The 57,671-nt window shown below is 56.4% G+C and carries 51 protein-coding genes and 1 riboswitch (1 of these 52 running past the window's edge); of the genes, 25 read left to right on the top strand and 26 right to left on the bottom strand.

All coding sequences use genetic code 11. The features are described from left to right. Together rhaA and rhaB are read right to left on the bottom strand one after the other, a co-directional pair. Positions 1 to 691: the 5' portion of an L-rhamnose isomerase gene (gene rhaA / locus INF86_RS07625; RefSeq protein ID WP_023305094.1), read on the bottom strand. 569 nt of this gene lie to the left of the window's left edge; the window shows 691 of its 1,260 coding nt (coding positions 1-691); its start codon is at positions 689 to 691; its stop codon lies beyond the left edge, outside the window. Then, positions 688 to 2,157: a rhamnulokinase gene (gene rhaB, locus INF86_RS07620; RefSeq protein ID WP_045308717.1), complete on the bottom strand. Its 1,470-nt coding sequence runs from the start codon at positions 2,155 to 2,157 to the stop codon at positions 688 to 690. The genes rhaA and rhaB overlap by 4 nt, the downstream gene beginning before the upstream one ends. Before the next feature lie 301 nt (positions 2,158 to 2,458). Here rhaB and rhaS point away from each other — a divergent pair, with 301 nt between their 5' ends. Together rhaS and rhaR are read left to right on the top strand one after the other, a co-directional pair. Then, positions 2,459 to 3,295: an HTH-type transcriptional activator RhaS gene (gene rhaS / locus INF86_RS07615; protein ID WP_022649815.1), complete on the top strand. Its 837-nt coding sequence runs from the start codon at positions 2,459 to 2,461 to the stop codon at positions 3,293 to 3,295. 73 nt (positions 3,296 to 3,368) lie between these two features. Next, positions 3,369 to 4,217, top strand: coding sequence for an HTH-type transcriptional activator RhaR (rhaR, locus tag INF86_RS07610; RefSeq protein ID WP_022649814.1), 849 nt, complete (start codon positions 3,369 to 3,371; stop codon positions 4,215 to 4,217). Here rhaR and rhaT read toward each other — a convergent pair whose 3' ends face one another. Further along, on the bottom strand, positions 4,218 to 5,252 hold the full coding sequence (gene rhaT / locus INF86_RS07605) for an L-rhamnose/proton symporter RhaT (protein ID WP_022649813.1): 1,035 nt from the start codon (positions 5,250 to 5,252) through the stop codon (positions 4,218 to 4,220). It abuts the gene before it with no gap. 288 nt (positions 5,253 to 5,540) lie between these two features. Here rhaT and sodA point away from each other — a divergent pair, with 288 nt between their 5' ends. Together sodA and yiiM are read left to right on the top strand one after the other, a co-directional pair. Next, positions 5,541 to 6,161 (top strand): superoxide dismutase [Mn], encoded by a 621-nt coding sequence (gene sodA / locus INF86_RS07600; protein WP_003861999.1) that lies wholly within the window; start codon positions 5,541 to 5,543, stop codon positions 6,159 to 6,161. Positions 6,162 to 6,227: 66 nt separating this feature from the next. Next, positions 6,228 to 6,902: a 6-hydroxyaminopurine reductase gene (gene yiiM / locus INF86_RS07595; RefSeq protein WP_038416933.1), complete on the top strand. Its 675-nt coding sequence runs from the start codon at positions 6,228 to 6,230 to the stop codon at positions 6,900 to 6,902. Between the two features lie 99 nt (positions 6,903 to 7,001). On the opposite strand, the gene cpxA is transcribed toward yiiM, so the two are convergent. Further along, positions 7,002 to 8,375 (bottom strand): envelope stress sensor histidine kinase CpxA, encoded by a 1,374-nt coding sequence (gene cpxA / locus INF86_RS07590; protein ID WP_022649811.1) that lies wholly within the window; start codon positions 8,373 to 8,375, stop codon positions 7,002 to 7,004. Continuing rightward, positions 8,372 to 9,070 (bottom strand): envelope stress response regulator transcription factor CpxR, encoded by a 699-nt coding sequence (cpxR, locus tag INF86_RS07585; RefSeq protein ID WP_003862004.1) that lies wholly within the window; start codon positions 9,068 to 9,070, stop codon positions 8,372 to 8,374. Before cpxR ends, cpxA begins: the two co-directional genes overlap by 4 nt. A gap of 150 nt (positions 9,071 to 9,220) precedes the next feature. On the opposite strand from cpxR, the gene cpxP reads away from it, so the two are divergent. The 6 genes from cpxP (at position 9,221) to INF86_RS07555 (ending at position 15,343) form a co-directional block, all read left to right on the top strand. Beyond that, complete coding sequence (gene cpxP / locus INF86_RS07580; protein WP_023298904.1) at positions 9,221 to 9,727, top strand: cell-envelope stress modulator CpxP; 507 nt, start codon at positions 9,221 to 9,223, stop codon at positions 9,725 to 9,727. A 153-nt stretch (positions 9,728 to 9,880) separates the two neighbouring features. Next, positions 9,881 to 10,765 carry a CDF family cation-efflux transporter FieF gene (fieF, locus tag INF86_RS07575; protein ID WP_023298903.1) on the top strand — a complete coding sequence of 295 codons (885 nt, stop codon included), beginning with the start codon at positions 9,881 to 9,883 and terminating at the stop codon, positions 10,763 to 10,765. A gap of 184 nt (positions 10,766 to 10,949) precedes the next feature. Then, positions 10,950 to 11,912 (top strand): 6-phosphofructokinase, encoded by a 963-nt coding sequence (gene pfkA, locus INF86_RS07570; protein WP_003862009.1) that lies wholly within the window; start codon positions 10,950 to 10,952, stop codon positions 11,910 to 11,912. A gap of 208 nt (positions 11,913 to 12,120) precedes the next feature. Further along, the gene (locus INF86_RS07565) at positions 12,121 to 13,110 is read left to right on the top strand and encodes a sulfate ABC transporter substrate-binding protein (protein WP_023298902.1); all 990 of its coding nucleotides are present in this window, start codon (positions 12,121 to 12,123) and stop codon (positions 13,108 to 13,110) included. A gap of 111 nt (positions 13,111 to 13,221) precedes the next feature. Further along, a complete protein-coding gene (locus tag INF86_RS07560) occupies positions 13,222 to 13,965 on the top strand; it encodes a CDP-diacylglycerol diphosphatase (protein WP_193543396.1) in 744 nt (247 codons plus the stop codon). A gap of 73 nt (positions 13,966 to 14,038) precedes the next feature. Then, positions 14,039 to 15,343: an SLC13 family permease gene (locus tag INF86_RS07555; RefSeq protein ID WP_023304636.1), complete on the top strand. Its 1,305-nt coding sequence runs from the start codon at positions 14,039 to 14,041 to the stop codon at positions 15,341 to 15,343. 47 nt (positions 15,344 to 15,390) lie between these two features. Here the strand turns inward: INF86_RS07555 and tpiA are convergent, their stop codons facing one another. Next, complete coding sequence (gene tpiA, locus INF86_RS07550; protein WP_003862019.1) at positions 15,391 to 16,158, bottom strand: triose-phosphate isomerase; 768 nt, start codon at positions 16,156 to 16,158, stop codon at positions 15,391 to 15,393. Between the two features lie 111 nt (positions 16,159 to 16,269). After that, entirely contained in the window at positions 16,270 to 16,866 is a 597-nt protein-coding gene (locus INF86_RS07545; protein ID WP_022649805.1) for a DUF1454 family protein, read from the bottom strand. 112 nt (positions 16,867 to 16,978) lie between these two features. On the opposite strand from INF86_RS07545, the gene INF86_RS07540 reads away from it, so the two are divergent. Next, positions 16,979 to 17,398, top strand: coding sequence for a DUF805 domain-containing protein (locus tag INF86_RS07540; protein WP_193543395.1), 420 nt, complete (start codon positions 16,979 to 16,981; stop codon positions 17,396 to 17,398). Here INF86_RS07540 and fpr read toward each other — a convergent pair whose 3' ends face one another. The 4 genes from fpr to INF86_RS07520 all read right to left on the bottom strand — a co-directional run bounded on the left by fpr (position 17,399) and on the right by INF86_RS07520 (position 21,798). Further along, positions 17,399 to 18,145 carry a ferredoxin--NADP(+) reductase gene (fpr, locus tag INF86_RS07535; protein ID WP_022649803.1) on the bottom strand — a complete coding sequence of 249 codons (747 nt, stop codon included), beginning with the start codon at positions 18,143 to 18,145 and terminating at the stop codon, positions 17,399 to 17,401. 96 nt (positions 18,146 to 18,241) lie between these two features. After that, a complete protein-coding gene (glpX, locus tag INF86_RS07530) occupies positions 18,242 to 19,252 on the bottom strand; it encodes a class II fructose-bisphosphatase (RefSeq protein WP_193543394.1) in 1,011 nt (336 codons plus the stop codon). Positions 19,253 to 19,422: 170 nt separating this feature from the next. After that, a complete protein-coding gene (glpK, locus tag INF86_RS07525) occupies positions 19,423 to 20,931 on the bottom strand; it encodes a glycerol kinase GlpK (RefSeq protein WP_022649801.1) in 1,509 nt (502 codons plus the stop codon). 21 nt (positions 20,932 to 20,952) lie between these two features. Next, entirely contained in the window at positions 20,953 to 21,798 is an 846-nt protein-coding gene (locus INF86_RS07520; RefSeq protein ID WP_022649800.1) for an MIP/aquaporin family protein, read from the bottom strand. 400 nt (positions 21,799 to 22,198) lie between these two features. On the opposite strand from INF86_RS07520, the gene zapB reads away from it, so the two are divergent. Further along, on the top strand, positions 22,199 to 22,438 hold the full coding sequence (zapB, locus tag INF86_RS07515; RefSeq protein WP_022649799.1) for a septal ring assembly protein ZapB: 240 nt from the start codon (positions 22,199 to 22,201) through the stop codon (positions 22,436 to 22,438). Between the two features lie 584 nt (positions 22,439 to 23,022). On the opposite strand, the gene rraA is transcribed toward zapB, so the two are convergent. From rraA to priA, 7 genes are all read right to left on the bottom strand, one after another. Further along, on the bottom strand, positions 23,023 to 23,508 hold the full coding sequence (gene rraA, locus INF86_RS07510; protein ID WP_022649798.1) for a ribonuclease E activity regulator RraA: 486 nt from the start codon (positions 23,506 to 23,508) through the stop codon (positions 23,023 to 23,025). 92 nt (positions 23,509 to 23,600) lie between these two features. Further along, positions 23,601 to 24,527, bottom strand: a complete 927-nt coding sequence (menA, locus tag INF86_RS07505; protein WP_115168528.1) for a 1,4-dihydroxy-2-naphthoate polyprenyltransferase — start codon at positions 24,525 to 24,527, stop codon at positions 23,601 to 23,603. A 62-nt stretch (positions 24,528 to 24,589) separates the two neighbouring features. Continuing rightward, on the bottom strand, positions 24,590 to 25,924 hold the full coding sequence (hslU, locus tag INF86_RS07500) for an HslU--HslV peptidase ATPase subunit (RefSeq protein ID WP_022649796.1): 1,335 nt from the start codon (positions 25,922 to 25,924) through the stop codon (positions 24,590 to 24,592). Between the two features lie 9 nt (positions 25,925 to 25,933). After that, the gene (hslV, locus tag INF86_RS07495; protein ID WP_022649795.1) at positions 25,934 to 26,464 is read right to left on the bottom strand and encodes an ATP-dependent protease subunit HslV; all 531 of its coding nucleotides are present in this window, start codon (positions 26,462 to 26,464) and stop codon (positions 25,934 to 25,936) included. A 94-nt stretch (positions 26,465 to 26,558) separates the two neighbouring features. After that, positions 26,559 to 27,527, bottom strand: coding sequence for a cell division protein FtsN (gene ftsN / locus INF86_RS07490; protein ID WP_017383099.1), 969 nt, complete (start codon positions 27,525 to 27,527; stop codon positions 26,559 to 26,561). A 92-nt stretch (positions 27,528 to 27,619) separates the two neighbouring features. Continuing rightward, positions 27,620 to 28,645, bottom strand: coding sequence for a DNA-binding transcriptional regulator CytR (gene cytR, locus INF86_RS07485; protein ID WP_022649794.1), 1,026 nt, complete (start codon positions 28,643 to 28,645; stop codon positions 27,620 to 27,622). 119 nt (positions 28,646 to 28,764) lie between these two features. Continuing rightward, the gene (priA, locus tag INF86_RS07480) at positions 28,765 to 30,960 is read right to left on the bottom strand and encodes a primosomal protein N' (RefSeq protein ID WP_045308713.1); all 2,196 of its coding nucleotides are present in this window, start codon (positions 30,958 to 30,960) and stop codon (positions 28,765 to 28,767) included. A gap of 200 nt (positions 30,961 to 31,160) precedes the next feature. Here priA and rpmE point away from each other — a divergent pair, with 200 nt between their 5' ends. Further along, positions 31,161 to 31,373 carry a 50S ribosomal protein L31 gene (gene rpmE, locus INF86_RS07475; protein WP_003862040.1) on the top strand — a complete coding sequence of 71 codons (213 nt, stop codon included), beginning with the start codon at positions 31,161 to 31,163 and terminating at the stop codon, positions 31,371 to 31,373. Between the two features lie 48 nt (positions 31,374 to 31,421). On the opposite strand, the gene metJ is transcribed toward rpmE, so the two are convergent. After that, complete coding sequence (metJ, locus tag INF86_RS07470) at positions 31,422 to 31,739, bottom strand: met regulon transcriptional regulator MetJ (RefSeq protein ID WP_006179183.1); 318 nt, start codon at positions 31,737 to 31,739, stop codon at positions 31,422 to 31,424. A gap of 275 nt (positions 31,740 to 32,014) precedes the next feature. On the opposite strand from metJ, the gene metB reads away from it, so the two are divergent. The 4 genes from metB to katG all read left to right on the top strand — a co-directional run bounded on the left by metB (position 32,015) and on the right by katG (position 39,096). After that, positions 32,015 to 33,175 (top strand): cystathionine gamma-synthase, encoded by a 1,161-nt coding sequence (gene metB / locus INF86_RS07465; protein WP_193543393.1) that lies wholly within the window; start codon positions 32,015 to 32,017, stop codon positions 33,173 to 33,175. A 2-nt stretch (positions 33,176 to 33,177) separates the two neighbouring features. Beyond that, complete coding sequence (locus tag INF86_RS07460; protein ID WP_023298896.1) at positions 33,178 to 35,610, top strand: bifunctional aspartate kinase/homoserine dehydrogenase II; 2,433 nt, start codon at positions 33,178 to 33,180, stop codon at positions 35,608 to 35,610. A 270-nt stretch (positions 35,611 to 35,880) separates the two neighbouring features. Continuing rightward, complete coding sequence (gene metF, locus INF86_RS07455; protein WP_193543392.1) at positions 35,881 to 36,771, top strand: methylenetetrahydrofolate reductase; 891 nt, start codon at positions 35,881 to 35,883, stop codon at positions 36,769 to 36,771. 144 nt (positions 36,772 to 36,915) lie between these two features. Then, on the top strand, positions 36,916 to 39,096 hold the full coding sequence (katG, locus tag INF86_RS07450; RefSeq protein WP_058677363.1) for a catalase/peroxidase HPI: 2,181 nt from the start codon (positions 36,916 to 36,918) through the stop codon (positions 39,094 to 39,096). 91 nt (positions 39,097 to 39,187) lie between these two features. On the opposite strand, the gene INF86_RS07445 is transcribed toward katG, so the two are convergent. From INF86_RS07445 to argE, 5 genes are all read right to left on the bottom strand, one after another. Further along, positions 39,188 to 40,291 (bottom strand): glycerol dehydrogenase, encoded by a 1,104-nt coding sequence (locus tag INF86_RS07445; RefSeq protein ID WP_023298894.1) that lies wholly within the window; start codon positions 40,289 to 40,291, stop codon positions 39,188 to 39,190. Between the two features lie 12 nt (positions 40,292 to 40,303). Then, positions 40,304 to 40,966: a fructose-6-phosphate aldolase gene (fsa, locus tag INF86_RS07440; RefSeq protein ID WP_038416924.1), complete on the bottom strand. Its 663-nt coding sequence runs from the start codon at positions 40,964 to 40,966 to the stop codon at positions 40,304 to 40,306. A 128-nt stretch (positions 40,967 to 41,094) separates the two neighbouring features. Continuing rightward, entirely contained in the window at positions 41,095 to 41,859 is a 765-nt protein-coding gene (locus INF86_RS07435) for a helix-turn-helix domain-containing protein (RefSeq protein ID WP_193543391.1), read from the bottom strand. A 102-nt stretch (positions 41,860 to 41,961) separates the two neighbouring features. Beyond that, positions 41,962 to 44,613, bottom strand: coding sequence for a phosphoenolpyruvate carboxylase (gene ppc / locus INF86_RS07430; RefSeq protein WP_022649787.1), 2,652 nt, complete (start codon positions 44,611 to 44,613; stop codon positions 41,962 to 41,964). A 306-nt stretch (positions 44,614 to 44,919) separates the two neighbouring features. Then, complete coding sequence (gene argE / locus INF86_RS07425; RefSeq protein WP_015569956.1) at positions 44,920 to 46,071, bottom strand: acetylornithine deacetylase; 1,152 nt, start codon at positions 46,069 to 46,071, stop codon at positions 44,920 to 44,922. 88 nt (positions 46,072 to 46,159) lie between these two features. Between argE and argC the strand changes: the two genes are divergently transcribed. From argC to oxyR, 4 genes are all read left to right on the top strand, one after another. Next, positions 46,160 to 47,164: an N-acetyl-gamma-glutamyl-phosphate reductase gene (argC, locus tag INF86_RS07420; protein ID WP_193543390.1), complete on the top strand. Its 1,005-nt coding sequence runs from the start codon at positions 46,160 to 46,162 to the stop codon at positions 47,162 to 47,164. Between the two features lie 6 nt (positions 47,165 to 47,170). Beyond that, positions 47,171 to 47,947 carry an acetylglutamate kinase gene (argB, locus tag INF86_RS07415; protein ID WP_094948456.1) on the top strand — a complete coding sequence of 259 codons (777 nt, stop codon included), beginning with the start codon at positions 47,171 to 47,173 and terminating at the stop codon, positions 47,945 to 47,947. Between the two features lie 105 nt (positions 47,948 to 48,052). Next, a complete protein-coding gene (argH, locus tag INF86_RS07410) occupies positions 48,053 to 49,426 on the top strand; it encodes an argininosuccinate lyase (RefSeq protein WP_193543389.1) in 1,374 nt (457 codons plus the stop codon). 305 nt (positions 49,427 to 49,731) lie between these two features. Next, positions 49,732 to 50,649: a DNA-binding transcriptional regulator OxyR gene (oxyR, locus tag INF86_RS07405; RefSeq protein ID WP_022649783.1), complete on the top strand. Its 918-nt coding sequence runs from the start codon at positions 49,732 to 49,734 to the stop codon at positions 50,647 to 50,649. Here oxyR and sthA read toward each other — a convergent pair. Beyond that, positions 50,632 to 52,032 carry a Si-specific NAD(P)(+) transhydrogenase gene (sthA, locus tag INF86_RS07400; RefSeq protein ID WP_003862057.1) on the bottom strand — a complete coding sequence of 467 codons (1,401 nt, stop codon included), beginning with the start codon at positions 52,030 to 52,032 and terminating at the stop codon, positions 50,632 to 50,634. The two genes, oxyR and sthA, sit on opposite strands and share 18 nt — an antisense overlap. 196 nt (positions 52,033 to 52,228) lie before the next feature. On the opposite strand from sthA, the gene fabR reads away from it, so the two are divergent. Further along, a complete protein-coding gene (gene fabR / locus INF86_RS07395) occupies positions 52,229 to 52,867 on the top strand; it encodes an HTH-type transcriptional repressor FabR (RefSeq protein WP_003862059.1) in 639 nt (212 codons plus the stop codon). 9 nt (positions 52,868 to 52,876) lie between these two features. After that, positions 52,877 to 53,236: a YijD family membrane protein gene (locus tag INF86_RS07390; protein ID WP_017383113.1), complete on the top strand. Its 360-nt coding sequence runs from the start codon at positions 52,877 to 52,879 to the stop codon at positions 53,234 to 53,236. Between the two features lie 90 nt (positions 53,237 to 53,326). Here the strand turns inward: INF86_RS07390 and trmA are convergent, their stop codons facing one another. After that, positions 53,327 to 54,427, bottom strand: a complete 1,101-nt coding sequence (gene trmA / locus INF86_RS07385; RefSeq protein ID WP_193543388.1) for a tRNA (uridine(54)-C5)-methyltransferase TrmA — start codon at positions 54,425 to 54,427, stop codon at positions 53,327 to 53,329. Between the two features lie 104 nt (positions 54,428 to 54,531). Further along, positions 54,532 to 54,708, top strand: a riboswitch (cobalamin riboswitch). Between the two features lie 65 nt (positions 54,709 to 54,773). Here trmA and btuB point away from each other — a divergent pair. Both btuB and murI read left to right on the top strand, forming a co-directional pair. Beyond that, the gene (gene btuB / locus INF86_RS07380) at positions 54,774 to 56,621 is read left to right on the top strand and encodes a TonB-dependent vitamin B12 receptor BtuB (protein ID WP_193543387.1); all 1,848 of its coding nucleotides are present in this window, start codon (positions 54,774 to 54,776) and stop codon (positions 56,619 to 56,621) included. Continuing rightward, entirely contained in the window at positions 56,566 to 57,417 is an 852-nt protein-coding gene (gene murI, locus INF86_RS07375) for a glutamate racemase (protein WP_023298885.1), read from the top strand. Before btuB ends, murI begins: the two co-directional genes overlap by 56 nt. The last annotated feature ends 254 nt before the right edge of the window (positions 57,418 to 57,671 follow it).

Below are 57,671 nucleotides of genomic sequence, written 5' to 3'. Positions count from 1 at the left end.
CGAACAGCTTGCTTTCGACGGCGTCGATGTGGTGCGCCGGGTCCAGTTTTTCGCTGATAGCTTCATCCAGCGCGGCCAGCAGACGCTGACGCGGGGCCAGTCGGTCTACGGTGATGTCTTTCATGCCGTCCGGGATCCAGATATTCATTACCGATGGCGTGCCAAGCTGCTCGCCGAAATACGCCGAGACCCGGCGGCTGGCTTTGACATGGTCGATCCAGAACTGGCGGATTTCGTCGTTGGCGTGCGCAAGGGTAAACCCGTCCGCGCTCAGCGGGTGCGAGAAGCAGGACGGGTTAAAATCCAGACCCAGCCGGTTGGCCTTCGCCCACTCCACCCAGTTCTTAAAGTGTTCCGGTTTGATTTCGTTACGCGCGACCGGCTCGTCGGATTCGAGATAAATGGCGTGCAGGTTCAGGCGCTTTGGCCCGGGGATCAGGCTCAGCGCCAGCTCCAGATCCGCACGCAGTTCGGTGGCGTTGCGCGCTTTGCCCGGGTAGTTACCCGTGGCCTGAATACCCCCCGTCAGGGAACCGCCCGGGTTCTCGAAACCGGCGACGTCATCACCCTGCCAGCAGTGCATGGAGACGGGCAGACGGTCGAGCTGGCGCAGCGCCTCTTCGACATCCACGCCGACGGCGGCGAAACGCTGTTTAGCCAGGTCCCAGGCTTGTTCAAGTTGAGTGGTCATGCGCAAAGCTCCTTAGTCAGTCGTTTTTGCTGAAACTGCGCCCGGTAGCGGGCAATTTCATGGCAGGGATGGGGGGTGAAGGTGGTCAGGCTGTTATTCGCCGTCACCACCGAACGGAAATCGTCGACGTTTGAAAGTTCGTCCAGGGTCATCAGCTGAATGCCGATATTGCCGAGCGTGGAGGCTTCAATCGGACCTGCCACCACGGTAATGCCGCAGGCATCCGCGCAGAGCTGGTTCAGCAGCTGGTTCTGGCAGCCGCCGCCCACGATATGCAGTTGTGTGAACGGTTTGCCGCGAAGGTCAGCCAGCTCGCTCAGGATGTCGGCATACAGCAGGGCGAGACTGTCAAAAATGCAGCGTGCCAGCTCGGCGGAGCGGGAAGGTACCGGCTGCCCCGCTTCAAAACAGGCGGCCTGGATTTCGGCGCTCATGTGCACCGGGTTGATAAAGCGATCGTCGTTCGGGTTGATCAGGAAGGTGCAGGCCTTCAGCGTTTCGGTTTCCGCGATAAGCGCGGGCAGGTCGGTGATGTTCTGCTCTTTCAGCACCCGCTGGAGCAGCCACAGCCCCATGATGTTCTTCAGCACCCGGTAGCGGCCTTCGGCACCGCCTTCGTTGGTGATGTTCGCCGCCATCGCGGCATCGCTGGTGTACGGGGTTTTGCTCTCGAAGCCCATCAGCGACCAGGTGCCGGAAGAGAGATAGGCCGCATCTTTGTCGGCGAGCGGCGAGGCAATGACCGCGCTCGCGGTGTCGTGACTGGCGACGGCGACAACAGGGATTTCATTCCCCTGCGGGCAAAGCCAGTGACCGATCACATTGCCCGGATGGGTTGGCGCGCCGAACCAGGACGGCGAGGCGCCCGTCCAGGCCAGCAGATGTTCATCCCAGTTATCGGTGTTGATGTTGACCAGCTGCGTGGTGGTGGCGTTGGTGTATTCCCAGTTCATATTGCCGGTCAGACGGTAGCTTAAGTAGTCCGGGATCAGCAGCGCATGCGCCACCTTTTCGACCAGCTCAGGCTGTTGCTCAACCAGCGCACGTAGCTGATACAGCGTGTTAAACGGCAGGAACTGGATGCCACTGCGACCATAGATGTTCTCCTTGCCAAGCTGCGCGATGGCGTGCGCCATCAGCCCATCGGTGCGGCTGTCGCGGTAGGAGACCGGCAGGCCGACGCGTTCGCCGTGACTGTCCAGCAGCACGTAATCCACACCCCAGGTATCAATGCCGATACTGTCGATGCGAATACCGTCTTCGCAGACGTTGTGAAGTCCGGTGCGAATCTCTGCTTCCAGGGCGTCGATATCCCAGGTAACAAAACCGTCCTGTTTTTGCAGGCAATTGGCGAAACGGTGCATTTCGCGAAGCGTAAGGGTGTGCAGGTCGCAGTCCCAGGTGGCGAGCATTACACGGCCGCTGGATGCGCCTAAATCGACAGCCACACAATGGCGAAAAGTCATGGTCGGGTCCTTTCTTAAGTCATTAGCGAGGAGTGTAAGAAAGGGAAGAAATAGCCACCTTCTCGCCACTGACAGCCCAAATCTCGCGCTGGCAAGAAAGCAAAGATGAACGTGAGGGAGTTCACAGTTTCCAGTAATCGCGGGGTTTGCAGGCAGTGTGACGCTGACCGCATTTCCCGATCTTTCCGCCTGTTTCTTGAAAAACCGGCAGCTTTTGCGCGGTTTGCTGTCAAAAATTTAAGGTGAGCGGGGAAGGCCTTAATTACTATTTTGAGAACTTTTCTCATTGGTAGAGGCCGTTATGACCGTACTGCACAGCGTCGATTTTTTTCCTTCGGGGGCTTCGCCGGTTGCGATTGAGCCACGGCTGCCTCAGGCTGCGTTCCCGGAACATCATCATGATTTTCATGAAATTGTGATTGTTGAGCACGGAACGGGCATCCACGTGTTTAATGGTCAGCCGTATACCATCAGCGGCGGTACGGTGTGCTTCGTGCGCGATCACGACAGGCACCTGTATGAACATACCGATAACCTGTGCCTGACCAATGTGCTCTATCGTTCTCCGGATGCGTTTCAGTTTCTCTCCGGGCTGAATCAGCTGTTGCCGCAGGAGAAGGACGGCCATTATCCGTCGCACTGGCGGGTGAATCAGTCCACGTTGCAGCAGGTGCGTCAGCTGGTAAGCCAGATGGAGCAGAGCGAGGATGGACAGGAGACGCACGCCATTGCTACCCGCGAGATGCTGTTTATGCAGCTGCTGGTGCTGCTGCGGCGCAGCAGCCTGGTGGAAGGGCTGGAAAATAACGACGCGCGCCTGAATCAGCTGATGGCCTGGCTGGAAGATCATTTTGCCGAAGATGTCTGCTGGGAAACGCTGGCGGATGACTTTTCGCTCTCGCTGCGCACGCTGCATCGTCAGCTCAAGCAGCATACCGGGCTGACGCCGCAGCGCTACCTCAACCGTCTGCGCCTGATCAAAGCGCGTCACCTTTTAAGACACACGGATGAAAGCGTCACGGATATCGCCTATCGCTGCGGTTTCGGCGACAGTAACCACTTTTCAACGCTGTTTCGTCGGGAATTTAGCTGGTCGCCGCGCGATATCCGTCAGGGGAAAGACGCGTTGCTTCAGTAACGCGAGGGCAGTCACCGTTTTTTTACCGCAGAAAGGCTAATAATGTCCGGTTATTCGCCGTCGAGGTTGTGGTGTGGCTGCTCAGTTAATTCTTCGTAAAGATGATTTTTTTGCCTCCGCGAGTCAGGCCGTCGCGGTGGCGGACCGCTATCCGCAAAACGTCTTTGCCGAGCATACCCACGAGTTCTGCGAGCTGGTGCTGGTGTGGCGGGGCAACGGCCTGCACGTCCTCAACGACCGTCCCTACCGCATCACGCGCGGAGACCTGTTCTACATCCGCGCCGAAGATAAACACTCTTACGCCTCGGTTAACGATCTGGTGTTGCAGAACGTCATCTACTGCCCTGACAGGCTTAAACTGAATGTCGACTGGGCGGGCAATATCCCCGGTTTACATGATGCCAGAGGCGAACCGCACTGGCGCTTAAGCAGCAACGGCATGGCTCAGGTGCGCCAGACGATTTCCCAGCTGGAGCAGGAGAGCCAGAAGAGCGATCCGGTGGCAAACCAGATGTCGGAGCTGCTTTTTGCCCAGCTGGTGATGACCCTGAAGCGCCATCGTTACGCTACGGATAATCCCTCTGCCACCACGCAGGAAGCGCTGCTGGATAAGCTCATCACCCGGCTTGCGGGCAGTCTTAACAAGAGTTTCGTGCTGGAAAAATTCTGCGAGCAGGAGCAGTGCAGCGAGCGCGCGCTGCGCCAGCAGTTCCGCACCCAGACGGGGATGACGGTAAACCACTATCTGCGCCAGCTGCGCATCTGCCACGCTCAGTATCTGTTACAGCATACGGAGCTGATGGTGAGTGAAGTGGCGATGCGCTGCGGCTTTGAGGACAGTAACTACTTTTCGGTGGTGTTTAACCGTGAGGTGGGGATGACGCCGGTTCAGTGGCGTCATCGCAGTCGAAAGGCAGCGTAATCAGTTCGCCATGCCGAGGCCGACGATATTGGCCGCAATAATTATCACCACGCAGCCCAGGCTCAGCACGCCAACCGGACGACGCCCGGCGTTGTTCCACTCTTTCAGCACCAGCCCAACCAGCCCGCCGCACAGCACGTAGAAGCTCATGTGCAGCATCCAGCTCATGTAGTCATACTGCGCCGGAATACTGGCGTGACCCCAGGCGTAAAAGAAGAATTGCAGATACCACATCAGACCGCCGAGGGCGGAAAGCAGGACGTTGGTGACGATCAGCGGTTTTGCCAGCGAGAAGTCGGCTTTTACCGACAGATTCTTCACTTTTGCCAGACGAATGAAGCAAAAGCCGAGGTTTACCAGCGCGCCGCCGCCCATGATCACCACGTAGCTTGGCAGGGCAACGTACAGCGGGTCGACGCCCAGCGCTGCAGCGGCGTCGTGCATCGGTTTGGCGGCGTTCATCGCGAACGACATGCCCGCCGAGAAGACGCCGCACATCACCGCCAGTAGCAGCCCTTTCTTCAGGTTGAACTCTTCGGCTTTGATGCCCATCTTGCGTTCTTTCAACTGGCCCGCGCGGGTGACAATTCCCACGCCGATCACCGCTACCAGCACGCCCAGCAGCGTCATTCGCCCACCCTGGGTGTTGATCAGCACATCGAAGTTGCCGTTGAGGATTGGCGTCATCAGGGTGCCAACAATCAGCGTAATGCCGATCGCGATGCCAATCCCCATCGACATGCCGAGGTAGCGCATGGTGAGGCCGTAGTTGATATTACCGATACCCCACATCGCGCCGAACAGGAATACCGGCAGCAGGGTGGAGGCGTTGAAGGAGGAGAAGTAGCCCCAGAAATCGGGCAGCAGCATGGCGCTGATTGTCCACGGCAAAATCAGCCAGGACACGGTACCGCCAACGGACCACATGGTTTCCCATGACCAGCCTTTCACCTTTTTAAACGGGGCATAGAAACAGGCTGCACTGGCCGCGCCTATCAAATGCCAGAAGATACCCATCGTAATCGCATGATTCATTTTTACATCCTCATCGTTTTTATAGCCGGAGGCTTCCCGCCGACTTGATGAGTGTAAAAATTAGGCGGTTTGGGAACCTTCAGAAGGTTGCCGCACTTTTGTTTTGAATGGCAATCAGCACGTTAACCGCGTGAGCAGACTCACAATTCCTTCATTTCTTAAAAACCGAATAACCTTATAAAAACTACGGCATTGATAATCATTTTCAATATCATTTAATTAACTATAATGAACCAACTGCTTACGCGGCATTAACAGCTGTGCCGCCCGACAATAATGGAGAGGATTATGAGTTATACACTGCCATCCCTGCCGTATGCCTACGACGCACTGGAACCGCATTTCGACAAGCAGACGATGGAAATCCATCACACTAAACACCACCAGACCTACGTGAATAACGCGAATGCTGCGCTGGAAAGCCTGCCAGAGTTCGCTAATCTGCCTGTTGAAGAGCTGATCACCAAACTGGACCAGCTGCCAGCAGACAAGAAAACCGTGCTGCGCAACAACGCGGGCGGTCACGCTAACCACAGCCTGTTCTGGAAAGGCCTGAAAACCGGCACCACCCTTCAGGGCGACCTGAAAGCGGCTATCGAGCGTGACTTCGGTTCCGTTGACAACTTCAAAGCGGAATTCGAAAAAGCCGCTGCAACCCGTTTCGGTTCTGGCTGGGCGTGGCTGGTCCTGAAAGGTGACAAACTGGCGGTCGTTTCAACCGCAAACCAGGACTCCCCGCTGATGGGTGAAGCTATCTCTGGCGCATCCGGCTTCCCAATTCTGGGTCTGGACGTGTGGGAACACGCTTACTACCTGAAGTTCCAGAACCGTCGCCCTGACTACATCAAAGCCTTCTGGGATGTAGTGAACTGGGACGAAGCAGCAGCGCGTTTCGCCGCTAAAAAATAAGGTTGCATTGACGCCTGTGAGAAGCGAGTCTGATGACTCGCTTTTTTTGTATCTGAAGGAGTGGAGATGCATTACCCGGTGAATGTGTTTACAGGCAAGGTAAGGGAGTACGAAGGCAGTCGCCCGAGCGCTATCGCCAAAGTGCAGGTCGACGGTGAGCTGACGCTTACCGAGCTTGGTCTGGCGGGCGACCAGCAGGCCGAAAAGAAAATCCACGGCGGGCCCGATCGCGCGCTGTGCCACTATCCGCGCGAGCACTATCAGCACTGGAAAACCGAATTTCCTGAACAGGCGGACCTTTTCGTCGCCCCCGCGTTTGGCGAAAATCTCTCAACGGAAGGGCTGACGGAGAAGAACGTCTTTATTGGCGATATTTATCGCTGGGGCGATGCTCTGATTCAGGTCACCCAGCCGCGCTCGCCGTGCTTCAAACTTAACTACCATTTTGGCATTCAGGATATGTCGGCCCAGCTGCAAAACGCGGGTAAAACCGGCTGGCTGTATCGCGTTGTTCAGGCGGGACAGGTTTCGGCGGATGCGCCGATTGAGCTGGCTTCGCGCCTGAGTGAGGTGTCGGTATTCGAGGCCTGTGCCATTGCCTGGCATATGCCGTTCGACGATGAACAGTTTCACCGCCTGCTGTCAGCGGCAGGATTATCCACCAGCTGGACCAGAACGATGCAGAAGCGGCGGATAAGCGGCAAGATCGAGAGCAGTTCGCGGAGATTGTGGGGGAAATAATTGCCCCTCACCCCGGCCCTCTCCCCAAAGGGGCGAGGGTGAAAAGACCGCACCGAGCCGTCCCCTCTCCCCTATGGGGAGAGGGTTAGGGTGAGGGGATTACGAACGCTTATACAGCGGCAGCCACAGCGTTAGCCGCAGCCCGCCCAGCGGGCTGTCATCGGCTTTCACCCAGCCACGGTGCTGCTGCATGGCGGTTTCAACAATCGCCAGACCCAGCCCCGTACCGCCAGATTCACGGTCGCGCGCCTCGTCGGTACGGTAGAACGGACGGAAAATCTGCTCGCGATCTTCCGGGCTGACGCCTGGACCGTCGTCGTCCACGATGATAGTGATCCCGTCTTTATCCACCGAAAACGCCACTTCAATCTTCGTGTGCGAGTAGCGCAGGGCGTTACGCACGATATTCTCCAGCGCGCTTTCCAGCGTGTTGGGGTTACCGTACAGCGGCCACGGGCCCGGCGGGAAATTGACGGTGAAGGATTTGCCCATCTGTTCCGCTTCGAAGGCCGCGTTATCCAGCACCTCATGCCAGAGGTGATTGGCTTTCACCGTTTCGCTCACCAGCGCGTTTTTCTGCTGATTGCGCGACATCACCAGCAGATCGTTGATCATGCTGTCCAGGCGATGCGCTTCCGTCTCAATACGCTCCAGCTCTTTGCTCTCACCGCTGCGACGGCGCAGCAGGGCGGTACCCAGCTGTAAACGCGTGAGCGGCGTTCGCAGCTCGTGGGAGATATCCGACAGCAGACGTTGCTGGGCCGTCATCATTCGATCAAGCGCGCTCACCATCTGGTTAAAACTGGTTCCGGCGGCCAGGAACTCCTGCGGCCCGGATTCCAGCTCCGGATGCTGCCTCAGGTTGCCCTGCGCCACTTCGTCCGCCGCGTTTTTCAGCTTACGCGCCGGTTTCGCCAGGCTCCACGCCAGCCATAACAGCAGTGGGGAACTAACCAGCATGGTGACAATCAACAGCAACAGCGGACGGTCAAACAGCAGGTTGATGAAGTCGGACTGGGAACTGCTCGCGGGGCGAATCAGGTAGAGCTGGTAGTTATCTTCCCCATCCCGCACCGAGAAAGGGCCCACCATTTCTACCCGACCATATTTCTTTTTCTGCGGGTGATCGGCGTTATCCGCCTGGCCAATAAAGTTGCGGATAATCTGCATTTCATTGCGATCGGCCCCAATCACGCGGCCTTCACTGGTGACCAGTAAAAGACGTTGTCCGGGGGGCGCCCACTTGTCGATAGCGCGAAACAGCCTGCGCCACCACATTAAATCGTTCGGCGGATCGTTTGCCAGCTCCGCTTCCACGTGCTGCTCGATCATCACGCCCTGACGTTGCTCGCTGTCGAGCAGCTCCGTCATCTGGCGTGAGTCGAGTTTTGGCAACATCAAAACGAGCATTAAAACCAGTGCCAGCGTCAGCCAGAAGATGGCGAAGATGCGGGCGGTTAAGCTGCCTATCATGAAGCGGAAACCATCAGATAACCGCGACCACGCAGGGTTTTAAACCAGGGGTGACCGTCTTTACGCTCCGGCAGTTTACGGCGCAGGTTCGAGATATGCATATCGATGGCGCGGTCAAACGGGGTGAGGCGTTTGCCCAGCACTTCCTGGCTCAAGTGTTCACGCGACACCACCTGGCCGAGATGCTGCGCCAGCAGATACAGCAGGGTGAACTCGGTGCCGGTTAGCTCCAGCGTTTCACCGTCGAAGCTCGCTTCCTGGCGGCCCGGGTTCAGGCTCAGGGAGTCCACTTCCAGCGTAGGTGAGCTGTTGTCGGTATTCTGCTGCTGCTCGCTCCAGTGAGAGCGGCGCAGGATCGCGCGAATACGGGCCACCAGTTCACGGTCGTTGAACGGCTTAGGTAAATAGTCATCCGCACCCAGCTCAAGGCCGAGTACGCGGTCAAGCTCGCTGCCGCGCGCGGTCAGCATAATGACGGGGGTCTGGTGTGTCTGGCGAAGCTCTTTCAACGTATCAATACCGTTTTTCTTCGGCATCATGACGTCGAGCAAAAGTAAATCGATGCTGTCGTCAAGGAGACTCAGCGCCTGTTCCCCATCATGGGCAACCAGGACGTTGAAACCTTCCATGTCGAGCAACTCCTTTAAAAGAGATGTGAGCTCTCGGTCATCATCAACTAACAGGATTTTATTCATTGTTTAAATACCTCCGAGGCAGAAATTACGACATCAAGGCTATCTAATCCATGACTTTACGTTGTTTTACACCCCCTGACGCATGTTTGCAGCCTGAATCGTAGACTGTCTCTCGTTGAATCGCGACACGAAAGATTTTGGGAGCAAGTGATGCGCAAAGTTACCGCTGCCGTCATGGCCTCAACGCTGGCCTTCTGTGCGTTTAGCCAGGCTGCTGTAGCTATCAACAGCGATAACGGTTCCTCAGTAGAGGGCGCAACGCAGCACAGCAGCCAAAGCCATATGTTTGACGGCATAAGTTTAACCGAACATCAGCGTCAACAGATGCGAGATCTGATGCAGAGGGCACGACACGACCAGCCCCCTGTTAATGTTAGCGAAATGGAGACAATGCATCGCCTTGTCACCGCAGAAAATTTTGACGAAAGCGCTGTACGCGCTCAGGCAGAAAAAATGGCGCAGGAACAGGTTGCCCGCCAGGTAGAAATGGCGAAGGTTCGTAACCAGATGTTCCACCTGCTAACGCCCGAGCAGCAAGCGGTTTTGAATACCAAACATCAGCAACGTATGAACCAGTTGCGTGAGGTTGCACGGATGCAGCGAAGCTCAGATATGACGCTTTTCAGTAGCAATAGCAGTACCCGTAGTAACCAGTAAACCCTGTTTTCCTTGCCATAGACACCATCCCTGTCTTCCCCCACATGATGTGGGGGTTTTTTTTGCCCATCGTTCAGTGTTGTTAACGCTTTATTCATCCTTTCACTCCACCGCCATCCGTTATACTAGCGCCATGGCATGACAGGAGTGTTTATGAATCAATCCTATGGACGGCTGGTAAGCCGGGCCGCAATAGCCGCGACGGTGACGGCGTCGTGTTTGCTGATCATCAAAATTTTCGCGTGGTGGTACACCGGGTCGGTTAGTATTCTGGCGGCGCTGGTGGATTCACTTGTGGATATTGCCGCCTCGCTGACCAACCTGCTGGTGGTGCGCTATTCGCTGCAACCGGCAGATGAAGAGCATACGTTTGGCCACGGCAAAGCGGAATCGCTGGCCGCGCTGGCACAAAGTATGTTTATTTCTGGCTCCGCGCTTTTCCTGTTTTTGACCGGCATTCAGCATCTTATTTCGCCTTCTCCGATGAACGATCCGGGCGTTGGTGTGGTCGTAACCGTAGTTGCACTTATAAGCACACTTGTTCTTGTAACGTTCCAGCGCTGGGTTGTACGCAAAACACAAAGCCAGGCTGTACGGGCCGATATGCTTCATTATCAGTCTGATGTTATGATGAATGGGGCAATTCTTATTGCGCTCGGTCTGGCCTGGTATGGCTGGCATCGTGCCGATGCGTTGTTTGCGTTAGGGATAGGGATCTATATTTTATACAGCGCGTTGCGGATGGGGTATGACGCGGTACAGTCGCTTCTTGACCGTGCGCTTCCGGATGCAGAACGTGATGAAATTTATGCCATCGTGACCCACTGGCCTGGCGTCAGTGGTGCTCACGATCTTCGTACGCGGCAGTCAGGGCCGACCCGCTTTATTCAGATTCATTTGGAAATGGAAGACAACCTGCCACTGGTTCAGGCGCATATGGTCGCTGAACAGGTGGAGCAGGCGATTTTGCAGCGTTTCCCTGGGTCAGACGTCATTATTCACCAGGATCCGTGCTCTGTCGTCCCCAGGGCGTTTTGAGCTTTCGTAATTCGTTGTAAAAAAGTGAGCCAGACCAGCATTTTGTGGATAAATTACCACCTTATGGCCTGACCTGAATCAATTCAGCTGGAAGGGATTGATATACTATTTGCAGTATTCGACGGTTGAACAGTTTCTTCCGGCAGCAGATTTCAATTTTGCATTCCTAAGTTCAGAGGTAGTCATGATTAAGAAAATCGGTGTGTTGACAAGCGGCGGTGATGCGCCGGGCATGAACGCGGCAATCCGTGGGGTTGTCCGTGCAGCGCTGACGGAAGGTCTGGAAGTTTTTGGTATCTATGACGGTTACCTGGGTCTGTATGAAGACCGCATGGTTCAGCTCGACCGCTACAGCGTGTCTGACATGATCAACCGTGGCGGTACTTTCCTCGGTTCCGCGCGCTTCCCGGAATTCCGTGACGAACACATCCGTGAAGTGGCTATCGAAAACATGAAAAAACGGGGTCTGGATGCGCTGGTGGTTATCGGCGGCGACGGCTCGTACATGGGTGCAAAACGTCTGACTGAAATGGGCTTCCCGTGCATCGGCCTGCCTGGCACCATCGACAACGACATCAAAGGCACTGACTACACCATCGGTTACTTCACCGCGCTGGGTACCGTTGTGGAAGCGATTGACCGCCTGCGTGACACCTCTTCCTCTCACCAGCGTATTTCCATTGTTGAAGTGATGGGCCGTTACTGCGGTGACCTGACCCTGGCGGCGGCCATTGCCGGTGGCTGTGAGTTCGTGGTAGTTCCGGAAGTAGAGTTCAGCCGTGAAGATCTGGTCGCAGAGATCAAAGCCGGCATCGCGAAAGGTAAGAAACACGCCATCGTTGCTATCACCGAGCACATCTGTGACGTTGACGAGCTGGCGAAGTACATCGAAACCGAAACCAAACGCGAAACCCGCGCGACCGTTCTGGGTCACATTCAGCGTGGCGGTTCCCCAGGCCCGTACGACCGTATCCTGGCGTCCCGCATGGGTGCGTACGCGATCGAGCTGCTGCTACAGGGCCACGGCGGCCGCTGCGTCGGTATTCAGAACGAGAAACTGGTTCACCATGACATCATCGACGCCATTGAAAATATGAAGCGTCCGTTCAAAGGTGACTGGCTGGACTGCGCGAAAAAACTGTACTGATCGGCTCTGTTGTCCGGTGGCGCTGCGCTTACCGGGCCTACAAAAGCACGGATCGTAGGCCGGGTAAGGCGTAGCCGCCACCCGGCTTTTTTGTGCCCATCCTTTTTTTATTCCTCCACGTTATAGCCAATCTTTTTTTATTCTTTAATCATCGGTTAGCTTTCTGGCACGCTGCATTCATCAAAACACTAAACAAGAGAGCCGGGCGATGAATAAATGGGGCGTGGGGTTAACATTATTGCTGGCATCGACCAGCGTTCTGGCAAAGGACATTCAGTTACTGAACGTGTCGTACGATCCGACGCGTGAACTGTACGACCAGTACAACAAAGCTTTTGCGGCGCACTGGAAACAGGAAACCGGCGATAACGTGGTGGTTCGCCAGTCTCACGGCGGTTCAGGTAAGCAGGCGACATCGGTGATCAACGGCATTGAAGCCGATGTGGTTACCCTGGCGCTGGCTTATGACGTGGACGCTATCGCGGAGCGTGGCCGTATCGACAAAAACTGGATCAAGCGCCTGCCGGACAACTCTGCGCCATACACCTCGACCATTGTCTTCCTGGTGCGCAAAGGCAACCCGAAACAGATTAAAGACTGGAACGACCTGATTAAGCCGGGCGTGTCTGTCATCACGCCGAACCCGAAAAGCTCCGGCGGCGCACGCTGGAACTACCTGGCGGCCTGGGGCTACGCCCTGCACCACAACAACGGTGACCAGGCTAAAGCGCAGGAATTCGTGAAAGCGCTGTTTAAAAATGTCGAAGTGCTGGACTCCGGCGCGCGCGGCGCAACTAACACCTTCGTCGAGCGTGGCATCGGCGACGTGCTGATTGCCTGGGAAAACGAAGCCCTGCTGGCGACCAACGAGCTGGGTAAAGACAAATTCGAGATCGTGACCCCGAGCGAATCCATCCTGGCTGAGCCGACCGTCTCCGTCGTCGATAAGGTTGTTGATAAGAAGGGCACCAAAGCGGTGGCGGAAGCCTACCTGAAGTACCTCTACTCACCGGAAGGGCAGGAAATTGCGGCGAAAAACTTCTACCGCCCGCGCGATGAGGCCGTCGCGAAGAAATACGAAAACGCCTTCCCGAAACTGAAGCTGTTCACTATCGATGATGTTTTTGGCGGCTGGACCAAAGCGCAAAAAGAGCACTTCTCTAACGGCGGCACCTTCGACCAGATCAGCAAGCGCTAAGCGTTTTACAAAGAACGACACGATAACCCGGTGTGAGAAATCCACCGGGTTTTTTATTTGGTCATCATTTTGCGTTACTCTTTTGCCTCTATTGAAAACAGGGAACGCGTTGTGAAAAAAATTATCTTACTGATTCTGATCGTTATCGCCCTTGCCGCAGGCGGCGTGTACTGGATGAAAGCGGGTAATCCGAATGCGTTGCGTCATATCGTTCTCGACCAGTGTGTGCCCAACCAGCTGCATAACCGTAACCCGGCACCGTGTGCGCAGGTGATGCCAGATGCGGGCTACGTGGTGTTCAAGGACCGCAACGGACCGCTGCAATACCTGCTGATGCCCACGTACCGTATCAACGGCACCGAAAGCCCGCTGCTGACTGAGCCTCAGACACCGAATTTCTTCTGGCTGGCATGGCAGTCGCGTAACTTTATGAGCATGAAGCGGGGGGCCGACGTGCCTGACAGCGCCATTTCGCTGACCATCAACTCCCCGACCGGGCGCACGCAGAACCATTTTCATATCCATATCTCCTGCCTGCGCCCGGACGTGCGCGAGAAGCTGAACGCGGCGCAGGGGCAAATCAGCACCCAGTGGCTACCGCTTCCGGGCGGGCTGGAAGGGCATGAGTACCTTGCCCGTCGGGTGACGGAGAACGAACTGGTGCAGCGCAGCCCGTTTATGATGCTGGCGGAAGAACTGCCGGAAGCGCGCGACCATATGGGACGCTTCGCGCTGGCGATGGCGCAGCAGTCAGACGGCTCGTTTGTATTGCTGGCGACAGAGCGTAACCTGCTGACCTTTAACCGCGCGTCGGCTGAGGAATTGCAGGATCATCAATGCGATATCCTGAAGTGACCCCACCATAAATAGCGTTTACTCGCCCTGCCTGTCGCCGTAGACTTGCTGAAAAATTCTACAGGAGACAGGTATGTCGCTCTGGTTAACGCATCCTCTGCTGCTTCCCTCGCTGATCGTCGGCGTCACCATCGTGCTGTGGGCGACGTCGCTGTTGCCGGAATTTATCACCGCGCTGCTGTTCTTTACGGCGGCGATGACCGCCAGAATCGCCCCGCCGGAAGTGATCTTTGGCGGCTTCGCCTCGTCAGCCTTCTGGCTGGTGTTCAGCGGCTTTGTGCTGGGCGTGGCGATTCGGAAAACCGGCCTGGCGGACAGGGCCGCCCGGGCGCTGTCGGCAAAGCTTACCGACTCCTGGGTGCTGATGGTGGCAAGCGTTGTGCTGCTGAGCTATGCCCTGGCATTCGTGATGCCGTCGAACATGGGACGTATTGCGCTGCTGATGCCGATTGTCGCCGCGATGGCGAAGCGGGCCGGCATTCCTGATGGCTCGCGGGCCTGGTTTGGCCTGGCGCTGGCGGTCGGGTTTGGCACCTTCCAGCTCTCGGCCACTATTTTGCCCGCTAACGTGCCAAACCTGGTGATGAGCGGCGCGGCGGAGGGCTCATACGGCATCCACCTCAACTATGTCCCGTATCTGCTGCTGCACACGCCGGTGCTGGGTATTCTCAAAGGCCTGATTCTGATTGGCCTGATCTGCTGGCTGTTTCCCGGCAACCCAAAACCGGCGAAGGATCTGACGCCGTCTGAACCGATGGGGCGTGACGAAAAACGACTCGCCTGGCTGCTGGCGGTGGTGTTGACGATGTGGGTAACGGAGAGCTGGCACGGCGTGGGCCCAGCGTGGACAGGGCTGGCGGCCTCGGTCATCGTTATGCTGCCGCGCATCGGATTTATCACCGGCGAGGAGTTCTCGGCGGGGGTGAATATGCGCACCTGTATTTACGTCGCGGGTATACTCGGGCTGGCCATTACGGTGACGCAGACCGGTATCGGTGCGGCCGTAGGCGAGGCGTTGCTCCATATCATGCCGCTGGATGCAGACCGCCCGTTTACCAGCTTCCTGGCGCTGACGGGGATCACCACGGCGCTCAACTTCATTATGACCGCCAACGGCGTTCCGGCGCTGTACACCACGCTGGCGCAGAGCTTCTCCGACGCGACCGGCTTCCCGCTGCTGTCGGTGATCATGATTCAGGTGCTGGGGTATTCCACGCCGCTGCTGCCGTATCAGGCGTCGCCGATTGTGGTGGCGATGGGCTTAGGGAAAGTGCCTGCGAAGGCGGGGATGCTGCTCTGCCTGGCGCTGGCGATTGCGACGTATCTGGTACTGCTGCCGCTGGATTATTTGTGGTTTAGCGTATTAGGACGTTTGTAGTGGTTTTGTAGGGCGGGTTAGCGAAGCGCCACCCGCCCCAAAGGCAATTACGCCTGCTTAGCCGCTTCTGCCGCTTTAACGATCACCGCGAAAGCGTCTGCTTTCAGGGATGCGCCGCCAACCAGCGCGCCATCGATGTCTGGCTGGGTGAACAGCTCAGCTGCGTTTGATGCGTTAACGGAACCGCCGTACTGGATGATGACCTGCTCAGCCACTTTCGCGTCTGCTTTTGCAATGTGGTCACGGATGAACTTGTGCACCGCCTGTGCCTGCGCTGGAGTTGCAGATTTGCCGGTACCGATCGCCCAGACTGGCTCGTAAGCGATAACCGCGCCTTCGAACGCTGCCGCGCCCTGGGTTTTCAGCACAGCGTCGATCTGACGTGCGCACACTTCTTCGGTTTTACCCGCTTCGTTTTCTGCTTCGGTTTCACCGATGCACAGAACCGGGATCAGACCCTGCTCTTTCAGCACAGCGAATTTCTTCGCGATGAACTCGTCAGATTCTTTGTGGTAGGTGCGACGCTCAGAGTGGCCGATGATGATGTATTTCGCGCCGATGTCTTTCAGCATTTCAGCGGAGGTTTCACCGGTAAACGCGCCAGACAGGTTAACGTCAACGTTCTGCGCGCCCAGAATGATGTGGCTGCCGTCAGCGGCACGTTTAGCCAGATCCAGGTACATATCCGGCGGAGCGATAGCAACCGCGCAGCCGGTCACGCCAGCCAGCTCTTTACGCAGGTTAGCAACCAGTTCGTTTACCATGTGGCGGCTGCCGTTCAGTTTCCAGTTACCCATCACTAAAGGATGTCGCATTTCAATTCTCCACGCTCAATAAGCGAATTAAGGAATATGGCCACCCTTAAGGGCAGCATGGTCTGTGAATCAGTATAGAGATTTTCCCTCGAAAGGCTTTGCTTTTTGTCATTAATTCGCCCCCTCGAGTGCGTCTGATAGGGCCAGCTTAATCGGTTCAACCGCGAAGGTCAGCCCCTTTTCGCCGTTATCTGCGACGACATAGCGAACGGCACCTTCCGTATCGGCGTAATAGCGTTTGTTTTTCCCGGCGGTAAGCAGTTTTTGCAGCTTTTGCTGGCTTTGCGCTTTCGTGAAGGTGGGGGTAAAGGCGCGCAGAATAGCGCTCATATACTCCAGCGCTTTCGCTTTCGCCGCTTTCTGCTCTGGGCCCTGAATCGGCAGCCAGGTGATCTGCATGCTTTTGATTTTTAACGTTCCGCGCTCAAGGGCAGTGGAAGCATATAGATTCTCGTTAATTTTGCTGGCAGCGCGGGTCAGGGTTGGCGTATCGCGGGCACCGTCAATCGCACGGAACTCCCCCAGCGCAAGCGAGGGGTTTTCTTTATTGAAGGCTTCGCGGAACTGGCTGATAGATTGATCGAAAGAGGGGGCGCCCGCCAGAAGGTAGGGGGCGGTGACCGGGGAAGCCGGTTCCGCGGCGTGCAGAGAAAAACTGGCGCTCAGCATCGCTAAACACAAATAAAGAGAGTGTGCCGAACTTTTCATCAACATTGCCCCTGGCCGTTATTGCCCATGATTAAAACGATATCTGGTCGGCTTGTCAAAAGGTCACAACTCCAGGGTAAAATGCGGGCTAAACAATAATAAGGAACCTTACATGACCATACAGCAGTGGTTGTTTTCATTCAAAGGGCGTATTGGACGCCGTGACTTCTGGATCTGGATGGCAGCGTGGGTTGTCGCCATGCTGCTTCTGTTTTTTGTTGCCTATAACGCCTGGCTGAGCACGCAAACTGCGGCTTTTGCGCTGGTCTGTTTACTGTGGCCAACCGCCGCCGTGGTGGTGAAACGTCTGCACGATCGCGGTCGCTCCGGCGCTTGGGCTTTTCTGATTATTCTGGCGTGGATGCTGGTGGCGGGGAACTGGTCAATGCTGCCCTCCATCCTCCCGTGGGTGGTGGGCAGACTGCTGCCGACGATTATCTTTGTGATGATGGTTGTCGAACTGGGCGCGTTTATCGGCACCCAGAGCGAGAACAAATACGGAAAAGATACCCTTGAGGTGAAGTACCGCTGATCACCAGTAGTGTTCGGCGGTCATATGGCCCGGTCGGCGGCGAAGGTGTTTCGTCATCTGCCGGGTATCCTTCAGCAGTTGCTGCGTATCGCGCACCATTTGCGGGTTACCGCACAGCATCACGTGGCTGGTTTCGGTATTCATCGGTAAACCCACCGCCTCTTCCAGCGCGCCGCTTTCAATCAACGCCGGAACGCGGCCGGTTAACGAGCCAGCTGCGGTTTCGCGGCTGACCACCGTCTGAATTTTTAACTTCCCGCCATATCGCTGTTCCAGCGCCTGCATCTGCGGCAAATAGCTCAGGTCTGCGGCGTAGCGCGCGGCGTGAACCAGCACGATATTCTTAAAGCGCTCCAGATCTTTGCCGTACTCCAGGATAGAGAGATACGGGCCGATGGCCGTGCCGGTCGCCAGCATCCAGAGCGTGTCACAGTCGGGGATTTCATCCAGCACGAAGAACCCCGCCGCGTCGGAGACAATCTGCACCTCATCGCCCGGTTTCAGCGCGGCGAGGCGCGGGCTGAGCTTACCGTCCGGAACGGTGACCAGGTAGAACTCGAGATCCGGGTTATCAGGCGCGTTAACGTAAGAGTAGGCGCGCTGTACGCGTTCACCGTCGATATCCAGCCCGAGCTTGGCAAACTGCCCGGCGGTAAACGGATGAACGGGCGCGTGCAGCGTGAGGCTAAATAGCGCATCGGTCCAGAACTGTACCTTTGTGACTTTACCTGTTACCCAGTCCGCCATGATCTTCTCCTGTGCTGTTTCTCTCTTCTATCTTCCGTACTTGTGGGAAACATTTCCAGCCCATTCGGGCCGGAAAGCTCTATCGATCAAACGGTTTTACAGAATGTGCGTCTGTACGTCCGGGTCTTTGCGGTCGAGATAATGAATGGACTGAATGCGGCGAATGGTGCGGGATTTGCCGCGGATCAGCAGGGTTTCAGTGGTGGCCATGTTTCCCTTGCGGGTGATGCCATCCAGCAGATCGCCTTTGGTGATGCCGGTTGCGGAGAAGACCACGTTATCGCTGCGAGCCATCTCGTTCAGCGCGAGCACTTTATTGGCCTCGATGCCCATCGCCGCACAGCGCGCCAGTTCGTCTTCACCAATGCGAAGGTTCTCGTCGCTGTCGCCTTTGACCTCATGGCGTGGCAGCAGACGCGCCTGCATATCGCCGTCCAGCGCGCGGATCACTGCCGCAGAGACCACACCTTCCGGCGCGCCGCCGATGCCGTAAAGCACGTCGACCTCGCTGTCCGGCATGCAGGTCAGAATAGAGGCGGCAACGTCGCCATCAGGAATGGCAAATACGCGCACGCCGAGTGCTTGCAGATAAGCGATGGTGGCGTCGTGGCGCGGTTTCGCCAGGATGGTCACGGTGAGTTCGTTGAGCGGTTTACCCAGCGCCGCTGCGATATTGCGCAGGTTGGCATCCAGCGGCAGGCTAAGGTCGATAGCGCCTTTAGCACCAGGACCGACAATCAGCTTTTCCATGTACATATCTGGCGCGTTGAGGAAGCAGCCCTTATCGCCCACCGCCAGCACCGCCAGCGCGTTGGCCTGGCCCATCGCCGTCATGCGCGTGCCTTCGATCGGGTCGACCGCGATATCCACCGCATCGCCTTTGCCCGTCCCGACTTTTTCACCGATGTAGAGCATCGGGGCTTCGTCGATTTCGCCTTCGCCAATGACGATAATGCCATCGATATTGACCTGATTAAGCACAATGCGCATGGCGTGGACGGCTGCGCCGTCTGCGGTATTTTTGTCGCCACGGCCCAGCCACTTGTAGCCTGCGAGGGCGGCAGCTTCGGTGACGCGGGAAAACTCGATAGCAAGTTCACGTTTCATGAGGTACTCGTACAATCAAAAGGAATTGCACGAAGTTTATCACAGAGTGGGGAGGGGGAGGGGTGGTGCGGTCTGAGCCCCTCACCCCGGCCCTCTCCCCAAAGGGGAGAGGGTGTTTTAAGTCCCCTCGCCCCTTTGGGGAGAGGGTTAGGGTGAGGGGTGAGTCTGTCTTACTCGTCGTGCTCTTCCCATGCCAGGGCACGTTTCACCGCTTTCTTCCAGCCGCTGTAGCGGTAGTTGCGCTCGGTGGTTTCGATGCCTGGACGGAATTCGCGTTCGATCACCGCTTTTTCCTGAAGCTCGTCAAGGTTTTGCCAGAAGCCAACCGCCAGACCTGCCAGATACGCCGCGCCCAGCGCCGTTACTTCTCGCACCTCAGGACGTTCAACGCGGGTACCCAGAATGTCGGACTGGAACTGCATCAGGAAGTTGTTGGCTACCGCACCGCCGTCCACGCGCAGGGCGTGCAGACGAATGCCGGAGTCCGCCTGCATCGCTTCCAGCACGTCGCGCGTCTGGTAGGCGATGGATTCCAGGGTCGCACGAATAATGTGGTTTGAGTTCACACCGCGCGTCAGGCCGAAAATCGCGCCGCGGGCGTACGGATCCCAGTACGGTGCGCCCAGACCGGTAAACGCTGGCACCACGTATACGCCGTTGGTGTCTTTCACTTTGGTCGCGAAGTATTCGGAGTCAAACGCATCGCTGATCAGCTTCATCTCGTCGCGCAGCCACTGAATGGAGGCGCCCGCCATGAATACCGCCCCTTCCAGGGCATAGTTCACTTCACCGCGTGGGCCGCAGGCGATGGTGGTCAGCAGACCGTTTTCTGATTTCACCGCTTTCTCGCCGGTGTTCATGAGCATAAAGCAGCCGGTGCCGTAAGTGTTCTTCGCCATCCCTTCCTTGACGCACAGCTGGCCGAACAGCGCCGCCTGCTGGTCACCGGCAATACCGGCGATAGGAATACGGGTGCCGCCTTTACCGCCGATGTTGGTCTGGCCGTATACTTCTGAAGATTTGCGCACGTCTGGCAGCATCGCACGCGGAATGTCCAGCGCGTCCAGCATCTTGTCATCCCACTCCAGAGTGTTGATGTTGAACAGCATGGTGCGCGAGGCGTTGGTGTAGTCGGTGACGTGAACGCGTCCCTGAGTCATCTTCCAGATAAGCCAGGTATCGACGGTGCCAAACAGCAGCTCGCCGCGTCGTGCACGCTCGCGTGAACCTTCCACGTGATCGAGGATCCACTTCACTTTGGTGCCGGAGAAATACGGGTCAATGACCAGACCGGTTGTACTGCGCACGTACTCTTCCATTCCGTCGCGCTTCAGTTTTTCGCAGATCTCTGAGGTGCGGCGGCACTGCCAGACAATGGCGTTGTAGATGGGCTTACCGGTTTCGCGCTCCCAGACAACGGTGGTTTCACGCTGGTTGGTGATACCGATAGCGGCAATCTCGTCAGAACTGATGTCGGCTTTCGCCAGCACTTCCACCAGCGTGGAGCTTTGTGACGCCCAGATCTCCATCGGGTCGTGTTCAACCCAGCCTGGACGCGGATAGATTTGCTCAAATTCGCGTTGAGACACGCTGACAATGTTCGCGTCATGATCCATTACGACAGCGCGGGAGCTGGTAGTGCCCTGGTCGAGCGCAACGATATATTTTTTTTCGGTCATGGTATGTGTCCCGTAGTCAGATTACAGCGAAGCTTTTTGTTGTGTGGTGGAAGTCGACTCTTTTTCCTCTTCCACACAGGTGTCGCACGGTAAGTGGCGACCAATTAATTTGCGATAGCCGAATGCGCCCAGCGCCGCCCCTACGATTGGCCCGAACAGCGGAACCAGGAAGTAAGGAATGTCTTTGCCGCCGGTAAAGGCGACATCGCCCCATCCTGCAAAGAAGGCGAAGGTTTTTGGACCCAGGTCACGCGCCGGATTCATCGCAAAGCCGGTCAGCGGACCCATTGATGCGCCAATTACCGCAATCAGAAGGCCAATCAAAAGTGGTGCCAGCGGGCCGCGCGGAATGCCGTTTCCGTCGTCGCCCAGCGCCATAATGACGCCCATCAGAATAGCGGTAATCACCATTTCAACTGCGAACGCCTGCACAAAATTAATATGCGGATTCGGATACGTTGAGAAAATGCCTGCCAGATCCAGACTTTCGACACTGCCACGCACCATATGATGCGTCTGTTCGAAGTCGGTGAAAAGATTGTAATAAAGCCCGTAAACTAACGCCGCTGCGCAAAAGGCGCCGGCAAATTGTGAAATGATGAAAGGGACAACTTTGCGTCCGTCAAAGCACGCGAATAGCCACAACGCGATGGTCACCGCCGGGTTAAGATGTGCGCCGGAAACCCCTGCGGTCAGGTAGATGGCCATCGCCACGCCCAAACCCCAGATAATACTGATTTCCCACTGACCAAAACTGGCACCTGCCACTTTCAGTGCAGCGACACAGCCTACTCCGAAGAATATCAACAACCCGGTACCCAGGAACTCGGCAATGCACTGGCCTTTTAAGGTTGATGTCTGACTCATAATCGGAATCCTGCAAAAGAGTAATGTTTATTGTTTGCGTGACCGCCCGTGACAGCCACGATGCCCTGTAGACATAGTGTTAATTTATCGTTAACGAGCACAAACGAGAAATATCGAAATCAAAATGTGTGGTCTGCGTCAATAAAATGAGCGTTTTCGCGCCATAAAGCGCGTTTTTGCATCAAAGGTATAATGTGAGCTGAATCATTTCATTAACTAAAGAGTTAACAATTTAGGGGTATATGCCGCGAACGCACCAGGACCAGACCTAAAAGTGTTGCAAACCGCGATCTGCGCGGTGTGTCGCTGGACACAGAGCGCCGCGCTCCATACAATCGACGGTATATGTCGTGCGCGTTTACGTTAAAGCGTCGCCTTGCAATTCAGGAGAGGTAGCATCATGTCTTTAGAAGTGTTTGAGAAACTGGAATCGAAAGTACAGCAGGCGATCGACACCATCACCCTGCTGCAGATGGAAATTGAAGAGCTGAAAGAGAAAAACAACTCCCTGTCCCAGGAAGTTCAGAATGCTCAGCACAGCCGTGAAGAACTGGAGCGCGAAAACAACCAGCTGCGCGAACAGCAGAACGGCTGGCAGGATCGCCTGCAGGCACTGCTGGGACGTATGGAAGAAGTCTGATTTCCTTTGGGAATGAATTGAGTAGGCCGGGTAAGGCGAAGCCGCCACCCGGCTTTTTTATGGTTATTGCTCACGGATTTCAACCATAAAAAAGGCCGCCAGAGGCGGCCTTAACGCTACTTGTCCTGCGCTGTCATAGCATAAGCAACAAACCCACTCGGTTCATCACTCTTTACAACGAGTACGCTGGCGACAATGAACGCGATACATAAATAGCGTTTCATTATGCGGTCCCTGCTGCTTACCGCTCCACCGTTCACCACCGGTGATAAGTCGGTGGACACAAGCCCGGTTAAAGGTTGCTTTACGGTTGTGAATACACCTTTCCCTGGACCGGCGCCCATTTGCGAGATGGCGGAAAGGGACACAGCATCATAATGAGCAACACCTGCGGAGTTAAGGTTCCCACACATAATTAGGAATTCATAAAGGGTCGACAGGGGTTACCTGAGGAATGAATCAGGGTAAGATAAAAATCCTGGTTAAAGGTTGCAATATCACCCAACGGACCGCGAATCCCGAGGGACAAAAAAACCGCCACATTGCTGTTGGCGGTTTTTTTATGCATCTCGCTTACCGATTAACTACTCAATATCCAGCGCATCCTCAGAAAGGATAATGCCGGTATTGTCAGCATAAAGGTGGTCGCCCGAGAAGAAGGTCACGCCGCCGAAATTGACGCGCACGTCGCTTTCGCCGATGCCGTCGCCCGCTGCGCCTACCGGTATGGCCGCGATGGCCTGAATCCCGATATCCATGTCTTCGAGATCGTCCACCTGACGCACGGAACCGTACACCACAATGCCTTCCCACTCGTTCTGGACGGCAATTCCCGCCAGTTCAGCATCAATCAATGCACGGCGCACGGAACCGCCGCCGTCGACCACCAGAACGCGGCCACGGCCGTTCTCTTCGAGCAGATCGTACAGCAACCCGTTGTCCTCGAAACATTTCACCGTGATGATTTGCCCGCCAAACGACGACCGTCCGCCAAAGTTGGAGAACAGGGGTTCAACGACGTTGACATCTTCCTGGTAGATGTCACAAAGCTCGGAGGTATCGTATTTCATAGGTTTAACGCTCTGTTGCTGCGAATGTGTTCAGTATATCGTGCGAAATGCCTTGTTGGCAAAATCATCAATTGTTAATTGATATTTGTCAGCTAACTCAGCGTCTGGCTTAAGACAATCCCGATGACGAACAGCAGGTTAGTCAGCAACGCGCCTTTTACCGTGCGCTCCAGCATCGGCGGCATGGCAGCCGGGCTGAGTTCACGCATGACATAGCGGGCCTGCTTAACCAGCAGCGGTGCGGCGAGCACAAACAGCCAGCCCCACAGGCTGTGCAGAGAGATCAGATTGAACAGTGCCAGGCAGACCAGCGCGCCGATGAGCAGGCAGGCGTGATAGCGGCGGGCATTCACCGGGCCCAGACGCACGGCCAGCGTGTTCTTACCGTTCTCACGGTCGCTGTCGATGTCGCGCAGGTTATTGATATTCAGCACCGCCGTCGCCAGCAGACCGCAGGCGGTCGCGGGCAGGAACAGGGCGGGGATCACCGTATGCGCCTGCAAGTACCAGCTTCCCATGACGCTCAGCCAGCCGAAGAACACCAGTACGGAGATGTCGCCCAGACCAATATACCCGTAAGGACGCGTCCCGACGGTATAGGTAATTGCTGCAATAATGGCGAGCAAGCCCAGCACCAGGAAGCCAATGAAATCGCTGGTGGTTTTCGAGGCGACCGTCACCAGCGCCAGGCCGGACAGGCAAATCAACACCACGGTGATAATCAGCGCCCGCTTCATCTGTGCGTGGGTAATTACCCCTTTTTGCATCCCGCGCAGCGGCCCGATACGATCAGGTTTATCGCTGCCTTTTACCGCATCGCCGTAATCATTGGCGAGATTAGAGAGGATTTGCAGTAGCCCGGCGGTGACAAGCGCCAGACCAGCCACCAGGGGATCGAAATGCCCCTGCCACCAGGCAAGTGCGGTACCGACGATAATGGCGGCAAAAGCCAGAGGAAGCGTTTTTGGACGCAGACTTTCGAGCCACGCCTGCGTACGGCTGATATCAGTCATAGTTATTTAGCCAATAAAAATGGGGGCCATAGCCCCCATCAACAGTGATGAAAATGCATTGAACGCGATTATAGAATAAAACGGCTCAGATCTTCATCTGCCACTAACGCATCCAGGTGTTTGCCCACATACTCTGCGTCAATGGTAATGGTTTGACCGTTAAGGTCGCTCGCATCGTAAGAGATATCTTCCACCAGGCGTTCCAGCACGGTGTGCAGACGACGCGCACCGATGTTTTCGGTGGTTTCGTTGACCTGCCATGCGGCCTGAGCGATGCGTTTGATCCCATCGTCGGTGAACTCGATATTCACGCCTTCGGTCGCCATCAACGCTTTGTACTGTACGGTCACAGAAGCGTTTGGCTCAGTCAGGATACGTTCGAAATCTTCAGTGGTCAGCGCCTGCAGCTCAACGCGGATTGGCAGACGACCCTGCAGTTCCGGAATGAGATCGGATGGGCTGGCAACCTGAAACGCACCTGACGCGATAAACAGAATGTGGTCAGTTTTCACCATGCCGTGCTTGGTAGAGACGGTGCAACCTTCCACCAGCGGCAGCAGGTCGCGCTGAACGCCTTCGCGGGAAACATCCGGGCCGGAGCTGTTGCCGCCGCGCTTACAGATTTTGTCGATTTCGTCGATAAACACGATACCGTGCTGCTCAACCGCGTCGATAGCGTCCTGTTTCAGCTCTTCCGGGTTAACCAGCTTCGCGGCTTCTTCTTCAATCAGCAGCTTCATCGCGTCTTTGATTTTCAGCTTACGCGCTTTCTGTTTCTGCCCGCCCAGGTTCTGGAACATGGACTGCAACTGGCTGGTCATCTCTTCCATGCCCGGAGGGGCCATGATTTCCACGCCCATTGGCGCGGCAGCGAGATCGATCTCAATCTCTTTGTCGTCCAGCTCGCCTTCGCGCAGTTTTTTGCGGAATGCCTGACGCGCAGCAGAAGGTTCAGGCTGCTGTTCAGCCTGTCCCCAGTTATTTTTTGCCGGTGGGATCAGCACGTCGAGAATACGCTCTTCGGCCATCTCTTCGGCGCGATAGCGGTTTTTCTCAATCGCCTGGACACGCACCATCTTAATCGCTGAATCGGTCAGGTCGCGGATGATGGAGTCCACTTCTTTACCCACATAGCCCACTTCGGTGAACTTGGTGGCTTCAACTTTGATGAACGGCGCGTTAGCCAGTTTGGCCAGACGACGGGCGATTTCGGTTTTACCCACCCCGGTCGGGCCGATCATCAGAATATTTTTTGGCGTCACTTCATGGCGGAGCTCTTCGTCGAGCTGCATGCGACGCCAGCGGTTACGTAGTGCGATAGCCACGGAGCGCTTGGCGTTGTCCTGGCCGATAATGTGTTTGTTCAGTTCGCTGACAATTTCGCGTGGGGTCATTTCAGACATGGGCGATCCTTACGCTTTGGAGGTCAATTCTTCGATGGTGTGATTGTGGTTGGTATAGATGCAGATATCACCTGCAATATCCAACGCTTTCACCGCGATATCGCGCGCGTTCATGTCGGTATTTTCCAACAGCGCACGGGCTGCGGCCTGGGCGTACGGGCCGCCAGAGCCGATGGCAATCAGGTCGTTTTCAGGCTGAACCACGTCGCCGTTACCGGTGATGATCAGCGAGGCGTTTTCGTCAGCCACGGCCAGCAGTGCTTCGAGCTTGCGCAGCATGCGGTCGGTACGCCAGTCTTTTGCCAGCTCAACGGCGGCTTTCACCAGATGACCCTGATGCATTTCCAGTTTGCGTTCAAACAGTTCAAACAGCGTGAAGGCATCAGCCGTGCCGCCTGCGAAACCGGCGATCACTTTGTCGTTATAAAGACGACGTACTTTCTTCACGTTGCCTTTCATGACGGTATTACCCAGCGTGGCCTGGCCATCACCGGCAATTACCACCTGGCCGTTACGGCGTACACTTACTATTGTTGTCACGAGCAGACCCCCTGGTTACAGATTCGGGAAACAGAAGCCCTGAGCCTGTGCTCAGGGCTGAATTAAATGATAGATGGGGGGGATTTTGGGGGTTTCAACCCCCGGAGGCGAGTCGAATGCAGTTTGTGTGGCCAGCCACTTTCAAACGGGAAATGGTGCCGTCTGCGTTTTCTTTGCCTTTGACCGGTCCAATCACCACGCGATTCCAGCCGTTATTGGTGGTAATGCGTGAGTCAAATCCTTCAAATGCCAGCTGAGCTCGCACCGTTTCTGCCTGCTCAGCGCCTTTAAACGAACCGCACTGAACCATCCAGCGGCGTTCATCTTTTTTCTCAGCCGTCTGCTTTGGTGCCTCGGTCTCTTTAGTGACCGGCGCAGCCTGCTGCGTTTTTGGCTGTTGCGCAGTGGTATGTGCAGGCGTCTGCAACAGATCCTGATACGGCTGTGCTGTTTGCTTCTGCGGCTGGGCTTTCGGCTGCTGCTGAACAGGCTGCGTTTGTACGGTACGCGTCTGCTGCTGCGGTTGTGTACGCGGCTGTTGTACCGGCTGCGTCTGCGTCCACTGCTGCTGTTGCGTTTGCTGCTGTGCCTGACGCTGGCGCTGCAACGTTTGCTGACGCTGCGCCGGGGTTTGTTCGTTCCACGGTACTTCGTTCAGCTGCGTAGGCTGCTGGCGCATGTCCGCCTGCATCTGAGCGAGCAACTGGCGCTGTTCGTCCGTCAGCTGATCGGCATTCTTCACTTCACCCCCGGCAGAAGGCTCGGTAGGCGCACGTACGCCAGGCTGGCGGCTTTCCAGCTCTTTAATGTAGCGCCAGCGCTCTTCAGGCTTCGGAGGAAGGCCGTTGCCGACGACCTTGTTACCCTGAAGGGCTTCAGACTCTTCTTTTTTATGATGCGTAATGAAGTAGAGGCCGCCAATAAAGGCCACCAGCACAGCCGCAGCAATGGCGACCATGGCTGGGGAGACAGCAGACAGGCTACGTTGCTTGCTTTTTGAACTACTCTTTTTGCGTCGCGAAGGTGCCGGCTGGCCGCGACGTACATAATCTCGTTGTGCCACTATCGTTTCGCTGTATTTATTCGTTCGTCAGCCCGCCATGTTACTTAAGCGACGGGGCTTTGACCAGATAAGGGTGTCGAAAGGTATTTACTTTAAGTTAATGCCTGGGTAGAGCCGCGCACAATCAGCTCACAATCCAGTAGTCGTGACCCACTGCTAACTGTTTGACCGTGCAACTGATCCAGCAAAAGCAGCATCGCTTCCCGGCCAATGTCATACCGCGGCTGCGAAACAGTCGAAAGCGGCGGATCGCAAAACTCCGAAAGCGAAATATTATCAAAACCGATTATCGACAGGTCCTTTGGCACGCGCAGGCCGTGACGTTTGGCGTAGGATAACGCCCCCAGCGCCATCACGTCGCTGTGGCAGAAGACCGCGGTAGGCGGTTCTGGCAAGGCAAGCAATTTTTCCAGCGCCTGCCCGCCCGCTTCAAAGGTGAAATCACCGCGCGCAATGTAGTGCGGATCGACAACAGCCCCGGTACGGCGAAGCGCCTGAACGTAGCCCTGCAACCGGTAATGACACAGCGGCATCTCTTCTGGTCCGGCAATACAACCGATACGCTTATGCCCCAGCTCCTGAAGATAGTTCACGGCGTTGAACGCGGCGGTGAGGTTATCGATATGAACGGTCGGCAGCTCCAGCTCCGGCGCGAATTCGTTCGCCATGACCATTGGCGGTAAATTGCGCTGTTCTTCAATGCTGGCATCAAACGGCAGGCGTGAGCCAAGCAGCAGCATGCCATCAATCTGCTTGGTGATGATCAGGTCGATGAACGTTTTTTCCTGCTGGTTCTGGTGGGCACAATCACCAATCAGCACCAGATAGCCCTGGGCGGCGGCCGTGACCTCAATGCCGCGGATGATTTCGCTGAAGAAGGGATCGCAGATGTCCGGCACGATCACCAGGATGGTGCGGGATTCGTTGCGTTTAACGTTGCGCCCCATGGCTTGCGGGAAATAACCGACCTCAAGCGCCGCCTTTTCAACCCGGTTTCGGGTCGCCTGGGAGACTTTGTCAGGGTTCATCAATGCGCGGGACACGGTTGCTGTTGAGACTTGTGCTTTCTCGGCAACGTCTTTCATGGTCGCCGAGGCAACCTCTTTCCTGGACTTCAACGTCTTCTCCTCGCCTGAACACCGAACTGCGGACCGCACCATTTTTACAGATAGTTAATGGAATCGGTTACAGAATTTTCATAAAAAGTGTGAGGCGCATTAAATTTTTCGATCCGTCTTCAGCCTTCAATCGGATCGACGTCCAGAACCCACTTCACTTTTCGCGCTTCCGGCAGGGTATTAATCAGCGCCAGCGTGCCGCTGACGATCTGCTGTAAACGGATACGCGAAGGGTGCTGAAGTAAGAGTTGCCAGCGGAAACGGCCGCCGCGTTTCGGGGCGAGCGCGGGTACCGGGCCTAAAATCCACAGCTGATTATCCACCAGTGGGCTGGCCTGCAGGAGATTTCTCAGCTGTTGCAGGAATAGCGGCGCCTGCTGGTTGTTATGATCTTCCGCACGGATGATGACGTGGCTGGTCCACGGAGGAAGCTGCATCGTCTGACGTTCGGCCAGCGCCTGGTCCGCGAAGGCGTCATAGCCTTTGTGCAGCAGCGTTTGCAGCAGCGGGTGCTCAGGATGGTGCGTTTGCAGCACTACTTCGCCCTGCTTACCCGCTCGACCGGCGCGACCAGCAACCTGGGTATAAAGCTGTGCGAAACGCTCGGCGGAGCGAAAATCCGCGGAGAACAGCGCGCCGTCGACGTCCAGCAGGGCGACCAGCGTCACGTCCGGGAAGTGATGCCCTTTCGCCAGCATTTGAGTGCCAATCAGGATGCGCGCGCCGCCGCGATGCACTTCCGCCAGCTGCTGCTCCAGTGCCCCTTTGCGGCTGGTGGTATCCCTGTCGATACGCGAAATGGGCACATCAGGGAAGAACGGCGCCAGCGCCTGTTCGAGCTGCTCCGTCCCCAGACCCACCGGCACGATGTGCGTTGAGCCGCAGGACGGGCACTGACGGGGTACCGGACGCTGGCTGTCGCAGTGGTGGCAGCGTAAATGGCGCTGAGCCTGGTGGAAGGTGTAGTAGTGATCGCAGCGCGGGCACTCGGCAATCCAGCCGCAGTCGTGGCACAGCAACGCAGGCGCGAAGCCGCGGCGGTTCAGAAACAGGATCACCTGGTTGCCCGCCTGCAAATGTTGGCGCATGCGGCTAATCAGCGCAGGCGCTAACCCGGCCTGCACCTGCTGGCCTTTCAGATCCAGCACATGCTGAATGGCCGGACGGGCATTCCCCGCGCGGCGCGTCAGGCGCAGCATGTGGTATTTACGCTGGCGAACGTTGTGCAGCGTTTCAAGCGCGGGGGTGGCGGACCCCAGAATAATGGGGATTTGCTCGCTGTGGGCGCGGTACACGGCTAAGTCGCGGGCGTGATAGCGCCAGCCTTCCTGCTGTTTATAGGAGCTGTCATGCTCTTCATCGATCACGATAACGCCGAGATTTTTAAACGGCGTAAAGAGTGAGGAACGGGTGCCAATCACAATCGCCGCTTCGCCGTTTTTCGCTTTCAGCCAGGCGCTGAGGCGCTCGCTGTCGTTTAGGCCGGAGTGCAGAACCTCAACGGGCGCATTAAAGCGTTCACGGAAACGGGCGATGGTTTGCGGCGTCAGGCCGATTTCCGGCACCATTACCAGCGCCTGTTTGCCCTGTGCGAGCACATTTTCCAGTACGCTCAGATACACTTCGGTTTTACCGGAGCCGGTGACGCCCGCCAGCAGCCAGGCGGAGAAACGATCGGCGGCGCTGTGAATCGCGCCCACGGCGGTGGCCTGCTCGGTATTCAGACGCAGGCGATCGCCCGAGACGGAAAAGCCGTCGCGCCAGTCGTGAAGGGCAGGTGCTTCGCTGGCCAGCTCGCTCAGCCCTTTCTTCCTTAATGCCTGCAACGCGGTTTCGCTCACCTCGAGCTCGTCGACCTGATGGCGCCAGATTTTCCCCTGGCGTAGCGCGGCCAACGCCTGCTGTTGTTTTTGCGAGCGCTTCAGGCTGTTAATGTCGACCGCCTGACCCTGCTCGGTGGCAAACCAGTACCACATTGGCGCATGGCTGGCGCGCTTACCCTGACGCAGCATAATCGGCAGGGCGTGGAACAATACGTCGCCAATAGGATGGTGATAATAATCTGCCGCCCACAGCAGCAGTCGCCAGGTGCTGTGAGAGTAAACAGGTTCATCATCCAGCACTTCAACGATCGATTTCAGCTCGGTAAGCGGCAGCTCGCTTTTATCGCTGACGGAGACGACGATCCCCACGCGCTGCTGTTTACCGAACGGCACGGTCACGCGACAGCCCGCTTTGGCGCTCATGCTGTCGGGCAGCAGGTAGTCAAAGGTGCGGGGAAGCGGAACGGGCAGGGCAACGTGAGCGACGGGCATCGAATCTTCCTGACTTGAAAAGTGGCGCGTTAGTATACACATTAGTGAAAGCGGCGTGCGGATCAGTTTGCATACGTTGGTTAAATTCTGTATGATTCGCCGCCTTTGGTGTACTTTACGCCAAAGAACTTACATTCAACATCGCGTGGTGTCTGGCGTTAGGGCTGGAAGAGCGACGCGGCCTTAACTGAGGTTCTCCCATGAAAAAAGATATTCACCCGAAATACGAAATGATTACTGCAAACTGCTCTTGCGGTAACTCTATCCAGATCCGCTCTACCGTGGGTCACGATCTGAACCTGGACGTGTGCGGCAAATGCCACCCGTTCTACACTGGTAAGCAGCGTGATGTTGCAACCGGTGGCCGTGTTGACCGCTTCAACAAGCGTTTCAGCATCCCGGGCGCTAAATAAGTTTCCCGAAAAAAAGGCACCGCAAGGTGCCTTTTTTGTATCCGCTTATCAGTATTCCCACGTATCCGGGTCGATACCCAGTTCACGCATGATCACCTTCGCCTCTTCTGGAATTTCGTCACTGCGCTCTTTGCGCAGATCGTCATCGTTCGGCAACGGTTGGCCGGTAAACGCATGCAGGAACGCTTCGCACAGCAGTTCGCTGTTAGTGGCGTGACGCAGGTTGTTCACCTGACGACGCGTACGTTCATCGGTGAGGATCTTCAACACCTTCAGAGGAATGGACACCGTGATTTTCTTGACTTGCTCACTCTTCTTACCGTGCTCAGCGTATGGGCTGATATATTCGCCGCTCCATTCAGCCATGAGATACCTTTAATCCTCTCAGTCATTAATCTAAAGGTGCAAAACCGGTAACCATCAGTTTTGAACCGTAATCTTGCGTAGTTTACCGTAGAGACGATACCGAGGCACGGATATTGCCGCTGTAGCGTGTCCTAAAGCATATAATTTTAACGGCTATTTGCGCATTGCTCAATCTATACGCAAAGAAGTTTAGATGTCCAGATGTATTGACGTCCATACTTTCAATGTTTACTCTGGTGCCTGACTTTTCACCTCATTCGCCAGGAAGCCTCACCATGACGCGTAAACAGGCCACCATCGCAGTGCGTAGCGGATTGAATGATGACGAGCAGTACGGCTGCGTTGTCCCGCCAATTCATCTCTCCAGCACCTATAATTTCACCGGATTTAATGAACCTCGCGCGCATGACTACTCGCGTCGCGGCAATCCTACGCGTGACGTTACCCAGCGCGCGCTGGCGGAACTGGAAGGCGGCGCAGGTGCGGTATTAACCAATACCGGCATGTCTGCCATTCATCTGGTGACCACGGTGTTCCTGAAACCTGGCGATTTGCTGGTGGCGCCGCACGACTGCTACGGCGGCAGCTATCGTCTGTTTGATAGCCTGGCGAAACGTGGCTGCTACCGCGTGTTGTTTGTCGATCAAAACGACGAACAGGCGCTGAAACAGGCGTTAGCCGAACAGCCGAAGCTGGTTCTGGTGGAAAGTCCAAGCAATCCATTGTTGCGCGTAGTCGATATTGCGAAAATTTGTCAGCTCGCAAGGGATGCGGGAGCGATAAGTGTAGTGGATAATACGTTCCTCAGTCCGGCCCTTCAGAACCCACTGGCACTGGGTGCCGATCTGGTGTTGCATTCATGCACGAAATATCTGAACGGCCATTCTGACGTGGTAGCGGGTGTGGTGATTGCCAAAGATCCTGATGTTGTCACTGAACTGGCATGGTGGGCCAATAACATTGGCGTCACCGCGGGCGCGTTCGACAGCTATTTGCTGCTGCGTGGTATCCGCACCCTGTCACCGCGTATGGACGTGGCGCAGCGTAATGCCCAGGCGATCGTGGATTTCCTGAAAACCCAGCCGCTGGTGAAGAAGCTTTATCACCCGTCGCTGCCGGAAAACCAGGGGCACGAGATTGCCGCGCGCCAACAGAAAGGATTTGGCGCGATGTTAAGTTTTGAACTGGACGGTGACGAGCAAACGCTGCGTCGCTTCCTGAGCGGGTTGTCATTGTTTACGCTGGCGGAATCCTTAGGGGGAGTTGAAAGCTTGATCTCCCACGCCGCAACCATGACGCACGCAGGTATGGCACCCGAAGCACGTGCCGCCGCCGGGATTTCCGATACGCTGCTGCGTATCTCGACCGGTATTGAAGATTCTGAAGATTTAATTGCCGATCTGGAAAATGGCTTCCGGGTCGCAGCCAAGGGGTAATCATGAGTGTGATAGCGCAGGCAGGGGCGAAGGGTCGTCAGCTGCACAAGTTTGGTGGTAGTAGTCTTGCTGATGTGAAATGTTATCTGCGTGTCGCAGGGATCATGACCGAATATTCACAGCCGGGGGACATGATGGTTGTCTCTGCGGCGGGCAGCACCACCAACCAGCTGATTAGCTGGCTGAAACTGAGCCAGACCGATCGCCTCTCTGCGCATCAGGTGCAACAGTCCTTACGTCGTTACCAGAGTGAACTGATTGCCGGTTTGCTGCCTGCAGACGTGGCGGACGGACTGATAAGCGCCTTTACTCACGACCTTGAGCGTCTGGCAGCTCTGCTGGACAGCGGCATTACCGATGCGGTGTATGCGGAAGTGGTTGGCCATGGTGAAGTGTGGTCTGCACGCCTGATGGCCGCCGTGCTGCAACATCTTGGCGTGGAAGCCGCCTGGCTCGACGCGCGTGATTTCCTGCGTGCCGAACGCGCCGCACAGCCGCAGGTAGACGAAGGGTTGTCCTACCCGCTGCTGCAACAGCTGCTGGTGCAACATCCGGGTAAACGTATTGTGGTGACCGGCTTTATCAGTCGCAGCAACGCAGGTGAAACCGTACTGCTGGGCCGTAACGGCTCTGACTACTCGGCAACGCAGATTGGCGCCCTGGCGGGCGTGTCCCGCGTCACCATCTGGAGCGACGTGGCCGGTGTCTACAGCGCGGACCCGCGCAAAGTAAAAGATGCCTGCCTGCTGCCGCTGCTGCGTCTCGACGAAGCGAGCGAGCTGGCGCGTCTGGCGGCACCAGTGCTGCACGCGCGCACGCTACAGCCGGTTTCCGGCAGCGACATCGACCTGCAACTACGCTGTAGCTACACGCCGGATCAGGGTTCCACTCGCATCGAGCGCGTGCTGGCATCCGGTACGGGCGCGCGCATTGTCACCAGCCACGATGACATCTGCCTGATTGAGTTCCAGGTGCCTGCGGGCCAGGATTTCAAACTGGCGCACAAAGATATCGACACCATCCTGAAACGTGCCCAGGTGCGTCCGCTGGCCGTTGGCGTGCATAACGATCGCCAGCTGTTGCAGTTCTGCTATACCGCTGAAGTGGTGGACAGCGCCCTGAAGATTCTGGATGAAGCGGGACTGCCGGGCGAGCTTCGCCTGCGTCAGGGACTGGCGCTGGTGGCAATGGTGGGCGCGGGCGTCACCCGTAACCCGCTGCACTGCCACCGCTTCTGGCAGCAGCTGAAAGGGCAGCCGGTGGAGTTCACCTGGCAGTCGGAAGAGGGCATCAGCCTGGTTGCCGTTCTGCGCAAGGGGCCAACCGAAAGCCTGATTCAGGGCCTGCACACCTCCCTGTTCCGTGCGGAAAAACGCATCGGCCTGGTACTGTTCGGGAAAGGGAACATCGGTTCCCGCTGGCTGGAGCTGTTCGCCCGCGAGCAGGTCACGCTTTCGGCGCGTACCGGATTTGAGTTTATTCTGGCAGGCGTGGTGGACAGCCGCCGCAGCCTGTTGAACTACGAAGGGCTGGACGCCAGTCGGGCGCTGGCCTTCTTTAACGATGAAGCGGTTGAGCAGGACGAAGAGTCGCTGTTCCTGTGGATGCGCGCGCACCCGTACGACGATCTGGTGGTGCTGGACGTTACCGCCAGCGAGCAACTGGCCGATCAGTATCTGGATTTTGCCAGCCACGGGTTCCACGTCATCAGCGCCAACAAGCTGGCAGGCGCGAGCAGCACTGATAAATATCGCCAGATCCACGACGCGTTCGAAAAAACGGGTCGTCACTGGCTGTATAACGCCACCGTTGGCGCAGGTCTGCCGGTTAACCATACCGTGCGCGATCTGATTGATAGCGGCGACAGCATTCTGGCGCTGAGCGGGATCTTCTCCGGCACGCTCTCCTGGCTGTTCCTGCAATTTGACGGTACCGTGCCGTTCACCGACCTGGTGGATCAGGCGTGGCAGCAGGGCTTAACCGAGCCGGATCCGCGCGTCGACCTTGCCGGTAAAGACGTGATGCGCAAGCTGGTGATCCTGGCGCGTGAAGCGGGCTACGACATTGAGCCTGGCCAGGTTCGCGTTGAGTCTCTGGTGCCTGCGGGCTGCGAGGAAGGATCTGTCGATCACTTCTTTGAGAACGGCGACGAGCTGAACGAGCAGATGGTGCAACGTCTGGAAGCGGCAAACGAGATGGGCCTGGTGCTGCGTTACGTGGCGCGCTTCGAGGCGAACGGTAAAGCGCGCGTGGGCGTGGAGGCGGTACGTCCTGAACATCCGCTGGCGGCGCTGCTGCCGTGCGATAACGTCTTCGCCATCGAAAGCCGCTGGTACCGCGATAACCCGCTGGTGATCCGTGGCCCGGGTGCGGGGCGCGATGTGACCGCCGGAGCCATTCAGTCCGACATTAATCGCCTGGCTAAGCTACTGTAACCCCTCACCCTAACCCTCTCCCCTTAGGGGAGAGGGGACTGCTCGGTGCGGTCTTTCCCCCCTCGCCCCTTTGGGGAGAGGGCTGGGGTGAGGGGCCTTCTCACCCCCCATCATGAATCCCCTTCATCTTCCCTGAACAAACCTCACCGTTAATGTTGATTATTTCTGTTGACGTCATCCCGCTTTTCCGTCATTTTTACATCTGGACGTCTAAACGTATAGAAGTTCACAACATAACAAACAATGACACGCGAAAGATAGAGGTAAGGTATGAGCTTTTTTCACGCCAACCAGCGGGAAGCCCTGAATCAGAGCCTGGCCGAAGTAAACGGCCAGATTAACGTCTCTTTTGAATTTTTCCCGCCGCGCACCAGTGAAATGGAGCAAACCCTGTGGAGCTCTATCGATCGCCTGAGCAGCCTGAAGCCGAAGTTCGTCTCCGTAACCTACGGCGCCAACTCCGGTGAGCGTGACCGCACGCACAGCATCATTAAGGGCATTAAAGACCGAACCGGTCTGGAAGCGGCACCGCACCTCACCTGTATCGACGCCACCCCTGATGAACTGCGCGCGATTGCTCAGGACTACTGGAACAACGGCATTCGTCATATCGTTGCCCTGCGCGGCGACCTGCCGCCGGGGAGCGGTAAGCCGGACATGTACGCCACCGATCTGGTTGCCCTGCTGAAAGACGTTGCCGACTTTGATATCTCCGTGGCTGCCTACCCTGAAGTTCACCCGGAAGCCAAAAGCGCCCAGGCGGATCTGCTCAACCTGAAGCGTAAAGTGGAGGCCGGTGCTAACCGCGCGATTACTCAGTTCTTCTTTGATGTGGAAAGCTATTTACGCTTTCGCGACCGCTGCGTCTCGGCGGGTATTGATGTCGAAATCATCCCTGGCATTCTGCCGGTCTCGAACTTCAAACAGGCGAAGAAATTCGCGGATATGACCAACGTGCGCATTCCGCTGTGGATGTCCAAAATGTACGAAGGTTTGGACGATGACCCGGAAACACGCAAGCTGGTGGGGGCCAATATCGCGATGGATATGGTGAAGATTTTAAGCCGTGAAGGGGTGAAGGATTTCCACTTCTATACGCTTAACCGCGCGGAGATGAGTTACGCCATTTGCCATACGCTGGGTGTCCGCCCGGCGTTATAAAGTAAAAAACCCTCATAAAGTGAGGGTTTTTTACTCGAACAGAAAGTTAAAAGGTATTAGCTATCGAATCTGTGGATTAATTCAACTATCTCTTATCGCTAGTGGTGTATATCGTAACGGTAACACTGTAAAGGGAGCATAGCGATGAGCATGTCAGACGAGACCAATAACGCGGCATCCGCCGGCAAATGTCCGTTCCACCAGGGCGGCGTCGATCACAGCGCGGGTGCAGGTACCGGCAGCAAAGAGTGGTGGCCTAAACAACTCCGCATCGATTTACTTAATCAACACTCCAGCCGTTCAAACCCTCTGGGTGAAGACTTCGACTACCGCAAAGAATTCAGTAAGCTCGACTATTCCGCCCTTAAGGGCGATCTCAAAGCACTGTTAACCGACTCACAACCGTGGTGGCCTGCCGACTGGGGCAGCTATGCGGGCCTGTTTATCCGTATGGCCTGGCACGGTGCGGGTACCTATCGCTCCGTTGATGGTCGCGGCGGTGCCGGTCGCGGTCAGCAGCGTTTTGCGCCGCTGAACTCCTGGCCTGATAACGTCAGCCTGGATAAGGCTCGCCGTCTGCTGTGGCCAATTAAGCAAAAATACGGACAAAAAATCTCCTGGGCCGACCTGTTTATCCTCGCGGGTAACGTGGCGCTGGAGAACTCCGGCTTCCGCACCTTTGGTTTCGGTGCCGGGCGTGAAGACGTCTGGGAACCGGATCTGGACGTGAACTGGGGCGATGAAAAAGCCTGGCTGACTCACCGTGACCCGGAAGCGCTGGCGAAGCGCCCGCTGGCCGCCACAGAAATGGGCCTGATTTACGTTAACCCGGAAGGGCCAAACGCCAGTGGTGAACCGCTGTCTGCGGCGGCGGCGATCCGCGCTACCTTTGGCAACATGGGCATGAATGACGAAGAGACCGTTGCGCTTATTGCAGGCGGCCATACGCTCGGTAAAACGCACGGTGCAGGCGAAGCCACGCACGTGGGCACTGACCCTGAAGCGTCGCCTATTGAAGCGCAGGGCCTGGGCTGGGCCAGCACGCACGGCACCGGTATTGGCGCTGACGCCATCACCTCCGGGCTGGAAGTTATCTGGTCTCAAACCCCAACCCAGTGGAGCAACTATTTCTTCGAGAACCTGTTCAAATACGAATGGGTGCAGACGCGTAGCCCGGCGGGCGCAATTCAGTTTGAAGCCGTGGATGCGCCGGAAATTATGCCTGACCCGTTCGACCCGTCGAAAAAACGCAAGCCAACCATGCTGGTCACCGACCTGACGCTGCGTTTTGATCCGGAATTCGAGAAAATTTCCCGTCGTTTCCTGAACGATCCGCAGGCCTTCAACGAAGCCTTTGCGCGCGCGTGGTTCAAGCTGACCCACCGCGATATGGGGCCAAAAGCGCGGTACATCGGCCCGGAAGTACCGAAAGAAGATCTGATTTGGCAGGATCCGCTGCCTCAGCCGGTGTTCCATCCGACGCAGGAAGATATTGAAAGCCTGAAAGCGGAAATCGCGGCCTCGGGTCTCTCCGTGAGCGAGCTGGTTTCCGTGGCCTGGGCGTCGGCATCGACCTTCCGCGGCGGCGACAAGCGTGGCGGCGCTAACGGCGCGCGTCTGGCGCTGGCACCTCAGCGCGACTGGGACGTTAACGCCGCGGCGGTGCGGGCATTACCGGCTCTGGAAGCGATCCAGCGCACCACCAACAAAGCGTCACTGGCCGATATCATTGTGCTGGCGGGTGTCGTGGGCGTTGAGCAGGCGGCGAAAGCGGCAGGCGTTTACGTCAACGTACCGTTCACTCCAGGTCGTGTGGATGCGCGTCAGGATCAGACGGATATCGAGATGTTTAACCTGCTCGAACCGATTGCCGACGGTTTCCGTAACTATCGCGCGCAGGTGGATGTGTCCACCACGGAGTCGCTGCTGATCGACAAAGCCCAGCAGTTGACCCTGACCGCGCCGGAACTGACGGTGTTGATCGGCGGTTTGCGCGTACTGGGTGCAAACTTCGATGGCAGCAAGAATGGCGTGTTTACTAACCGCGAGGGCGTGCTGAGCAACGACTTCTTCGTCAATCTGCTGGATATGAACACCCAGTGGAAAGCGACCGACGACTCAAACGAGCTGTTTGCCGGTAGCGATCGCGCCAGCGGGGAAGTGAAATATACCGCCACCCGCGCCGATCTGGTCTTCGGTTCCAACGCTGTCCTCCGCGCGCTGGCCGAAGTTTACGCCAGCAGCGATGCACAAGAGAAGTTCATCCGCGACTTCGTTGCCGCATGGGCGCGAGTGATGGATTTGGATCGGTTTGACGTGAAGTAACCCTTGTGCCGGGTGGCGGCTACGCCTTACCCGGCCTACAAATTAAAGTGCCATGTAGGCCGGGTAAGCGCAGCGCCACCCGGCTTTTCTATTACTCCCACTCCTGCAAGAATCGCTGTCCATACTGGTCCGCCACCAGCAGCGCCGCATAGACCTGATCCGGCGTTACGCCGCCAGGCATGTTGTGAATGGTTTCCCCTTCGGCACAGGACGCCTCCGCGATCAGCCGCATTTTAGCCGGAATATCCTCTTTGATATTCAGCTGCGCCAGCGTAATTGGCAGCCCGACGCTATGGCACAGCGCCGCAACGGTTTCGATTTCTTCTACCGGCGCGTTCTCCAGTACCAGTTGCGTCAGCGTACCAAATGCCACTTTTTCACCGTGGTAGAAATGGTGCGCATCCGGCACCGCCGTCATGCCATTGTGAATGGCGTGTGCCGCCGCCAGCCCGCCACTTTCGAAGCCCACGCCGCTCAGATAGGTGTTGGCTTCAATAATGCGTTCCAGAGCAGGCGTCACCACGTGTTGTTCCGCCGCCAGCATCGCTTTCTCGCCCTCTTCAACCAGCGTGTTGTAGCACAGCTCAGCCAGCGCTAACGCTGCCTGCGTGCACTTGCCACCCGCCATGGTCGTGGCGCCGCTACGCGAACAGGCGCGCGCTTCAAACCAGGTTGCCAGGGCATCGCCAATCCCGGCGGCCAGCAGGCGCGCAGGTGCGCCCGCCACCACCCTGGTATCGACAATCACCATGTTCGGGTTGTGCGGCAGCATCAGGTAGCGATCGAACTCGCCGCTGTCGGTATAAATCACGGAAAGGGCACTGCACGGCGCATCGGTGGAGGCAATGGTCGGGGCAATAGCCACCGGCACGTCCATAAAGTGCGCCAGCGCTTTGGCGGTATCCAGCGTTTTTCCGCCCCCGATACCCAGCACCGCCAGGCAGTCGGTACTGTCGGCCAGTTTTTTCAGGCGATCGATTTCATTTTGCGAACATTCGCCGCCAAACGGTGCAATTTCGGCATGGAGTCCGGCTTTTTTAAAACTCTGACGCAGGGTTTCTTCGGCAAAACCCAGCACAAATTTATCGCCTACCACCAGCCAGCGAGCCGCCAGCGGCTTCAGGTAGTCGCCGAGACGAGTGAGAACATCAGCGCCCTGGATGTACTTCCCCGGCGATTGAATGATACGGTCCATAACATATCTCCCTTAGAGGTTGAGGTTACCAAACGCGTTTTTCCAGTCCTGCTCGAACTTCTCTATGGCTGACTCTACCGCTGGCGTGCCGAGCATTTGTTGCGCTACGTCTAAGGGAAGCGTAATTGCCTCACATCCTGCCAACAGGCAATCCAGCGCCTGGCGCGGCGTTTTAAAGCTGGCAGCCAGCACCATGCTCTCTGGCGCATGCTGTTCCAGCAGGGATTGCAGTTCCTGTACCGTGCGAATGCCGTCACCGCCCTGCGCATCGACGCGGTTTACATACGGTGCGACATATTTCGCTCCTGCCAGCGCGGCCAGTAACCCCTGAGCGGCGCTGTAAACGGCGGTTCCCAGCGTGGTAATTCCCTCTTTCTTCAGCGTTTTAATCGCGATGAGCCCCTGTGCAGTGACGGGAATTTTTACCACGATGTCCGGCAGGGCATTGTTCAGCCGTTTTGCTTCCGCCACCATTCCTTCGGCGTCGCGGCTCATGGTTTGGGCAAACAGCCTGCCCTCCGGGCCGATAGCCTGCTGCAGGCGCGGCAACACCTCCCAGACAGATTCGCCGCTGGCGGCTACGATGCTTGGGTTGGTGGTCACGCCCGCAATGGGAAAAATGCGCGCCAGGCGTTCAACTTCTGCCACGTTGGCGGTATCCAGGTACAGTTCCATTATTTTTCCTTAAGTCAGAAAGGTTGAATAAAGGATACGGCGCACCCAGTCGCGGCGAATACAGGTCAATTTTGCCAAATACTGGATAAATGTAATGTCCCTGGCGAAGTGAGAGAGCGATCACAATGCTACTTTTTGGCGATCAGCTGGCTGTGATACTGGCGTCGATATTCGGAAGGGGAACGTTCAGTGTGCTTGCGAAAGAGACGGCAAAAGTAGTTACTGTCCGTAAATCCGCAGCTTGCAGCGATATCTTTGATTTTAAACTCGTAGCCTTTAAGAAGCTGACGCGCGTGCTCGAGGCGTGTTTGCGTAAGATATTCGTTGAACCCCACGCTGCCTGTTTTTTGAAAAAGATGAGAAAGGTAGTTCGGTGAAATATAAAACGCCTGCGCCACCGATTCACGGGTCAGTGCAGAGGCGTGATGTTCTTCGATGTAGTGACGAATCGCTTCAAATAATGCACGGCTGCGGCTGGCGGTATGGATATCGCTGCCCAGCAGATCGCGACAGTGGCTGAGCAAACTTAATACCACCAGTCTGGCCGTTTCCCGATCGTCTGGCTGCATTTGCAATTCAGCGAGCGTCTGCAAAAGGAATGCGCCCACTCGCGGCCCGCATCTGGCAACCTGTTGCTGTTGCAAAAGCGTGTTGTCGCGCTCGAGCTGAAGAGTCAGTTGTTGCTTGCCGAAGCTGATGTTGAGCGAAAAGGCGGGTTGAAGCGGAATATTACCGGATGAAAAAAATAACGCTTCGCAGGCCGTATCAAAGCTAAGCACGAGGCAAGGTGACGTTCGGGGGAGCGGTTTAGCCGAAGGGGGGAAATGCACCTGACGCAGCGGCAAGGTGCCGTTGATCAGGTCATTCAGGATGTGGGGGATATCGTGGTGCATGGTGTGGATACCAGGGTATTGCCCGGCGACGCTGGCGCTTGCCGGGCCTACGAAAAGCCTATTGTAGGCCGGGTAAGCGTAAGCGCCACCCGGCAAAACCGATCAACCGGTGTTACGCATCCCCGCCGCAACGCCCGCAATCGTCACCATCAGCGCCTGTTCAACGCGCGGATCCGGCTCTTTACCTTCCTCTTCCGCCAGACGCGAACGGTGCAGCAGTTCAGCCTGTAAAACGTTCAGCGGGTCGGTGTAGATGTTACGCAGTTGGATAGACTCGGCAATCCACGGCAGGTCTTCCATCAGGTGGGAGTCGTTAGCGATATCCAGCACCACTTTGATGTCGCCTTCCAGCAGCTCGCGTAGCTCTTTACCCAGCGCCCACAGCTCGGGTTTCACCAGACGCTGATCGTAGTATTCCGCCAGCCACAGGTCGGCTTTCGAGAAGACCATCTCCAGCATGCCCAGACGGGTAGAGAAGAATGGCCAGTCGCGGCACATGGTTTCCAGTTCGCTCTGCTTACCGTCTTCCACCACTTTTTGCAGCGCCGCACCGGCACCCAGCCAGGCTGGCAGCATCAGACGGTTTTGCGTCCAGGCAAAGATCCACGGAATGGCGCGCAGGGATTCAACGCCGCCAGTAGGACGACGCTTGGCCGGGCGCGAGCCGAGCGGCAGTTTACCCAGCTCCTGCTCAGGCGTGGCTGAGCGGAAGTAAGGCACAAAGTCTTTGTTTTCACGCACGTAGCCGCGATACAGATCGCAGGAGATGTCAGACAGCTCGTCCATAATCCGGCACCAGGATTCTTTTGGCTCCGGCGGCGGCAGCAGGTTGGCTTCCAGGATCGCACTGGTATAGAGCGACAGGCTGCTGATGGTCACTTCCGGCAGGCCGTACTTGAAGCGGATCATCTCGCCCTGCTCGGTCACGCGCAGTCCGCCTTTCAGGCTTCCTGGTGGTTGGGAGAGCAGCGCCGCGTGTGCAGGCGCACCGCCACGACCAATTGAACCGCCGCGTCCGTGGAACAGGGTCAGTTCAATACCGGCTTTTTCGCAGGTTTTAATTAGCGCATCCTGCGCCTGATACTGCGCCCAGGAGGCTGCCATCACGCCCGCATCTTTCGCGGAGTCGGAATAGCCAATCATCACCATCTGCTTGCCCTGAATAAAGCCGCGATACCAGTCGATGTTCAGCAACTGGGTCATCACGTCGTTGGCGTTGTTCAGGTCGTCGAGAGTCTCAAACAGCGGTGCTACCGGCAGAGCGTAGTCGATGCCCGCTTCTTTCAGCAGAAGGTGAACGCCCAGCACGTCGGACGGGGTCTTCGCCATGGAGATCACATAGGCGGCCACCGATCCTTTCGGCGCATCCACGATCGCTTTACAGGTGTTGAGCACTTCGCGGGTGTCATTGCTTGGCTCCCAATTGCGCGGCAGCAGCGGGCGCTTGGAGTTCAGCTCGCGGATCAGGAACGCCTGTTTGTCGGCTTCGGACCAGCTTTCATAGTCGCCAATGCCGAGATAGCGGGTCAGCTCGCCCAGCGCTTCGGTATGACGGGTGCTTTCCTGACGGACGTCGATACGCACCAGCGGCACGCCGAAACACTTCACGCGGCGCAGGGTGTCGAGCAGCTCGCCATTGGCAATGATGCCCATCCCGCAGGCCTGAAGCGATTTATAACAGGCGTACAGAGGTTCCCAGAGCTGTTCGTTCTGGCTCAGCAGACCTTCCGGCTTCGGCAGGCGCTGGCCTTTCAGGCGCGCTTCCAGCCAGGCCTGCGTGGCCATCAGCTGACCGCGCAGTTTTTTCATCAGGAAACGGTACGGCTCACTGGCACCTTCTTCACCGGCCAGCGCGCGCAGTTCCGGCGTCGCTTCTACCATCGACAGCTCGGAGATCAGCACCTGAATATCTTTCAGGAACAGGTCGGTTGCTTTCCAGCGGCTCAACAACAGGACGTGACGGGTGATTTCCGCCGTCACGTTCGGGTTGCCGTCGCGGTCGCCGCCCATCCAGGAAGTGAAGCGAACCGGCACAAAGTCGACCGGCAGGCGATAGCCCAGATTTTCTTCCAGCTGTTCGTTAAGCTCGCGCAGGTAGTTTGGCACCCCTTCCCACAGGCTGTTTTCCACCACCGCAAAGCCCCATTTGGCTTCGTCGACCGGGCTTGGGCGATGCTTACGAATTTCATCGGTGTGCCAGGACTGAGCAATCAGCTGGCGCAGGCGGCGCATAAGCTGGTTACGTTCGTAGTCGGCAATGTCTTTGTTATCCAACTGCTTCAGACAGTTGTTCACTTCCACCATTTTGTGGATCAGCGTACGACGCGTGATTTCGGTTGGGTGTGCGGTCAGCACCAGCTCCAGCGAAAGGGATTCCACCGCTTTTTTGATGGTCGCTTCGTTGAGGTTGGGCTGGTCTTTGAGTTTACGAAGGGTGCGGGCAATGACTTCCGGGTTGCTGGCCGCTTCGCCTTTTGGCGAAATGCTGTGGTATTGCTCAGCGGTGTTTGCCAGGTTCAGAAACTGGCTGAAGGCGCGGGCAACGGGCAGTAGCTCATCATTAGAGAGGTTCTGCAAGGTGGTGAGCAGCTCCTGACGATTGGCCTCGTTACCGGCGCGGGAAGATTTGGACAGCTTGCGGATGGTTTCAACACGGTCGAGGATGTTCTCCCCCAACGCATCTTTGATGGTATCTCCAAGCACTTTGCCGAGCATACTGACATTACTACGCAACGCGGAATATTGTTCGTTCATAAAAACCCAGTCACCCCATCATTTTTGTTTATGCCCAGGCGAAAATTTTCTGGACATTATTTTGTCATCTCCCTTTATAAAGCCACGTAAAACCCCCGTCGTCAATTGCTGCGAAAACGGTTCAGCAGATGAATAAATGCGGGCAATTTACGAAATTTAATTCGTATTGCGTCAGATAAGAGATGCTTATGGGAATGTGACGGAGATCGCGGGATTTACTCCCCTCACCCTAACCCTCTCCCCAAAGGGGAGAGGGTACTTGAACACCCTCTCCCCTTTGGGGAGAGGGCAGGGTGAGGGGCCGTTTTAATGCCAGCAGAAGTGATGCACAACCTGGGTAATGAGTTCGCGGGTGGGCTTGATGAAGCGGGTTTCGAGATATTCGTCCGGCTGGTGGGCCTGGTTGATGGAGCCAGGGCCCAGAACCAGCGTCGGGCACAGGGTCTGAATAAACGGCGCTTCGGTACAGTAGTTCACCACGTCGGTTTTCTCCCCGAGCAGTTTTTCCACCACCTGAACCAGCTGGTGGTCAGGCGGGCATTCGTAGCCTGGAATCGGCGGATGCAGTTCGGAGACCGTCAGACGTCCCGGCCAGCGCTCGCTGACCGGTGCCAGCGCTTCGTTCAGTAAGCCATCCAGATCGCTCAGCGTCATGCCCGGCAGAGGACGGATATCCATATGCAGTTCGCAGCAGGCGCAGATACGGTTGGACGCATCACCGCCGTGCAGGCTGCCGAGATTCAGCGTCGGATACGGCACGGTGAACGCCTCGTAGTGATAGCGCTCTTTCAGATCGTCGCGCAGGGTCATGATGCGGCCAATCGCGTCATGCATCAGCTCAATGGCGTTCACGCCGCGCGCCGGATCGCTGGAGTGACCAGACTGGCCCAGCACGCGCACTGCGGTAGAAATATGGCCTTTGTGCGCCCGAATCGGTTGCAGAGAGGTAGGTTCACCGATGATCGCGCAGTCCGGGCGAATCGATGTGTTTTCAGAGAAATACCGTGCGCCCGCCATGCTGGTCTCTTCATCGGCGGTCGCCAGAATGTAGAGCGGCTTTTTCAGCGTTGTCACGTCCACGTCACGCAGCGCGTCGAGGATAAAAGCAAAGAAGCCTTTCATGTCCGCCGTGCCGAGACCGTAGAGCTTGTTGTCGTGCTCTGTCAGGGTGAACGGATCGCGGGTCCAGCGGCCATCGTCAAACGGCACGGTGTCAGTGTGACCAGCCAGCAGCAGGCCGCCAGCGCCATGTCCGGTGCTGGCGAGCAGGTTAAATTTGTGACGTGTTCCGGGGACGGGCTGAACCTCAACGTTAAACCCAAGATCGCTAAACCAACCCGCCAGCAGATTGATTAAAGACTCATTGCTTTGATCCAGCGCTTCTTCCGTTGCGCTGATGGACGGTGTGGCAATCAGGGCGCGGTAAATCTCGATAAATGGCGGTAAGTTCATTTTCATTGTTGACACACCTTAGGTCGTGATAGTATCAATATTCATGCAATAAATGTGAATAAAAATACATTAACGTTGAGCATAAAGGAACCCGATGTTGAATACGCTGATTGTAGGCGCTAGCGGTTATGCGGGCGCAGAGCTTGTAAGCTACGTGAATCGCCACCCACATATGACCATAACCGCTTTGACCGTGTCAGCGCAAAGCAATGATGCCGGAAAGTTAATTTCCGATTTGCATCCACAACTTAAGGGCGTGGTTGATTTGCCTTTGCAGGCCATGTCTGACATCAGCGAGTTTACCGACGGCGTTGACGTGGTGTTTTTAGCCACCGCACACGAGGTCAGTCACGACCTGGCGCCGCAGTTTCTGGCAGCCGGTTGCGTGGTCTTCGATCTCTCCGGCGCGTTTCGCGTAAACGACAGCGCGTTCTACGAAAAATATTACGGTTTCACCCATCAGCATCCGGATCTGCTTGAAAAAGCGGTGTACGGCCTGGCGGAGTGGAGCGCCGATAAACTGAAAGAAGCGAACCTGATTGCCGTGCCGGGCTGCTACCCGACGGCGGCGCAGCTCTCGCTGAAGCCATTGATCGACGCCGGTCTGCTGGATCTGCACCAGTGGCCGGTGATCAACGCCACCAGCGGCGTGAGCGGCGCCGGGCGCAAGGCCGCTATCTCCAACAGCTTCTGCGAAGTGAGCCTTCAGCCGTATGGCGTGTTCAATCACCGTCATCACCCTGAAATCACCACGCATCTGGGCGCGGAGGTGATTTTTACCCCGCACCTCGGCAGCTTCCCGCGCGGGATCCTTGAAACCATTACCTGCCGCCTGAAGCCGGGTGTGACCAAAGACCAGGTGAGCGAAGTCTTCACGCAGGCGTATGCGGATAAACCACTGGTGCGTCTGTATGACAAAGGCGTACCAGCGCTAAAAAACGTGGTCGGCCTGCCGTTCTGCGACATCGGCTTTGCCGTGCAGGGCGAGCACCTGATTGTGGTCGCCGCGGAAGATAACTTACTCAAAGGCGCTGCCGCACAGGCAATGCAGTGTGCAAATATTCGTTTCGGCTTCCCTGAAACGCAGGCTCTTATTTAAGGTGTGATGATGAACCCATTAATTATCAAACTCGGTGGTGTACTGCTGGACAGCGAAGAAGCGCTGGAGCGCCTGTTTACCGCGCTGGTGAACTATCGTGAATCACATCAACGTCCGCTGGTGATTGTCCACGGCGGCGGCTGTGTGGTGGACGAGCTGATGAAAGGGCTCAACCTGCCGGTGATTAAGAAAAATGGCCTGCGCGTCACGCCTGCCGACCAGATTGACATTATTACTGGTGCGCTGGCGGGGACGGCGAACAAAACGCTGCTGGCGTGGGCGAAGAAGCACCACATCGCGTCCGTTGGCCTCTGTCTTGGCGATGGCGATAGCGTGAAAGTGACCCAGCTCGACGAAGCGCTTGGCCATGTTGGACTGGCGCAGCCAGGTTCGCCTAAGCTGATTAACACCCTGCTGGAAGGTGGTTTTCTGCCGGTGGTGAGCTCAATCGGCGTGACCGAAGAGGGCGAGCTGATGAACGTCAATGCGGACCAGGCGGCGACGGCGCTGGCGGCCACGCTGGGCGCAGACCTGATCCTGCTCTCCGACGTGAGCGGCATTCTGGACGGCAAAGGCCAGCGCATTGCGGAAATGACCGCCGCAAAAGCCGAACAGCTGATCGATCAGGGCATTATCACCGACGGCATGATCGTTAAAGTGAACGCCGCGCTGGATGCGGCCCGCACGCTGGGCCGCCCGGTGGATATCGCCTCCTGGCGTCACGCGGAGCAACTCCCGGCGCTGTTTAACGGTACGCCGATTGGTACGCGTATTCTGGCTTAAGATTCTGTGCCGGATGGCGCTTCGCTTATCCGGCCTACGGGAATTTTGTAGGCCCGGTAAGCGCAGCGCCACCGGGCAAAAATATCATCATTAAGGAAATTCGTTATGGCACTTTGGGGTGGGCGTTTTACACAGGCAGCGGATCAGCGGTTCAAACAGTTCAATGACTCTTTGCGCTTCGATTACCGCCTGGCCGAACAGGATATTGTCGGCTCTGTGGCCTGGTCCAAAGCGCTGGCGACCGTGGGCGTGCTGACCGCAGAGGAACAGCAGCAGCTGGAAGAGGCGCTGAATAATCTGCTGGAAGAGGTGCGTCTGGATCCGCAGCAAATCCTCCAGAGCGATGCCGAAGATATTCACAGTTGGGTGGAAGGCAAACTGATCGACAAAGTCGGCCAGCTGGGTAAAAAGCTCCATACCGGGCGTAGCCGTAATGACCAGGTGGCGACCGACCTGAAGCTGTGGTGTAAAGAGACCGTCGGCGAACTGCTGGCGGCGAATCGTCAGCTGCAGAGCGCGCTGGTGGACACTGCGCAGAACAATCAAGATGCGGTGATGCCGGGTTATACCCACCTGCAACGCGCACAGCCGGTGACCTTTGCGCACTGGTGTCTGGCCTACGTTGAGATGCTGGCGCGTGATGAGAGCCGTTTACAGGATACCTTAACGCGTCTGGACGTCAGCCCGCTGGGCAGCGGCGCGCTGGCCGGTACGGCTTATGAAATCGACCGTGAGCAGCTGGCAGGCTGGCTGGGCTTTGCTTCCGCCACCCGCAACAGCCTGGACAGCGTCTCTGACCGTGACCACGTGCTGGAGCTGCTGTCGAATGCCTCTATCGGGATGGTGCACCTGTCGCGCTTTGCCGAAGACCTGATCTTCTTTAACTCTGGCGAAGCGGGCTTCGTCGAGCTGTCCGACCGCGTGACGTCCGGCTCATCCCTGATGCCGCAGAAGAAAAACCCGGACGCGCTGGAGCTGATCCGCGGGAAATGTGGCCGCGTGCAGGGCGCGCTGACCGGCATGATGATGACCCTGAAAGGGCTGCCGCTGGCGTACAACAAAGATATGCAGGAAGACAAAGAGGGGCTGTTCGACGCGCTCGACACCTGGCTCGACTGTCTGCATATGGGCGCGCTGGTGCTGGACGGCATTCAGGTGAAGCGTCCGCGCTGCCAGGAAGCGGCGCAGCAGGGGTATGCTAATTCTACCGAGCTGGCGGACTACCTGGTGGCGAAAGGCGTACCGTTCCGCGAGGCACACCATATTGTGGGTGAAGCGGTAGTGGAAGCGATTCGTCAGGGTAAAGCCCTTGAAGAGCTGGCGCTTGCCGACCTGCAAAAATTCAGCGCGGTTATCGGGGATGATGTCTACCCGATTCTGGCCCTGCAATCCTGCCTGGATAAGCGTGCAGCGAAAGGTGGAGTCTCGCCGAAGCAGGTAGCGCAGGCGATTGCGGACGCGAAAAACCGGTTGGTTTGATTTGTGCGGGCTGGTGCCCTCACCCCGGCCCTCTTCCACAGGGAGAGGGAGAAAAACGGAGCCTGGCTTAGTGCCGGGCTTTTTTATACGCAAAAAAAAGCGGACCACGGGGTCCGCAAAAGTTCACGTTGGCTTTAGTTTTTCGAGTTTTGAGAGAAACTCGCTGACGGTGCGGGGTCGTTTTGGGTCAAACACGTGCCGCCTCGTCTATGTGATGTATTATTCAACAGAATGCTTGATAGGGATAATCGTTCGTTGCTATGCTATCTATCGCCATGAACTATCGTGGCGACGGAGGATGAATAATGAATATTCGTGATCTTGAATACCTGGTAGCGTTAGCTGAGCATCGCCATTTTCGCCGCGCGGCAGACTCCTGCCACGTCAGCCAGCCAACGCTGAGCGGTCAGATCCGCAAGCTGGAAGATGAGCTGGGCGTGATGCTGCTGGAGCGCACCAGTCGTAAGGTACTGTTCACGCAGGCAGGTCTGCTGCTGGTGGATCAGGCGCGCACCGTACTGCGCGAGGTCAAAGTGCTCAAGGAAATGGCAAGCCAGCAGGGGGAGGCGATGTCCGGCCCGCTGCATATTGGCCTGATCCCAACCGTTGGCCCGTATCTGTTGCCGCAAATCATTCCGCTGCTGCACCAGACGTTCCCGAAACTCGAAATGTACCTGCATGAAGCGCAAACCCATCAGCTGCTGGCGCAGTTAGACAGCGGCAAGCTCGACTGCGCGATCCTGGCGCTGGTCAAAGAGAGTGAAGCGTTTATTGAAGTACCGCTGTTCGATGAGCCGATGATGCTGGCGATCTATGAAGATCACCCGTGGGCGAACCGCGATCGCGTGCCGATGGCCGATCTGGCCGGAGAAAAGCTGCTGATGCTGGAAGACGGCCACTGTCTGCGCGATCAGGCGATGGGCTTCTGCTTCGAAGCGGGTGCAGATGAAGATACCCATTTCCGCGCAACCAGCCTGGAAACGCTGCGTAACATGGTCGCGGCGGGAAGTGGCATTACGCTGCTGCCTGCGCTGGCCGTGCCGCGCGAGCGTAAGCGTGATGGCGTGGTCTATCTGCCGTGTATTAAGCCAGAGCCGCGTCGCACGATCGGCCTGGTTTATCGTCCGGGTTCACCGCTGCGCAGCCGCTATGAGCAGCTGGCAGAGGCCATCCGTGGTGCAATGGATGGCCATTTCGACAACGCGTTAAAACAGGCGGTTTAAGCCGTTCAGCGCAGCTACCCGATAGGCTTCCGCCATGGTCGGGTAGTTAAAGGTGGTGTTAACGAAGTACTCGATGGTGTTGCCACCACCTTTTTGCTCCATGATCGCCTGGCCGATATGAATGATTTCCGCGGCACGTTCACCAAAGCAGTGAATACCGAGGATCTCTTTCGTCTCGCGATGGAACAGGATCTTCAGCGTACCCACGCTCATCCCCACAATTTGTGCGCGCGCCAGGTGTTTAAACTGGGCACGACCCACCTCGTAAGGCACCTTCATGGCCGTCAACTGCTGCTCGGTTTTGCCGACAGAACTGATTTCCGGGATGGTGTAGATGCCCGTCGGGATGTCCTCGATCAGATGCGCCGTCGCTTCACCTTTCACCAGCGCCTGTGCGGCGATGCGGCCCTGATCGTAAGCAGCGGAGGCCAGACTTGGGTAACCAATAACGTCGCCGACCGCGTAAACGTGCGGCAGCGCAGTCTGGTACATGCTGTTGACCTTGAGCTGACCGCGGCTGTCGGTTTCAAGCCCGATATTCTCCAGCTGCAATGAATCCGTGTTGCCGGTACGGCCGTTGGCGTACAGCAGGCAGTCCGCCTTCAGCTTTTTACCAGATTTCAGGTGCATGATCACACCGTCGTCGCAGCCTTCGATTTTCTCGTACTCTTCGTTGTGGCGAATCACCACGCCACTGTTCCAGAAGTGGTAGGAGAGGGAATCTGACATCTCCTGATCGAGGAACGCCAGCAGCCGGTCGCGGGTGTTGATCAAATCAACTTTGACCTCCATGCCGCGGAAGATCGACGCATATTCACAGCCAATCACGCCCGCGCCATAGATGATCACATGGCGTGGCTCGTGGTGCAGGCTGAGGATGGAGTCGCTGTCGTAAATGCGTGGATGAGAGAAGTCCACGTCTGCCGGATGATATGGGCGCGATCCGCAGGCGATCACAAATTTTTCAGCGGTGAGCGTCTCAACCGAACCGTCGTGGCACTCCAGCGCCAGGGTGTGTTCATCTACAAAATGCGCGTTACCCTGCAGAATTTCACAGTGGTTGCGCTCATAGAAACCCTGACGCATGCGCGTCTGCTGGTTAATGACCGTGTCTGCGTGATTCAGGATATCGGCAAAGGAAGAACGAAGAAGTCGGGAGTGGTCGCTGTAAAGAGGGTTCTGGTTAAATTCGATAATGCGGCTAACGGCGTGGCGGAGGGCTTTCGAAGGGATGGTGCCCCAGTGGGTGCAACCGCCGCCGACATTATGGTAGCGCTCAATAACCGCTACTCTGGCTCCCTGTTTTACCAGACCCATAGCAGCACCTTCGCCGCCGGGGCCGGAACCAATAACTATTGCGTCGTAATCGTAGGAATGTGGCATGGCAAGGCTTACCTGTTCTTATACATAAAAGCAACAGAATAATAACATCATTGCCTGGGTAACCCAATTATCGTTGTGCTTTTTTCGGGCAGTGGAGCACAAACCGCGCGTAAACAATCATTCACAAAGCCAGGTAAACAGATTAATTTTATTCTCTGGTATAGTGCCAACGGGCCTTTGGAAGGATTCAACTATCGTGATGGGCGTAAGAGCACAACAAAAAGAGAAAACCCGGCGTTCGCTGGTGGAAGCCGCATTCAGTCAACTGAGTGCTGAGCGGAGTTTTGCCAGTTTAAGCCTGCGCGAAGTGGCGCGCGAGGCCGGGATTGCGCCAACGTCCTTCTATCGTCATTTCCGTGATGTGGATGAACTGGGCCTGACCATGGTCGACGAGAGCGGTTTGATGCTGCGCCAGCTTATGCGTCAGGCGCGTCAGCGTATTGCCAAAGGCGGCAGCGTGATCCGCACCTCCGTGTCGACATTTATGGAATTTATCGGCAATAACCCTAACGCGTTTCGCCTTTTGCTGCGCGAGCGCTCTGGCACGTCGGCGGCGTTTCGTGCCGCCGTCGCGCGTGAAATTCAGCATTTCATCGCGGAACTTGCCGACTATCTTGAACTCGAAAACCATATGCCGCGTGCGTTTACTGAAGCACAGGCCGAGGCGATGGTGACCATTGTTTTCAGTGCGGGTGCCGAAGCGCTGGATGTCAGCATTGAACAACGTAAGCAACTCGAAGAGCGACTGGTATTGCAGCTGCGGATGATTTCTAAAGGTGCGTACTACTGGTATCGCCGTGAACAAGAGAAGTTGGCACATCAAAACGATGAGTGAAGGTGAGTAATGAAACAGTCAGGTCAGGATAAAGGAACGCTGTTGCTGGCATTGATCGCTGGCTTATCCATTAACGGTACGTTTGCGGCGGTTTTCAGCTCAATTGTACCGTTCTCGATTTTCCCGATTATCGCGCTGGTGCTGACGGTGTATTGCCTGCATCAACGTTATCTGAACCGCACCATGCCGGTTGGGTTACCGGGGCTGGCCGCAGCCTGTTTTATTCTGGGTGTACTGTTGTACAGCACCGTCGTGCGTGCAGAGTATCCGGATATCGGTTCTAACTTCCTGCCTGCGGTGCTGTCTGTGGCGCTGGTGTTCTGGATTGGCTCTCGCATGCGTAGCCGCAAGAGCCAGTTACCAGAGTAAAGGGTTTTGTCATTGTAGGCCGGATAAGCGAAGCGCCATCCGGCTTTTTTGGCAGGTGGCGCTTCGCTTACCTGCCCTACAAGGCCCACATTACTTCGCCGTGAGCAGTACGCCGCACTCCATATGGTGCGTATATGGGAACTGATCGAACAGCGCCAGACGTTCAACCTTGTGCGTCTGGCTTAATGTTTCCAGATTCTTGCACAGCGTCTCCGGGTTACAGGAGATGTACAAAATACGCGGGTACGCCTGCACCATCTTCTCGGTTTCGCTGTCCAGGCCACTGCGCGGCGGATCGACAAAAATTGTCTCACACTGGTAGCTCTTCAAATCAATCCCTTGCAGGCGGTTAAACTCACGTACGCCGTTCATCGCCTGGGTAAACTCTTCTGCCGCCATACGAATGATCTGCACATTATCAATATGGTTAGCGGCGATGTTGTACTGCGCGGCGGCCACCGACGGTTTGGCGATTTCCGTCGCCAGCACGCGTTCGAAGTTACGCGCCAGCGCCAGCGAGAAGTTGCCGTTACCGCAGTAGAGCTCCAGCAGATCGCCCGTCGACCCTTCCGTCGTATTCAGCGCCCACTCCAGCATCTGCACGTTCATTGCCGCATTCGGCTGGGTGAAGCTGTTCTCCACCTGACGGTAAACCATCTCTTTTCCTGCCACCGGCAAGCGCTCGTCGATGTAATCCTGGTCCAGCATGATTTTGGTTTTGGTCGCGCGGCCAATCAGGTGCACGTTGATGTTCTGCGCGCGCAGCGCATCGCGCAGGGCTTCTGCCTGCTCGCGCCACTCGTCGGTCAGCGCTTTGTGATAGAGCAGAGAGACAATGGCCTGATTGCTTTGGGTGGTCAGGTAGTCAATCTGGAACAGCTTGTTGCGCAGCACCGGATTAGTGCGCACACCGTCGATCATCAGCGTCATTAGCTGGTTGATAAGCTCACTCGCCGCCGGGAAACTGTCTACGCGAATCCGGGATTTCGTCTGCTGATCGAAAATGATGTGGTACAGGTCATCGCCATCGTGCCAGATGCGAAACTCAGCGCGCATACGGTAGTGGCTGACCGGAGAACGAAACACCTCGGGAACGGGCGCGTTGAAAGGCGTCATCATACTTTGCAGGCGGACAACTTTTTCTGCCAGCTGTGCGTCGTACTGTTCTGTCGGGAGGTGTTCGGGGGTCATGATGCGTCCTGAGTGATAAAGAATTACGCGGGGATTGTAGGGATTGTGCAGTGGATGTCCAGATTTAATGGCTAATAGCTATCTGGACATCTATACGTGTCTAATTGTAGCATTCTGTTTCCGGTCTCCTGAGAGTGAAAAGGGAATCCAGTGCAAATCTGGAGCTGACGCGCAGCGGTAAAGACTGGCGGGATGAGAGTTGTAGACACTGTGAAAACGGGAAGTCTTCATCCGTATAACGCCACCCAGCCCGAAGACCTGCCGGGATCACGTCGCATTTGGTTTCATCATCGCGTGCTATCGATGAGGCCTGCGGCATCCTTCTTATATTGTGGATGCTTTAACAATGATTAAAAAAGTATCGCTGTTGACGGCGTTTTCCGTCACGGCATTTTCGGGCTGGGCGCAGGAAAGCGCCGACTCGTTGGTGGTGACAGCAAACCGTTTCGAACAACCTGAAAAATCTGTTCTGGCTGCGACTTCTGTCGTGACGCGGGCCGATATCGACCGCTGGCAATCCACCACGGTTCTGGATGTCATGCGTCGCCTGCCTGGCGTAGATACGGCACAAAATGGCGGGATGGGGCAGCTCTCTTCTCTCTTTATACGCGGTACGAACTCCAGCCATGTCCTGATTCTCGTCGACGGGATCCGTCTTAACCAGGCGGGCGTCACGGGGTCGTCCGATCTCAGCCAGTTTCCGATCTCCCTGGTGCAGCGCATCGAATATCTTCGTGGACCGCGTTCGGCGGTGTACGGCTCGGATGCGATCGGTGGTGTAGTCAACATTATCACTACGCGTGCGAAGGATGGCACAACGCTGAATGCTGGCGTTGGGACACACGGCTTCCAGAATTATGTTGGCAGCACCCAGCAAACATTGGGTGAAAGTACGCGCGTTACGCTGGCGGGGGATTACACCTACACAAAAGGCTTTGACGTCGTTGCTGACGGTAATAACGGCGGCCTTGCCCAGACCGATCGCGACGGCTTTATGAATAAAACGCTCTACGGCGCACTGGAGCATGCTTTCTCTGAGCAATGGAGTGGTTTCGTTCGCGGCTATGGTTACAGCAACCGTACCGCCTATGACGGCTATTACAGTTCATTCACCCCTGATGTGCTGGTTGATACCCGCCAACTCTATAGCCAGACCTGGGATGCCGGATTGCGGTTTAACCGGGATGTTTTCCATTCACAGTTGCTCTCCAGCTACAGTCACAGCAAAGACTACAATTACGATCCGCACCTTGGACGCTATGACTCCACAGCAACCCTGGATGAAATCAAACAGTACAATGTTCAGTGGACCAACTCAGTTGACGTGGGGCATGGCAACATCGGCGCGGGCGTTGACTGGCAGAAACAGAGCACCGAGCCGGGTACCAACTACGTAACCAACGCCTATGACCTGCGTAACACTGGCGTCTACCTGACTGGGTTGCAGCAGTTTGGAGATTTCACTCTGGAGGCGGCGGCCCGCAGCGATGACAACTCTCAGTTTGGTCGCCATGGTACCTGGCAAAGTAGCGCAGCCTGGGAGTTCGTTGACGGTTACCGCTTCATAGCCTCTTATGGCACGGCCTATAAAGCGCCGAATCTGGGTCAGCTCTATGGCTTCTACGGCAATACCCATCTTGATCCTGAAGAGAGCAAACAGTGGGAAGGGGCGTTTGAAGGCCTGACGGCAGGCGTAAGCTGGCGCGTATCCGGCTATCGTAATGACGTTGATAATCTCATCGACTTCAACAATAACCTGCAGCAATATTACAATGTCGGCAAAGCACGCATTAAAGGTGTAGAAGCGACAGCGTCGTTTGATACGGGTCCGTTGACGCATACTGTGGGCTACGACTATGTGGATGCCCGCAATGCGGCAACCAATCAACTTCTGGACCGTCGTGCTAAACAGCAGGTGAAATATCAGCTTGATACGCAGATCTATGATGTTGACTGGAGCCTGACGTATCACTATCTCGGCACGCGCTACGACACCGACTTTGGAACCTATCCGTCAGAGAAAGTTAAAATGGGCGGCGTCAGCCTGTGGGACGTCGCGGTTTCATATCCTGTCACCTCACATCTCACAGTTCGTGGTAAAATAGCCAACCTGTTCGATAAAGATTACGAGACAGTTTATGGCTACCAAACTGCAGGACGGGAATACACCTTGTCTGGCAGCTACACCTTCTGATCCGCGTCCCACCGTGCTGGTGTTTGATTCCGGCGTCGGTGGGCTTTCGGTCTATGATGAGATTCGGCAGCTCCTGCCGGATCTCCATTACATCTACGCCTTCGATAACGTCGCGTTCCCGTATGGGGAAAAGAGTGAAGACTTTATCGTTGAGCGTGTGATTGAAATCGTCACTGCGGTACAAAAGCGCTATCCCCTGGCGCTGGCGGTTATTGCCTGTAATACGGCAAGCACGGTCTCTCTTCCTGCCCTGCGCGAAAAATTCCCGTTCCCGGTTGTGGGCGTTGTCCCGGCAATCAAACCTGCGGCGCGTCTGACGGCGAACGGTATCGTGGGGTTGCTGGCGACACGCGGTACGGTAAAACGTCCTTATACGCGTGAGCTTATTGAGCGCTTTGCCAATGAATGCCAGATCGCCATGCTCGGCTCCGCGGAGCTGGTGGAAATGGCGGAAGCGAAACTGCACGGCGAGACGGTATCGCTTGAAGAGCTGCGTCGCATTCTGCGTCCATGGCTGCGGATGCAGGAACCACCGGATACGGTTGTTCTCGGCTGCACCCATTTCCCGCTATTACAGGAAGAGCTGTTAAAGGTTTTGCCTGAAGGGACCCGGCTGGTGGATTCCGGTGCTGCGATTGCGCGTCGGACGGCCTGGCTACTGGAGCACGAGGCGCCGGATGCGAAATCAGCGGATGCGAACATCGCTTTCTGTATGGCGATAACAAAAGAAACCGAACAACTTTTGCCCGTTTTACGTCGTTATGGCTTCGAAACGCTCGAAAAACTGGCGCTGTAGCACGGTTTTGAGCAAAAAAGAGACGGTTGAACGTTTTTTTTCAAAGAGGGGTTGTCAACGTCGGAGAACTCCCTATAATGCGCCTCCACTGACACGGAACAACGGCTTACAAGCCGCCGGGACAGCGGGGTTCAGAGATGAACGCCAACAGAGAAAAGTGAAAATAATTGCTTGACTCTGAATGAGGAAAACGTAATATACGGGACCTCGCAACGATGAGCTGAAAGCCGCGTTGCAACTGCTCTTTAACAATT

Origin of the sequence: Enterobacter cloacae complex sp. I1M, from assembly GCF_014982425.1 — a bacterium.
In the GTDB taxonomy this organism is placed as follows: domain Bacteria; phylum Pseudomonadota; class Gammaproteobacteria; order Enterobacterales; family Enterobacteriaceae; genus Enterobacter; species Enterobacter intestinihominis.
The sequence above is the reverse complement of the archived record's forward strand: the minus strand, read 5'-3'. Positions and strand labels throughout refer to the sequence as shown.

Coding starts and splice junctions, on each gene's coding strand:
- rhaB (WP_045308717.1), bottom strand. CDS start 2,157: ATGACTTTTCGCCATTGTGTGGCTGTCGATTTAGGCGCATCCAGCGGC.
- rhaS (WP_022649815.1), top strand. CDS start 2,459: ATGACCGTACTGCACAGCGTCGATTTTTTTCCTTCGGGGGCTTCGCCG.
- rhaT (WP_022649813.1), bottom strand. CDS start 5,252: ATGAATCATGCGATTACGATGGGTATCTTCTGGCATTTGATAGGCGCG.
- sodA (WP_003861999.1), top strand. CDS start 5,541: ATGAGTTATACACTGCCATCCCTGCCGTATGCCTACGACGCACTGGAA.
- yiiM (WP_038416933.1), top strand. CDS start 6,228: ATGCATTACCCGGTGAATGTGTTTACAGGCAAGGTAAGGGAGTACGAA.
- cpxA (WP_022649811.1), bottom strand. CDS start 8,375: ATGATAGGCAGCTTAACCGCCCGCATCTTCGCCATCTTCTGGCTGACG.
- cpxR (WP_003862004.1), bottom strand. CDS start 9,070: ATGAATAAAATCCTGTTAGTTGATGATGACCGAGAGCTCACATCTCTT.
- cpxP (WP_023298904.1), top strand. CDS start 9,221: ATGCGCAAAGTTACCGCTGCCGTCATGGCCTCAACGCTGGCCTTCTGT.
- fieF (WP_023298903.1), top strand. CDS start 9,881: ATGAATCAATCCTATGGACGGCTGGTAAGCCGGGCCGCAATAGCCGCG.
- pfkA (WP_003862009.1), top strand. CDS start 10,950: ATGATTAAGAAAATCGGTGTGTTGACAAGCGGCGGTGATGCGCCGGGC.
- INF86_RS07565 (WP_023298902.1), top strand. CDS start 12,121: ATGAATAAATGGGGCGTGGGGTTAACATTATTGCTGGCATCGACCAGC.
- INF86_RS07555 (WP_023304636.1), top strand. CDS start 14,039: ATGTCGCTCTGGTTAACGCATCCTCTGCTGCTTCCCTCGCTGATCGTC.
- tpiA (WP_003862019.1), bottom strand. CDS start 16,158: ATGCGACATCCTTTAGTGATGGGTAACTGGAAACTGAACGGCAGCCGC.
- INF86_RS07545 (WP_022649805.1), bottom strand. CDS start 16,866: ATGAAAAGTTCGGCACACTCTCTTTATTTGTGTTTAGCGATGCTGAGC.
- INF86_RS07540 (WP_193543395.1), top strand. CDS start 16,979: ATGACCATACAGCAGTGGTTGTTTTCATTCAAAGGGCGTATTGGACGC.
- fpr (WP_022649803.1), bottom strand. CDS start 18,145: ATGGCGGACTGGGTAACAGGTAAAGTCACAAAGGTACAGTTCTGGACC.
- glpX (WP_193543394.1), bottom strand. CDS start 19,252: ATGAAACGTGAACTTGCTATCGAGTTTTCCCGCGTCACCGAAGCTGCC.
- glpK (WP_022649801.1), bottom strand. CDS start 20,931: ATGACCGAAAAAAAATATATCGTTGCGCTCGACCAGGGCACTACCAGC.
- INF86_RS07520 (WP_022649800.1), bottom strand. CDS start 21,798: ATGAGTCAGACATCAACCTTAAAAGGCCAGTGCATTGCCGAGTTCCTG.
- zapB (WP_022649799.1), top strand. CDS start 22,199: ATGTCTTTAGAAGTGTTTGAGAAACTGGAATCGAAAGTACAGCAGGCG.
- rraA (WP_022649798.1), bottom strand. CDS start 23,508: ATGAAATACGATACCTCCGAGCTTTGTGACATCTACCAGGAAGATGTC.
- hslU (WP_022649796.1), bottom strand. CDS start 25,924: ATGTCTGAAATGACCCCACGCGAAATTGTCAGCGAACTGAACAAACAC.
- priA (WP_045308713.1), bottom strand. CDS start 30,960: ATGCCCGTCGCTCACGTTGCCCTGCCCGTTCCGCTTCCCCGCACCTTT.
- rpmE (WP_003862040.1), top strand. CDS start 31,161: ATGAAAAAAGATATTCACCCGAAATACGAAATGATTACTGCAAACTGC.
- metJ (WP_006179183.1), bottom strand. CDS start 31,739: ATGGCTGAATGGAGCGGCGAATATATCAGCCCATACGCTGAGCACGGT.
- metB (WP_193543393.1), top strand. CDS start 32,015: ATGACGCGTAAACAGGCCACCATCGCAGTGCGTAGCGGATTGAATGAT.
- INF86_RS07460 (WP_023298896.1), top strand. CDS start 33,178: ATGAGTGTGATAGCGCAGGCAGGGGCGAAGGGTCGTCAGCTGCACAAG.
- metF (WP_193543392.1), top strand. CDS start 35,881: ATGAGCTTTTTTCACGCCAACCAGCGGGAAGCCCTGAATCAGAGCCTG.
- katG (WP_058677363.1), top strand. CDS start 36,916: ATGAGCATGTCAGACGAGACCAATAACGCGGCATCCGCCGGCAAATGT.
- INF86_RS07445 (WP_023298894.1), bottom strand. CDS start 40,291: ATGGACCGTATCATTCAATCGCCGGGGAAGTACATCCAGGGCGCTGAT.
- fsa (WP_038416924.1), bottom strand. CDS start 40,966: ATGGAACTGTACCTGGATACCGCCAACGTGGCAGAAGTTGAACGCCTG.
- INF86_RS07435 (WP_193543391.1), bottom strand. CDS start 41,859: ATGCACCACGATATCCCCCACATCCTGAATGACCTGATCAACGGCACC.
- ppc (WP_022649787.1), bottom strand. CDS start 44,613: ATGAACGAACAATATTCCGCGTTGCGTAGTAATGTCAGTATGCTCGGC.
- argE (WP_015569956.1), bottom strand. CDS start 46,071: ATGAAAATGAACTTACCGCCATTTATCGAGATTTACCGCGCCCTGATT.
- argC (WP_193543390.1), top strand. CDS start 46,160: ATGTTGAATACGCTGATTGTAGGCGCTAGCGGTTATGCGGGCGCAGAG.
- argB (WP_094948456.1), top strand. CDS start 47,171: ATGATGAACCCATTAATTATCAAACTCGGTGGTGTACTGCTGGACAGC.
- argH (WP_193543389.1), top strand. CDS start 48,053: ATGGCACTTTGGGGTGGGCGTTTTACACAGGCAGCGGATCAGCGGTTC.
- oxyR (WP_022649783.1), top strand. CDS start 49,732: ATGAATATTCGTGATCTTGAATACCTGGTAGCGTTAGCTGAGCATCGC.
- sthA (WP_003862057.1), bottom strand. CDS start 52,032: ATGCCACATTCCTACGATTACGACGCAATAGTTATTGGTTCCGGCCCC.
- INF86_RS07390 (WP_017383113.1), top strand. CDS start 52,877: ATGAAACAGTCAGGTCAGGATAAAGGAACGCTGTTGCTGGCATTGATC.
- trmA (WP_193543388.1), bottom strand. CDS start 54,427: ATGACCCCCGAACACCTCCCGACAGAACAGTACGACGCACAGCTGGCA.
- btuB (WP_193543387.1), top strand. CDS start 54,774: ATGATTAAAAAAGTATCGCTGTTGACGGCGTTTTCCGTCACGGCATTT.
- murI (WP_023298885.1), top strand. CDS start 56,566: ATGGCTACCAAACTGCAGGACGGGAATACACCTTGTCTGGCAGCTACA.